Source organism: Nocardioides psychrotolerans (assembly GCF_900113685.1).
Lineage (GTDB): Bacteria > Actinomycetota > Actinomycetes > Propionibacteriales > Nocardioidaceae > Nocardioides > Nocardioides psychrotolerans.
Genome location: NZ_FOQG01000016.1, coordinates 55,392 through 98,625, shown reverse-complemented (window position 1 = coordinate 98,625; position 43,234 = coordinate 55,392). Strand labels below are relative to the sequence as shown.

General features: G+C 71.9%; 41 protein-coding genes and 1 riboswitch (1 of these 42 running past the window's edge). Of the genes, 36 read left to right on the top strand and 5 right to left on the bottom strand.

What is annotated here, in order from left to right:
* Window positions 1-233 precede the first annotated feature (233 nt).
* Window positions 234-1,049, bottom strand: a complete 816-nt coding sequence (locus BM204_RS17605) for a putative protein N(5)-glutamine methyltransferase (RefSeq protein ID WP_246166358.1) — start codon at window positions 1,047-1,049, stop codon at window positions 234-236.
* 47 nt (window positions 1,050-1,096) lie between these two features.
* On the opposite strand from BM204_RS17605, the gene BM204_RS17600 reads away from it, so the two are divergent.
* The 4 genes from BM204_RS17600 (at window position 1,097) to BM204_RS17585 (ending at window position 5,487) form a co-directional block, all read left to right on the top strand.
* The gene (locus tag BM204_RS17600) at window positions 1,097-2,269 is read left to right on the top strand and encodes an oxidoreductase (protein ID WP_091116080.1); all 1,173 of its coding nucleotides are present in this window, start codon (window positions 1,097-1,099) and stop codon (window positions 2,267-2,269) included.
* Window positions 2,270-2,425: 156 nt separating this feature from the next.
* Complete coding sequence (locus BM204_RS17595) at window positions 2,426-3,526, top strand: NAD(P)H-dependent amine dehydrogenase family protein (RefSeq protein ID WP_091116078.1); 1,101 nt, start codon at window positions 2,426-2,428, stop codon at window positions 3,524-3,526.
* The gene (locus BM204_RS17590; RefSeq protein WP_091116076.1) at window positions 3,523-4,329 is read left to right on the top strand and encodes an SDR family oxidoreductase; all 807 of its coding nucleotides are present in this window, start codon (window positions 3,523-3,525) and stop codon (window positions 4,327-4,329) included. The genes BM204_RS17595 and BM204_RS17590 overlap by 4 nt, the downstream gene beginning before the upstream one ends.
* A 9-nt stretch (window positions 4,330-4,338) precedes the next feature.
* The gene (locus BM204_RS17585) at window positions 4,339-5,487 is read left to right on the top strand and encodes an MBL fold metallo-hydrolase (protein ID WP_246166354.1); all 1,149 of its coding nucleotides are present in this window, start codon (window positions 4,339-4,341) and stop codon (window positions 5,485-5,487) included.
* Here BM204_RS17585 and BM204_RS17580 read toward each other — a convergent pair.
* Window positions 5,451-7,712, bottom strand: coding sequence for a PQQ-binding-like beta-propeller repeat protein (locus BM204_RS17580; protein ID WP_091116074.1), 2,262 nt, complete (start codon window positions 7,710-7,712; stop codon window positions 5,451-5,453). The two genes, BM204_RS17585 and BM204_RS17580, sit on opposite strands and share 37 nt — an antisense overlap.
* Window positions 7,713-7,931: 219 nt before the next feature.
* On the opposite strand from BM204_RS17580, the gene BM204_RS17575 reads away from it, so the two are divergent.
* The 9 genes from BM204_RS17575 to BM204_RS17535 all read left to right on the top strand — a co-directional run bounded on the left by BM204_RS17575 (window position 7,932) and on the right by BM204_RS17535 (window position 18,672).
* Window positions 7,932-8,852: an alpha/beta hydrolase gene (locus BM204_RS17575; RefSeq protein WP_091116072.1), complete on the top strand. Its 921-nt coding sequence runs from the start codon at window positions 7,932-7,934 to the stop codon at window positions 8,850-8,852.
* Complete coding sequence (locus tag BM204_RS17570) at window positions 8,849-9,292, top strand: GNAT family N-acetyltransferase (RefSeq protein ID WP_091116069.1); 444 nt, start codon at window positions 8,849-8,851, stop codon at window positions 9,290-9,292. Before BM204_RS17575 ends, BM204_RS17570 begins: the two co-directional genes overlap by 4 nt.
* A 127-nt stretch (window positions 9,293-9,419) precedes the next feature.
* Window positions 9,420-9,527, top strand: a riboswitch (TPP riboswitch).
* Window positions 9,516-10,571, top strand: coding sequence for a thiamine ABC transporter substrate-binding protein (locus BM204_RS17565; protein WP_091116067.1), 1,056 nt, complete (start codon window positions 9,516-9,518; stop codon window positions 10,569-10,571). (Overlaps the previous riboswitch by 12 nt.)
* 21 nt (window positions 10,572-10,592) lie before the next feature.
* Entirely contained in the window at window positions 10,593-12,236 is a 1,644-nt protein-coding gene (locus BM204_RS17560; RefSeq protein ID WP_091116065.1) for an ABC transporter permease, read from the top strand.
* On the top strand, window positions 12,236-13,240 hold the full coding sequence (locus BM204_RS17555) for an ABC transporter ATP-binding protein (protein WP_091116062.1): 1,005 nt from the start codon (window positions 12,236-12,238) through the stop codon (window positions 13,238-13,240). Before BM204_RS17560 ends, BM204_RS17555 begins: the two co-directional genes overlap by 1 nt.
* A gap of 34 nt (window positions 13,241-13,274) precedes the next feature.
* Window positions 13,275-14,324, top strand: a complete 1,050-nt coding sequence (locus BM204_RS17550) for a phosphatase PAP2 family protein (RefSeq protein ID WP_246166351.1) — start codon at window positions 13,275-13,277, stop codon at window positions 14,322-14,324.
* A 292-nt stretch (window positions 14,325-14,616) separates the two neighbouring features.
* Window positions 14,617-15,957, top strand: coding sequence for a C40 family peptidase (locus BM204_RS17545; RefSeq protein WP_091116060.1), 1,341 nt, complete (start codon window positions 14,617-14,619; stop codon window positions 15,955-15,957).
* A 34-nt stretch (window positions 15,958-15,991) separates the two neighbouring features.
* Window positions 15,992-17,998 (top strand): acyl-CoA dehydrogenase family protein, encoded by a 2,007-nt coding sequence (locus tag BM204_RS17540; protein WP_091116058.1) that lies wholly within the window; start codon window positions 15,992-15,994, stop codon window positions 17,996-17,998.
* Window positions 17,995-18,672 carry a class I SAM-dependent methyltransferase gene (locus tag BM204_RS17535; protein ID WP_170259204.1) on the top strand — a complete coding sequence of 226 codons (678 nt, stop codon included), beginning with the start codon at window positions 17,995-17,997 and terminating at the stop codon, window positions 18,670-18,672. Before BM204_RS17540 ends, BM204_RS17535 begins: the two co-directional genes overlap by 4 nt.
* A gap of 21 nt (window positions 18,673-18,693) precedes the next feature.
* Here BM204_RS17535 and BM204_RS17530 read toward each other — a convergent pair whose 3' ends face one another.
* Window positions 18,694-19,251 (bottom strand): inorganic diphosphatase, encoded by a 558-nt coding sequence (locus tag BM204_RS17530; protein WP_091116052.1) that lies wholly within the window; start codon window positions 19,249-19,251, stop codon window positions 18,694-18,696.
* A 45-nt stretch (window positions 19,252-19,296) separates the two neighbouring features.
* Here BM204_RS17530 and dacB point away from each other — a divergent pair, with 45 nt between their 5' ends.
* From dacB to BM204_RS17460, 14 genes are all read left to right on the top strand, one after another.
* Window positions 19,297-20,721, top strand: a complete 1,425-nt coding sequence (gene dacB / locus BM204_RS17525; RefSeq protein WP_091116050.1) for a D-alanyl-D-alanine carboxypeptidase/D-alanyl-D-alanine endopeptidase — start codon at window positions 19,297-19,299, stop codon at window positions 20,719-20,721.
* A 104-nt stretch (window positions 20,722-20,825) separates the two neighbouring features.
* Window positions 20,826-21,887, top strand: a complete 1,062-nt coding sequence (locus BM204_RS17520) for a zinc-dependent metalloprotease (RefSeq protein WP_246166347.1) — start codon at window positions 20,826-20,828, stop codon at window positions 21,885-21,887.
* On the top strand, window positions 21,884-22,897 hold the full coding sequence (gene tilS / locus BM204_RS17515; protein WP_091116045.1) for a tRNA lysidine(34) synthetase TilS: 1,014 nt from the start codon (window positions 21,884-21,886) through the stop codon (window positions 22,895-22,897). The genes BM204_RS17520 and tilS overlap by 4 nt, the downstream gene beginning before the upstream one ends.
* A gap of 4 nt (window positions 22,898-22,901) precedes the next feature.
* Window positions 22,902-23,453 carry a hypoxanthine phosphoribosyltransferase gene (gene hpt / locus BM204_RS17510; RefSeq protein WP_091116044.1) on the top strand — a complete coding sequence of 184 codons (552 nt, stop codon included), beginning with the start codon at window positions 22,902-22,904 and terminating at the stop codon, window positions 23,451-23,453.
* Window positions 23,454-23,519: 66 nt separating this feature from the next.
* Window positions 23,520-24,497, top strand: coding sequence for a ribose-phosphate diphosphokinase (locus BM204_RS17505; protein ID WP_091116041.1), 978 nt, complete (start codon window positions 23,520-23,522; stop codon window positions 24,495-24,497).
* Between the two features lie 188 nt (window positions 24,498-24,685).
* Window positions 24,686-26,746 (top strand): ATP-dependent zinc metalloprotease FtsH, encoded by a 2,061-nt coding sequence (ftsH, locus tag BM204_RS17500; protein ID WP_091116040.1) that lies wholly within the window; start codon window positions 24,686-24,688, stop codon window positions 26,744-26,746.
* A gap of 77 nt (window positions 26,747-26,823) precedes the next feature.
* Window positions 26,824-27,438 (top strand): GTP cyclohydrolase I FolE, encoded by a 615-nt coding sequence (gene folE / locus BM204_RS17495; RefSeq protein WP_091116037.1) that lies wholly within the window; start codon window positions 26,824-26,826, stop codon window positions 27,436-27,438.
* Between the two features lie 90 nt (window positions 27,439-27,528).
* Window positions 27,529-28,470, top strand: a complete 942-nt coding sequence (locus tag BM204_RS17490; RefSeq protein ID WP_143099821.1) for a CmcI family methyltransferase — start codon at window positions 27,529-27,531, stop codon at window positions 28,468-28,470.
* A 9-nt stretch (window positions 28,471-28,479) separates the two neighbouring features.
* Window positions 28,480-29,319 carry a dihydropteroate synthase gene (gene folP / locus BM204_RS17485; RefSeq protein WP_246166345.1) on the top strand — a complete coding sequence of 280 codons (840 nt, stop codon included), beginning with the start codon at window positions 28,480-28,482 and terminating at the stop codon, window positions 29,317-29,319.
* On the top strand, window positions 29,316-29,687 hold the full coding sequence (folB, locus tag BM204_RS17480) for a dihydroneopterin aldolase (protein ID WP_091116033.1): 372 nt from the start codon (window positions 29,316-29,318) through the stop codon (window positions 29,685-29,687). The genes folP and folB overlap by 4 nt, the downstream gene beginning before the upstream one ends.
* Window positions 29,684-30,253 carry a 2-amino-4-hydroxy-6-hydroxymethyldihydropteridine diphosphokinase gene (gene folK / locus BM204_RS17475; protein WP_091116030.1) on the top strand — a complete coding sequence of 190 codons (570 nt, stop codon included), beginning with the start codon at window positions 29,684-29,686 and terminating at the stop codon, window positions 30,251-30,253. The genes folB and folK overlap by 4 nt, the downstream gene beginning before the upstream one ends.
* A 78-nt stretch (window positions 30,254-30,331) precedes the next feature.
* Window positions 30,332-30,775, top strand: coding sequence for a DUF3180 domain-containing protein (locus tag BM204_RS17470; RefSeq protein ID WP_170259203.1), 444 nt, complete (start codon window positions 30,332-30,334; stop codon window positions 30,773-30,775).
* A 134-nt stretch (window positions 30,776-30,909) separates the two neighbouring features.
* Window positions 30,910-31,494 carry a hypothetical protein gene (locus BM204_RS17465; RefSeq protein ID WP_091116025.1) on the top strand — a complete coding sequence of 195 codons (585 nt, stop codon included), beginning with the start codon at window positions 30,910-30,912 and terminating at the stop codon, window positions 31,492-31,494.
* A 155-nt stretch (window positions 31,495-31,649) separates the two neighbouring features.
* Complete coding sequence (locus BM204_RS17460) at window positions 31,650-32,738, top strand: GNAT family N-acetyltransferase (RefSeq protein WP_218031267.1); 1,089 nt, start codon at window positions 31,650-31,652, stop codon at window positions 32,736-32,738.
* 92 nt (window positions 32,739-32,830) lie between these two features.
* On the opposite strand, the gene BM204_RS17455 is transcribed toward BM204_RS17460, so the two are convergent.
* Window positions 32,831-33,838, bottom strand: a complete 1,008-nt coding sequence (locus BM204_RS17455) for an ABC transporter ATP-binding protein (RefSeq protein ID WP_091116020.1) — start codon at window positions 33,836-33,838, stop codon at window positions 32,831-32,833.
* A gap of 4 nt (window positions 33,839-33,842) precedes the next feature.
* On the opposite strand from BM204_RS17455, the gene BM204_RS17450 reads away from it, so the two are divergent.
* From BM204_RS17450 to BM204_RS17440, 3 genes are all read left to right on the top strand, one after another.
* A complete protein-coding gene (locus tag BM204_RS17450) occupies window positions 33,843-34,556 on the top strand; it encodes an ABC transporter permease (protein WP_218031266.1) in 714 nt (237 codons plus the stop codon).
* A complete protein-coding gene (locus BM204_RS17445; protein ID WP_091116016.1) occupies window positions 34,553-35,317 on the top strand; it encodes an ABC transporter permease in 765 nt (254 codons plus the stop codon). The genes BM204_RS17450 and BM204_RS17445 overlap by 4 nt, the downstream gene beginning before the upstream one ends.
* 72 nt (window positions 35,318-35,389) lie before the next feature.
* A complete protein-coding gene (locus BM204_RS17440) occupies window positions 35,390-36,337 on the top strand; it encodes a glycine betaine ABC transporter substrate-binding protein (RefSeq protein ID WP_091116014.1) in 948 nt (315 codons plus the stop codon).
* An 80-nt stretch (window positions 36,338-36,417) separates the two neighbouring features.
* On the opposite strand, the gene BM204_RS17435 is transcribed toward BM204_RS17440, so the two are convergent.
* Window positions 36,418-37,545, bottom strand: a complete 1,128-nt coding sequence (locus BM204_RS17435; RefSeq protein WP_091116011.1) for a glycosyltransferase family 2 protein — start codon at window positions 37,543-37,545, stop codon at window positions 36,418-36,420.
* Window positions 37,546-37,575: 30 nt separating this feature from the next.
* Between BM204_RS17435 and BM204_RS17430 the strand changes: the two genes are divergently transcribed.
* The 6 genes from BM204_RS17430 to BM204_RS17405 all read left to right on the top strand — a co-directional run.
* The gene (locus BM204_RS17430) at window positions 37,576-38,688 is read left to right on the top strand and encodes a sulfotransferase family protein (protein ID WP_246166343.1); all 1,113 of its coding nucleotides are present in this window, start codon (window positions 37,576-37,578) and stop codon (window positions 38,686-38,688) included.
* Window positions 38,689-38,696: 8 nt separating this feature from the next.
* Window positions 38,697-39,644, top strand: coding sequence for a glycosyltransferase family protein (locus BM204_RS17425; RefSeq protein WP_091116009.1), 948 nt, complete (start codon window positions 38,697-38,699; stop codon window positions 39,642-39,644).
* Between the two features lie 293 nt (window positions 39,645-39,937).
* Window positions 39,938-40,864 carry a Rossmann-like and DUF2520 domain-containing protein gene (locus BM204_RS17420; RefSeq protein WP_091116007.1) on the top strand — a complete coding sequence of 309 codons (927 nt, stop codon included), beginning with the start codon at window positions 39,938-39,940 and terminating at the stop codon, window positions 40,862-40,864.
* Between the two features lie 11 nt (window positions 40,865-40,875).
* Entirely contained in the window at window positions 40,876-41,778 is a 903-nt protein-coding gene (gene panC / locus BM204_RS17415) for a pantoate--beta-alanine ligase (protein WP_091116004.1), read from the top strand.
* Window positions 41,763-42,197 carry an aspartate 1-decarboxylase gene (gene panD, locus BM204_RS17410; RefSeq protein WP_091116002.1) on the top strand — a complete coding sequence of 145 codons (435 nt, stop codon included), beginning with the start codon at window positions 41,763-41,765 and terminating at the stop codon, window positions 42,195-42,197. The genes panC and panD overlap by 16 nt, the downstream gene beginning before the upstream one ends.
* 9 nt (window positions 42,198-42,206) lie before the next feature.
* Window positions 42,207-43,234 carry the 5' portion of an L-aspartate oxidase gene (locus BM204_RS17405; RefSeq protein ID WP_091115999.1) on the top strand. 709 nt of this gene lie beyond the right edge of the window, so only the first 1,028 of its 1,737 coding nucleotides appear in the window; its start codon is at window positions 42,207-42,209; the stop codon falls past the right edge of the window.

Below are 43,234 nucleotides of genomic sequence, written 5' to 3'. Positions count from 1 at the left end.
CGGTCGGCCCACAGGGACTTCGCCCACCGAGACCTCGCCCGCGGAGACCTCGCCCAGGGTGTCGTGCGCATGCTCCGGGACCCTAGCCGTTTCGGTGCTGGTTGGTCGGCGACCCGTCACGGTTGCTGCTCGGGTCCCCCGGTCCGCGCAGCGTGCGCCAAGCCCGATGGGGCCGCCGACGTGAGGGGTGGTGCCCGGGGTGGGCTTGCCGAAAACGCCCGACCGCGTGAGGTCTAGACCTGCCGCCCCGAGATCGCCCAGCCGTCGATGTCGGGGGCGCCGTGCTGGTGCGGGTCCAGGCCTGCGTCCTCCATCAGGGCGGCGGCGGTGGCCGTCTGCGTCCGCCCGGTCTCCAGCACCAGCAGGCCGCCGGGCGCCAGCCAGGTGGGCGCCAGTGCGATCACCCGACGTTGTACGGCGAGCCCGTCAGCGCCGCCGTCGAGCGCCAGGTGGCGTTCGTGATCGCGCGCCTCCGGCGGCATGGTCGCGATCGCCGCGGTCGGGACGTAGGGGGCGTTGACGACCAGCACGTCGATCCTCCCCCGGAGGTGAGGTGGCAGCGCGTCGTAGAGGTCGCCGTCGTGGACGCGCTCCGGCGGCAGGTTGCTGCGGGCGCAGGCGGTCGCGGCGGGGTCCACGTCGGAGGCATGGAGGTCGAGGTCGGGGTGGTGGGCGAGCAGGGCCGCACTCAGCGCGCCGGACCCGCAGCAGAGGTCGACCACGGTCTCGTGCCCGGTGCGCACCTCCGCGGCGGCGAGCCGCACGAGGAGCGCGCTGCGGCGGCGGGGGACGAAGACACCGGGGCGCATCCGCACCCGGACCCCCTCCACGTCGGCCCAGCCGACCACCTGCTCGAGCGGGAGCCCGGCGACCCGAGCGGCGACCATCGTGTCCAGGTGGCCCGGGTCGCGGGCCTCGGCGCTAAGCAGGGCCGCCTCCTCCTCGGCGAAGACACAACCCGCTGCCCGCAGGGTGGCCACGGTGCGGGCGGTGGCCACAGTGCGGGCGGTGGCCACAGTGCGGGGGGTGTCCGCGGTCGGGTCGGTCACGGGGTGATCGTGTCACGACCAAAACTAGAACACGTTATTGTTTTCGCATGGTCCCTGATGTCTTCGCCCCCGCGACCCTCGGCCCGGTGCGGCTGCGCAACCGCACGGTGAAGGCCGCGACCTTCGAGGGGCGCGCCCCCGACGGCCAGGTGACCGACGCCCTGATCGACTACCACCTCGCCGTCGCGCGGGGCGGGATCGGCCTGACGACCGTGGCCTACCTGGCCGTCGCGCCCGAGGGGCGCACGCACGCTGAGCAGATCGTGGTGGGGGCGTCGACCGCGGCCGGGCTGGCCAGGCTCGCCGACGCGATCCACGAGACCGGTGCCGCGATCGCGGGGCAGGTCGGGCATGCCGGCCCGGTGGCCAACGGCCGCTCCAACCGGGTCAAGGCGATCAGTGCCAGCCGGATGCCGAGCCCGTTGTCCATGCAGATGATCCGCGCGGCCTCCGAGCAGGACCTGACGCGCGTCACCCGTGCCTACGTCGCCACGGCGCGCACCCTCGTCGACGCCGGCTTCGACGTGCTCGAGCTGCACATGGCCCACAGCTACCTGATCTCGTCCTTCCTCGCGCCGGGCCTCAATCGCCGCAAGGACCGGTGGGGCGGCTCGCTGGGGAACCGCGCGCGGCTGGCCCGCCAGGTCGCGCAGGCCGTGCGCGACGAGGTCGGCTCCGAGGTCGCCGTCACCGCGAAGGTGTCGCTGAGCGACGGCTTCCGCGGCGGCGTCACCACCGACGAGGGACTCGAGCTGGCCCAGCTGCTCGAGGCCGACGGTTGTCTCGACGCGCTCCAGATGAGCGGCGGCAGCTCGCTGATGAACCCGATGTACCTCTTCCGGGGGGACGTCCCCCTCAAGGAGTTCGCAGCCTCCATGCCGCCCGTCGTACGACTCGGGATGCGCACGCCCATGGGCAAGGGCTTCCTCAAGCACTACGACTTCGAGGAGGCCTACTTCTGGGAGAAGGCGATGCGCTTTCGCGCGGGACTCTCGATGCCGTTGATGCTGCTCGGCGGCATCAACCGCGTCGACACCATGGAGCGCGCCATGGGGGCCGGCTTCGACTTCGTCGCCATGGGTCGCGCGGTCCTGCGCGAGCCCGACCTGGTCAACAAGCTCGCCGCCGGCCGCGCCACCGCCGGCGTGTGTATCCACTGCAACCGCTGCATGCCGACGATCTACTCCGGCACCCGGTGCCCGGTGGTCTCGCCGGCCTGAGGGCGGCTGGGGGCGGGGTCGCGGGCGATCGAGAACATGTAACACGTCGTGACGCCATCCTCCCGCCCGCTGCAACGGCGTGCTTGTTGCGGTAACGACGTGTTACATGGGCCGGGACCCTTCCCCAAATCTAGAACGTGTTCTAGATTGACTGCCATGTCGCAAGCCAAGCCTGACCGCAAGCTCCGTGTCGTTGTCTGGTCGACGGGGACCATCGGTCGCCACGCCATCGCCGGCATCGACGCCCACCCCGACCTGGAGCTGGTGGGCGTGTGGGTGTCCAACCCGGACAAGGACGGCAAGGACGCCGGGATCCTGGCCGAGATGGGCCGCGAGCTCGGGGTGCTGGCCACCACCGACCGTGACGCGCTGATCGCGATGAAGCCTGACGCGATCGTGCACACCGCGATGGCCGACGACCGGGTCTTCGAGTGCATCGAGGACCTGATCTCCTTCGTCGAGGCCGGCATCAACGTCACCAGCAGCGGGCCGGTGCTGCTGCAGTGGCCCGAGAAGATCCTGCCGCCGGAGTTCATCGCGCGCATCGACGACGCGTGCAAGGCCGGCGGCGCGAGCCTGCACGTCAACGGGATCGACCCCGGCTTCGCCAACGACATCCTGCCGCTGGTGATGACGAGCCTCTCCCAGCGCATCGACGAGGTGCGGGTCATGGAGATCTGCGACTACTCGACCTACTACCAGCCGGTCGTCATGGGCGACATGTTCGGCTTCGGCAAGCCGATGGACTTCAGGGCGATGCTCTGGGAACCGGGCATCCTCACGATGGCGTGGGGCAGCGTCGTGCGCCAGATCGCCGCCGGCCTCGACATCGTCCTCGACGAGCCCCTGACCGAGGAGGTCGACCGCCGCGCAGCCGAGGTCGACACGCCGTCGGTCTCCGGCGACGTCGCCGCCGGCACGATGGGCGCGGTCCGCTTCCAGCTGATCGGCAAGGTCGACGGCACGCCGCGCGTCGTCCTCGAGCACGTCACCCGTACGGCGCCCGACCAGGTCCCCGAGTGGGAGACGCCGCCGGCGGGCGGGGACGGCTGCTACCGGGTCAAGATCTCCGGCGAGCCGATGATGCAGGTCGACTTCACCCACCACGGCGAGCACGGCGACCACAACGTCTCCGGGATGATCACGACCGCCCAGCGCATCATCAACGCCCTCCCGGCCGTCGTCGCGGCACCGCCGGGCCTGGTCACTGCGATCGACCTGCCGCTGGTCACGGGCCGCGGCCTGGTGAGCAGGTGAGCATCCTCGACCGCTTCACCGTCACCGACCAGGTCGCCATCGTCACCGGCGCGGGCCGGGGCCTCGGCGCCGCCACCGCCGTCGCGCTCGCCGAGGCCGGTGCCGATGTGCTGATCTCCGCGCGCACCGAGAAGCAGCTCGACGTCGTGGCCGAGCAGGTCCGCGCCACCGGGAGGCGCTGCCTCGTCGTGGCGGCCGACCTCAGCGACCTCGACGCGGTCGCGGGCCTCGCCCAGGCGGCGTACGACGAGTTCGGTCGCCTCGACACGGTCGTCAACAACGTCGGCGGGACGTTCCCCACGGAGTTCCTCAAGACGAGCAACGAGTTCCTCAACGAGGCGTTCAGCTTCAACGTCACCACCGCGCACGCGCTGACCCGTGCGGCCGTGCCCCTCATGCTCGAGACGGCCCCGGAGGCGCAGAAGAGCGTGGTCACGATCAGCTCGATGATGGGTCGCACCGCCGACCGCGGCTTCATCGCCTACGGCACGGCCAAGGCCGCGCTGGCGCACTGGACGAAGATGGCGGCCCAGGACCTCTCGCCGCGGATCCGCGTCAACGGCATCTACGTCGGCTCGATCATGACCAGCGCCCTGGAGTACGTCGCCGGGCAGCCGGCGATGATGGACCAGCTCGAGACCAAGACCCCGCTGGGGCGCGTCGGCGAGCCGGAGGACATCGCGGCCGCGGTGCTCTACCTCTCCTCGAAGGCCGGCCAGTACGTCACGGGCAAGCTCCTCGAGGTCGACGGCGGCATCCAGCAGCCGACCCTGGACCTCGGGTTCCCCGACGTCGGCGCGTAACGTCGCGCCGTGATCCCCGACTCCGCACCCCCGCCCATCCCCGGCCAGGGCCAGGGCCCGGGCCGGGACCCCGGCGTCAGCACGGCGTACGCCGTCTCGCCGGACTCCGGCGAGCACTGGACGGCCGAGGGTGCCTGGCGCGTCGCGGACGGGATCTTCCGGATCCCGCTGCCGCTGCCGATGGATGGCCTGCGCGCCATCAACGTCTACGCGATCGAGACCGGGGACGGGCTGACCCTCGTGGACGGCGGTTGGTCGATCCCCGTGGCGCGCGAGCTGCTGGACCGGTGCCTGCGCGAGGTCGGCTACGGCTTCGGCGACATCCGCCGCTTCCTGGTGACGCACGTCCACCGAGACCACTACACGATGGCCCGGGTGCTCGGCACCGAGCTGGGCGCCGACGTCTCCCTCGGCCTCGATGAGCTGCCCGCGATCGATCTGCTCCACAGCGTCGGCCAGCTCAGCGCCAACCCGTTCGTGGCGGTGCTCGTCTCGGCCGGCGCGCGTGACGTGGCGGACCAGTGGGTGCGCATGGACGGCGACGACCTGCCCGACCCCGCGATGTGGGCCCACCCCGACACCTGGCTCTCCGGCGACCAGGAGCTCGAGGTCGGCACCCGCGTCATCGACGCGGTCCACACGCCCGGTCACACCCCGGGGCACTTCGTCTTTGCCGACCGGGCCGCGGGTCTGCTCTTCGCGGGCGACCACGTGCTGCCCACGATCACGCCGTCGATCGGCTTCACGGTCCCGCCGACCGACCAGCCCCTGGGCGACTTCATGGCCTCGCTGACCAAGGTGCGCGGCCTGCCCGACCTGACGATCCTCCCGGCGCACGGTCCGGTCGCCCCGTCCTCGCACACCCGCGTCGACGAGCTCCTCGTGCACCACGAACGTCGCCTGGCCGAGAGCCTGCACCTGCTGGCCGGTGGTCCGCGCACGTCCTACGACGTGGCGCAGGGGCTGGGCTGGACCCGCCACGAGACGCCGTTCGAGAAGCTCGACGTCTTCAGCCAGGGCATGGCCTCCATGGAGACCAAGGCCCACCTCGAGCTGCTCGTCGCGCGCGGTCGGGCAACGCGCGAGGAGCACCCCGACGGTGTCGTCTTCGCGGCCGGGCCTCAGCCGCCCGTGCGGGAGATGAACGACAACGCGTAGTAGTCGTCGGCCGCGAGCGGCAGGTAGAGCTCGCCGAGGTAGACCAGCGACTCGCCGTACGGCAGGGCCAGCGAGGTCTGTCGGCCGTAGCCGTCGAGCGGGTCCTCGACCGGCTCTCCGCTGACCGCGTCGAGGAACCGGTTGGTCCAGCCGTTGGTCATGACCACGCCACCGAGCGCCACGACCGTGCCGTCGTGGGAGAGCCGGTGCGACGGCGGTCGGAAGGTGTCGCGCAGGTCGAGGGTCCCGGGCCACTCGCGGTCGAGCGTGAAGCGGGCCAAGCCCGGCTTGAAGGCGTTGCCGTAGCCGGCCGTGCGGTAGATGCCGGCGGCGTAGACGTCGTCGCCCTGGCGGGAGATGTCGTAGATCGGGCCGTTGGTCTGGGGGTCGAAGCCGTTGCGGACGTGCCCGTTGCCGGGGCGCACCCGCAGCAGGGCGAGGTGGGCGGGCTGGCCACCCGGGCGCGTACGACGGAAGCTGCCTGCCACCAGGAGGTCGTTGCCGGCGGTGCCGAGCTCGGTGACGTAGCCCTTCAGGGGCAGCACGAAGCTCGAGAGTCGTTCGCCCGTGCGCTGGGAGTAGGCGGTGATCTGGTTGCGGGGGAAGCGCACGCGGTTGTCGAGGCGCTGGGCGACGTAGAGCCGGTCGCCGAGGGTCGTCACCCCGCTCAGGTTCTGTACGCCGGTCACGGCGAGGCGGTCGATCGGCTCCCCGGTTGCGGGATCGAAGGCGCGCACGTCGAGCCGGGTGGGGGAGTACCAGCGACCACCGGCGTCGTGCTCGAAGCGGTCGTAGCCGTGGAAGTTGGTGCGGGCGACATAGACCGCTCGACGACCGGGGACCATCGAGCCGAACCGCAGCACGTGGTGTCCGCGGAAGCCGGCGCGGGGAAGCAGGGTGTTGGCGTCGAGGGCGGCCGTGCCGCTGGCGCGGACCGAGCCGGCCATGAAGAACTGGCCGCCGACGTAGAGCCCGGTGCCGGACGGCTCGACCGCGTTGACCTGACCGTCGAGATGGTCGAGGGCCTTGCTCGCGCGGGCACCGGTGCTGGCGTCGACCGCCGCGAGGTTGGTGGCCGGCGCGGCGCCGACGCTGCCGAAGAGCCCGCCGACCCAGAGCTCGTCACCGACCATGCCGAGGTCGAAGACGCCCCGGTCGGGGCCGTCGCCGAGGTCGGTGACCGCCGGCGCGAAGGCGGGGTCACCGGTGCCGGTGGCCGGGTCGAGCGAGACCAGCGGACCGGGCGTCTCGCCGAGGGAGCCGAAGCCGCCGCCGACGAAGAGTCGACCGCCGCTGGGCAGGATCGTGTGGACGACGCCGCCGAGCTGTCCGTAGGGGGTGGCCGTGGGGGCGAACGTCGGGTCGGCGTCGCCGGTGTCGGGGTCCAGCGCGACCAGGCCGCGGCCGCCGACGTAGAGCCGCGTGCCGTCCGGCTCGGCAGCCAGGGCCCGGACCTCGCCCGGGAGCGCGGCGACGAAGCTCTCGTCGCGGGCGCCGGTGGTGGGGTCGACCGCGATCAGCGACCCGTCGCCGACGTAGAGCCGATCGTCGGTCACCACCAGCTCGGTCACCCGGTCGGGGCGTGGGGCGAGGAAGGGCGTGACGTCGCCGGTCGTGGTGTCGATGGCCGCGAGGTTGCGGCGCTCGCTGTCGTCGACGGAGTCGAAGAGCCCCCCGACGAAGAGGGTCTCGCCGTCCAGCGCGAGCGCGCTGACCAGCCCCCGCACGCGCGGCGCGAAGGCCGGGTCGGCGGTGCCGTCGGCAGCGACGTGCAGCACGCCGCCGAAGCGGTGGCCGTCCACGCTCGCGGTGTTGCCGCCGACGAACCACCCGCCGTCGCCGTCCGCGACCACGACCGAGACCTGGCCGTCGAGCGCAGGCGCCTCCGTGCGGGCCCCCGTGGCGGGGTCGAGGGGGAGACCGGAACCGGTGAAGCGACCGATGCGGGTGAAGTCGCCGCGCACGAAGATCGTGTCGCCGCGCCGCGCGAGGTCGGTGACGTCGCCGTCGGTGACGATCGCGTAGGACGGCGGGGCCGCCTGGAGCGGGGCCCGCCGCTCGTCGCGCGTCAGGGCTGCCGACCCGACCTGGGCGCTGCTCGTCGTGGCGGTGACGGTGGCGGTCGCGGTGAGCAGGAGCGTCAGCGTGGCGACCGCGCAGGCGCGGAGGACGGAGGCCGCGGGGACGGATGCGACGGCAACGGATGCGGCAGGGGGTATCGGCACGCGCTCAACGTAGGTGCGGCGAGGACCGGCGTCCGGGTTTGACGTCAGGAGGGGTCCACTGGTCTGGACGCGCGCTGATCCCCACTGCCGAGTCGGCGCGATGTTGCACTGCCGAGTCGGCGCGATGTTGCACCGTGGGTGCCGCGACGACACATTGCGCCGACTCGGCCCGCCCTGCGTGCACCGGAGCGACGGCCCGGCTGTGGAAGGCTCGCCGCCATGCCGAGTCGTCGCCATGCCCTGCTCGCCTTCGCGGTCCCGAGGATCCGCGGGTCCCGCGAGCTGGACAGCCCGGTGCAGGAGCGGGCGCGCATCGAGGTCCGGCACACCGCGTGGGGGCAGGTGCAGCCGGACCTGCCGAGCAGGCGGATCCGCGGGTTCGACAAGGACGTCGCGGTGCTGACGGAGACGGTGACGGGCCCGGCGGGCGACTTCCCGGCGTACGTCCTGACGCCCCGCGGCGTGAGCATCACGCGCACGCTGTTCTACGTCCACGGCGGCGGGTTCGTGGCACCGATGGACCGCACTCACGTCGTCTACGCGACCCGGCTGGCCCGCGAGCTCGGCGCCCGCGTCGTGATGCCGGCCTACCCCCTGGCGCCCGAGCACACGGCGCACGACTCCCACGAGGCGCTGGCCGACCTTGCCTCGCGCTGGGCCAGGCAGGGCCCGCTGGTGCTCGCGGGCGACTCGGCCGGCGGTGGCTACGCGCTGGCGCTCGCGCAGACCCTCCGTGACCGCGGTGGCCCGCAGCCCTCGCACCTGCTGCTCATCTCCCCGTGGGTGGACCTGACCACCAGCACCCCGGAGACCGAGGCGCTCGACTCGATCGACCCGTGGTTGTCCCTCTCCAAGCTGCGGTCGTACGCCGAGTGGTGGGCCGGGTCGTCCGACGCACTGAGGAGCCCCGAGGCGTCGCCGGCGCTGGCCGACCTCGACGGGCTGCCGCCCGCGCTGATGTTCTGCGGGACCCGTGACCTGCTCGTGGCGGGCTGCCGGCTCCTGGCCGACCGCGCCGCGGGGTCGACGTGGGACCTCACCTACGTCGAGGAGCCCGACCTGATCCACGTCTACCCGATCCTGCCGCTGATCCCCGAGGCCCGCGAGGCCTTCCGACGCACCCTGGAGTTCCTCCGATGAACATCGCCGCGATCCCCTTCGCCACCCTCGACCCCGCCGGTGCCTATGCCGTGTGGCGGCTGCGCCAGGAGGTCTTCGTCGTCGAGCAGGAGTGCCCTTATCCCGATCTCGACGGCCGCGACACCGAGCCCGGCACCCGCCACGTGCTGCTCCGTGCCGGCGAAGACGACGGTGACCTCCTCGGCTACGCCCGCGTGCTCGACGACCCGACGGTGTGGCGCATCGGCCGCGTCGTGCTGGCCCCCGGTGCGCGCGGCCGAGGCCTGGCCGCGCCGCTGATGGAGACCGCGCTCAGCGTCTGCCCCGACCGCGAGGTCGTGCTCGACGCCCAGTCGCCGCTGGCCAGCTTCTACGCCGGGTTCGGCTTCGTCGTGGAGGGCGAGGAGTTCCTCGAGGACGGCATCGCGCACCTGCCGATGCGGCGCCCGCTCCAGGCGTGACGGGTCGCCGACTCGGCAGTGCAACATCGCGCCGACTCGGCAGTGCAACATCGCGCCGACTCGGCAGTGCAACATCGCGCCGACTCGGCCGGGTGACCGGCCACACGACGGCGGTCGCTAGTCTGGCAGTTCACGACAGGGGAGCAAGCGCGAGCTTGCTGAGAGTGCGGAAGAGCCGCAGACCCTCGAACCTGCTCCGGTTAGCACCGGCGAAGGGAGTCACATGAAGTCCATTTCTGCTGTCCTGCTCACGTGTGCGTTCGCGACGGCCTCCTGCTCACTCATCGGCACCGGTGACGATGAGGAACAGGCCACCGCGAAGGCGGGGAGCGAGGTCGTGCTGGTCACGCACGAGTCCTTCGTGCTGCCCGACGAGGTCCGGGCGGCCTTCGAGGAGCAATCCGGCTTCGAGCTGGTGGTCCGAGCCTCCGGCGACGCCGGCTCGCTGACCAACAAGCTCGTGCTGACCAAGGACGACCCGACCGGCGACGTCGCGTTCGGCGTCGACAACACCTTCGCGTCGCGGGCGCTGGAGGAGGGCGTGTTCGAGGGCTACGAGCACACCACCCCCGCGGGCGTGTCCGACTTCGACCTGGACGGCGACGACGAGCACGCGCTCACCCCGGTCGACAACGGCAACGTGTGCGTCAACGTCGACGACACCTGGTTCGAGACCGAGGGGATCGCCCCGCCGGAGACGCTCGACGACCTGACGGACCCGACGTACGAGGACCTCTTCGTGCTGCCCTCGGCCGCCACGAGCTCGCCGGGGCTGGCGTTCCTGCTCACGACGATCGCCGCGAAGGGGGACGCGTGGCCCGACTTCTGGGCCGACCTGATGGACAACGGGGCGCTGCTCACCAGCGGCTGGTCGGAGGCCTACCAGGGCGACTTCACCCAGGGCGGGGGCAAGGGCACCCGCCCGATCGTGCTGTCCTACGACTCCTCCCCGGCGTTCACCGTCGACGGCGAGGGCGGCACGACCACCAGCGCGCTCCTCGACACCTGCTTCACCCAGGTGGAGTACGCCGGCGTGCTGGCCGGCGCCGCCAACCCCGAGGGTGCCCGTGCGCTGGTCGACTTCCTGACCGGTCCCGAGGTCCAGGCTGCGCTCCCCGACAGCATGTACGTCTTCCCGGTCGCCGAGGGCACCGCGCTGCCCGAGGACTGGGCGACCTTCGCGCAGCAGCCGACCGACCCGTGGGAGGTCGATCCGGCCGAGGTGGCCGCCAACCGCGACGACTGGCTGACGCAGTGGCGCGACGTCACGACCGGCTGACCCTCCAGCGATGAACCCCTGATGACCACGTGGAGACGCCCGGTCACCCTGATCGGCCTGGCCCTGGTGCCGGTCGCGGTGCTGGGCGTCTTCTTCGTGCTGCCCGTGAGCGGCATGGTGGCGCGGGGCTTCTGGCCCGACGGCGACTTCGCCCCCGGCGAGGTGCTCGACGTGCTGACCCGCCCGCGCACCGGTCGCGTCGTGTGGTTCACCGTGTGGTCGGCCGGGGTGGCGACGCTGCTCGCTGTCGCGGTCGGGCTGCCGGCGGCCTACGTCCTGCACCGCCTGGACTTCCCGCTGCGGCGCGCGGTCCGGGCGGCGTTGTTGGTGCCGTTCGTGCTGCCGACCGTCGTCGTCGGCGTCGCGTTCCGCCAGCTCCTGGGTGAGGCCGGCCCGCTGGGGTTCCTGGGCCTCGACGGCACGCCGGTCGCGATCCTCGCCGGCCTGGTGTTCTTCAACGCCGCCGTGGTGATCCGTGCGGTCGGTGCCTCGTGGGAGTCGATGGACGCCCGCCCGGCGGAGGCGGCCGCGGCGCTGGGGGCCAGCCCGCGCCAGGTGTTCCTCACCGTCACGCTGCCGAGCCTGCGACCGGCCATCGTGTCGGCCGCGAGCGTCGTCTTCCTCTTCTGTGCCACGTCCTTCGGCGTCGTGCTCACCCTCGGGGGGACGCAGTACTCCTCGGTCGAGACCGAGATCTACCTGCTCACGACCGACCTGCTCGACCTGCCCGGCGCCGCCGCGCTGTCCATCGTGCAGCTGGTCGCGGTCGTCGTCCTCCTCGCGATCGCCGGACGACTGCGCGCGAGCGCCGATCCGAGCATCGTCCGCGTCCCCGCCCGTCCTCGCCGCCCCCGCCGCAGCGACCTCGGACAGCTGGTGGCGACCGGCCTGCTGCTGGTCTTCGTCGCCGCACCCCTGGTCACCCTGCTGGTCGGGTCGCTGCAGGTCGGTGATGCCTGGAGCCTCGACAACTACCGCGCGCTCACGACCACCGGCTCCCAGCAGGCGCTGCTCGTGCCGGTCACCGAGGCGCTCGCCACCTCCCTGCGCACAGCGGTCGACGCGACGTGGATGTCCCTCTCGTTGGGGCTCCTGGTCGCCCTCGCGGTCACGCGTCGGTGGCGTTCCAGGGCAGAGCGCCGCATCCGCGGGCTGCTCGACGGTTTCTTCATGCTGCCGCTCGGGGTCTCCGCCGCGACGCTGGGCTTCGGCTTCCTGATCACCCTCGACTCACCCCCGCTGGACCTGCGTGACTCCCCGCTGCTGGTGCCGCTCGCGCAGGCGCTGGTCGCGCTCCCGCTCGTCGTACGCACGTTGGTGCCGGTCCTCGACGGCATCGACGACCGGCAGCGCCAGGCGGCTGCGTCGCTCGGCGCCGGTCCCCTGCGGGCGGTCATGACCGTCGACCTGCCGGTGCTGTGGAAGCCGCTGGTCGCAGCGTCCGGCTTCGCGTTCGCCGCCTCGCTGGGGGAGTTCGGCGCGACCGCGTTCCTTGCGCGCGACGACCACCCGACGCTGCCCGTGGTGATCTTCCGGCTGATCGGGCACCCGGGTGCGATGAACTACGGCATGGCCCTCGCCGCCTCCGTCGTCCTCGCCGTCACGACCGCGGTCGTCATGGCGGCGGTCGAGCGGCTGCGCGTGCCGTCCCTGGGAGCGATCTGATGAGCCTGTCCCTCACCGGTGTCTCGGTCGACTACGACGGGGTGCCGGCCGTCGTCGACGTCTCCCTCGAGCTGCCGGCCGGGCAGGTGCTGGCGGTGCTCGGCCCCTCCGGCTCCGGCAAGTCGACCCTGCTGCGCGCGGTCGCCGGTCTCGAGCCCGCCCGCGGCACCATCGCCTGGGCCGGTGAGGACCTCGCGCACGTTCCGACCCACAAGCGCGGCTTCGCCCTGATGTTCCAGGACGGGCAGCTCTTCACCCACCTCACGGTCGCGCGCAACGTCGGCTACGCCCTGCGGCTGCGGCGGGCGCGCGACACCGCCACCCGGGTGCGTGACCTGCTCGCGCTCGTCGGCCTCGAGGGCTACGACGACCGCCTGCCCTCGACCCTCTCCGGCGGCGAGCGCCAGCGGGTCGCCCTGGCGCGGTCCCTGGCCGTCGAGCCGCGGCTGCTGCTGCTCGACGAACCGCTCTCGGCGCTCGACGCCGGGCTGCGCGAGCGGTTGGCCGGTGAGCTGCGGGAGATCCTGGTCACCGCCGGGACGACCGCGCTCATGGTCACCCACGACCACGAGGAGGCCTACACGGTCGCCGACCGGCTCGCGGTCATGCGCGACGGGCGGCTCGTGCAGAGCGGTGCGATCGACGAGGTCTGGCGCGCGCCCGTCGACCCGGCCACCGCGCTCTTCCTCGGCTACGCCCGCGTGCTCGAGGGGCCGGCTGCCGCACGCCTCCTGATCGCCGCCGGGCTGGCACCGGCCCGAGCGGTCGCCGTACGACGATCGGCGCTGACCGTGGACGTCTCCCCGCCGGCGGCACTCACCCGGGGTGATCCGCTGGTCGGTGTCGTCGTCTCCGCGCGGGTCACGCCGGACCAGGTGCGGCTCGTGGTGGACCTCGAGGGACTCGGTGAGCTGGACGCCGTCGCGGCTGTCGACACCCACCCCAGCGCAGGGGAGCCGGTGCGGCTGTCCGTGGACCGCTCGCGCCTCGCGGTGATCGGATGAGACTCCTGCAAGAGGCTTCTCTACACTGACCACCGTGTATCGCCGTGCCTATGTCCTCCTCGTGGGCACTGCCCTCGTCATGGGCGTGCTGGCGTTCGTCGTCTCGCGCCACTACGACCGCCCGCTGCTCGATCCCGAGGGCTCGTTCCTCGGTCCGTCGTGGCTGCGGCTGCCGCTGCTGCTCTTCGGCGCCGGTCTGCTCGACCTGCTGCCCCGGACGCTGTGGTTCTCGCGGCTGAAGCCGAAGGCGATGCTGCCCATCGTGCGCGAGCGCATCCGCACCCACTGGGGCCGCGAGCGGATCACCCTGGTGGTGCTCGGGATCGTGTCCTTCTACGTCACCTACGTCAGCTATCGCAACCTCAAGTCCTGCCTGCCGATCGCCAGACCGGACGTCGAGTACGACCGCGAGCTGATGTATCTCGACCGCGTCCTCTTCTTCGGCGCCGACCCGCCGGTGGTCCTCCACGCGATCCTCGGCCAGGGCGTCTCGGCGCACTTCCTGTCCACGATCTACGTCTGGTTCCTGCCGCTGGTGCCGCTCGCCCTGACGGCCTGGCTGGTGTGGTCGCGCAACATCTCCTTCGGCTACTGGTTCGCCACGTCGCAGTGCATCGCCTGGTCCCTGGGCACGCTGTCCTACTACGCGCTGCCCACCAAGGGCCCCGGCTTCGAGTACTTCTCCCGCTACCAGGGCCTCGACCGCACCCCCACCACCGACCTGATGAACGCCCTGGCCGCAGACCGGGTCGACGTCATCCACGGTGGTGTCACCGGTGTCGTGCAGTCCGTGGCGGGCTTCGCCAGCCTGCACACCGCCATCACGCTGTTGATCGCCCTGATGGTGCAGTTCACCCTGCGCAGCCGCCTGCTCAAGATCGTCTTCTGGGCCAACTTCGCGATCACCATCGTCGCGACCCTCTACTTCGGCTGGCACTACCTCGCCGACGACATCGCCGGGATCATGATCGCCTTCGTCGCCTTCTACCTCGGCGGCATCGCCACGGGGCAGAAGTTCGAACGGCGGAGCCTCCAGTCGCACCCCACGACCACCACCTCGGCCGTCCCGGTCGAGCGGGTCTGACCGCTCCACAGCGGAGCTGCGTCCGGTCGGGCGGGGGTGGCTGCTGGGCGCCCGCCGGTCATGTAACACGTCGTCCCCGCATCTACCAGCACGTTGCGACGGCCTTCCAGATGGGGTGACGACGTGTTACAAGGGTCCCGCCGTCCGACCAAGCTCGAGAATAACATTCGTGTAGTTTGCAAGCCGACACGCCGAAGAGCCGCAAGAAAGTTGGGAAGATTGTGGCGTTTGTGACTGGTGAGCACTAGCGTGCTGCGAGTTGCCCGCTTCCCCGACATGTCTGGAGTCCGCCGTGCGCTCCCGCGCGACAGCCGCCACCACCCTGTGCCTGATCCTCGCCGCGGGTTCCGCGACCGCCCAGGTCGCCCACGCCGACCAGGACGTCCCGAGCCGCGCCGAGGTCCGTGACGCGCAGCGTGCGGTCGCCAGCGCAGGCGACGACATCGCCTCGGTCCAGGCCGCGCTGGGCGCCGCCAACGACCGGCTGCGGGCTGCCGCGATCGCCGCGGCCCAGGCGGCGGAGGGCTTCAACGGCGCCCGCTACGAGGCCGCCCAGGCTCGGATCGCCGCCCGCAGGGCCGCGCACATCGAGACGGTCGCGCTCGAGGACCAGGAGCGCCTGCGCGTCACCTACGCGGAGTCGGTCGTGACCTCCTACGAGGCGATGCCGGAGCTCAACGCCCTGTCCGGCGTCATGGAGTCCGAGGGCATCCTCGACGTGGTCGAGCGCATGGGCACGATGCAGGACACCCAGCAGGCGCTCGACGGCAAGTACGACGACTTCCGCGTCGCCGCCACCGCCGCCGAGGTCGCGAGCAACCTGGCCACCGACACGCGGGCCGAGGCCGAGGCCACCGAGACCGCCGCCCACCAGGCCCGCGACCAGGCCCAGGCCGCCGCCGACGGTGCCGCCGCCGAGGCACTGACCGTCGCGGCGGGGAAGTCCTCACTGCTGGTCCGGCTCGCCGAGCTCCAGGACATCAGCGTCGACCTCGCCACCCGTCGCCAGGCCGGCCTCGAGCGCGCCGCCGCGCAGGCCGCCGCCGCCGCCGCTGCTGCCGCCGCCGAGCAGCAGGCCACGGAGCAGGCCGCTCAGGAGCAGGCTCCCGAGCCCACCCCCGAGCCCACCCCCGCCCCCGAGCCCGCCCCGGCTCCCGAGCCCGAGCCCGCCCCGGCTCCCGAGCCCGAGCCCACCCCGGCCCCCGAGCCCACCCCGGCCCCGGAGCCCGCTCCGGAGCCGGAGCCCAGCAACGACCCGCCACCGGCGGCGTCCGGAGCACAGTCCGCGATCGCCTTCGCCCGCGACCAGATCGGCGAGCCCTACGTGTGGGGCGCCGCCGGACCCGGCTCGTGGGACTGCTCGGGTCTCACCATGGGTGCCTGGCAGCGCGGAGGCACGTCGCTGCCGCACTACTCGGTGGCGCAGTACGACGCCTCGACGCCGGTCTCCTCGGGCGACCTCGCCCCGGGCGACCTGCTCTTCTGGGGCTCCTCGGCCGACCCCTCGTCGATCTACCACGTGGCGCTCTACATCGGCGACGGGCAGATGATCCATGCCCCGCGCACGGGTCAGCCGGTGCAGGAGGCCTCCATGTACTACTGGACGCCTCCCAACTTCTTCGCCCGTCCCTGATCCCTCCCTGACCCTGACTCGCTAGCGTTGGTCCATGGCCACCGACACCGCACCGCCGCAGGCACCGGCACCTGAGGGCGCCGAGGGCGTCTATGTCCAGCCCGAGGTCGACGTCCCCGCGCTCCAGGCACTCCTCGACGGCAGGTACGCCGAGGTCCGCAACCTCGTGCGCAGCAACCTCGACGACTACGCCAGCGTCCTCGAGGAGGCCGAGACGCTGTCACGTGCCGACTTCCGCGAGCGGGTCAAGGAGATCGTGGTCGAGATGGCCGCGACCGGCCAGACCGGCATGGGCTTTCCGCAGGAGTACGGCGGCGGTGGCGACATCGGCGCGTCCGTCGCGGCCTTCGAGACGCTGGCCTTCGGCGACCTCTCGGTGCTGGTGAAGGTCGGCGTGCAGTTCGGCCTCTTCGGTGGCGCGATCCTCCAGCTGGGCACCAAGGCTCACCACGACGCCTACCTCGCGCGGCTCGTCACCGGCGAGCTCATGGGCTGCTTCGCGATGACCGAGTCGGGCCACGGGTCCAACGTGCAGGCGCTCGGCACCGTGGCGACCTACGACCTGGCGACCCAGGAGTTCGTGATCACCACGACCACCGACGAGGCGCGCAAGGACTACATCGGCAACGCGGCCGAGCACGCCGACGTCGCGGTCGTCTTCGCCCAGCTCGAGGTGGGCGGCACGTCCGAGGGCGTGCACGCGTTCGTCGTGCCGATCCGCGAGGGCGGCGCCGCGTGCCCCGGCGTACGCATCGAGGACGACGGTCTCAAGATGGGCCTCAACGGCGTCGACAACGGACGGCTGTGGTTCGACCAGGTGCGGGTGCCGCGCACGGCGCTGCTCAACCGCTTCGCCGACGTGACGCCCTCGGGCGTCTACGAGAGCGAGATCGAGAACCCCAACAAGCGCTTCTTCACCATGCTCGGCACCCTCGTGCAGGGCCGGGTGTGCGTGGGTGGCGCCGGCATCAACGCGTCCAAGGTGGCGCTGGCGATCGCGACGAAGTATGCCCTGCGGCGCCGGCAGTTCGAGGCCAGCAGCGAGGACGAGGAGGAGCTGATCCTCGACTACGGCATGCACCAGCGCCGGCTCTTCCCGCTGCTCGCGGACACCTACGCCCTGCACTTCGCGCAGGAGGTCGTGGCCTCCCGGCTGCACGACGTCTTCTCGGGCATCACCGACGACGAGCACACCCGCCGCGAGCTCGAGTCCCGCGCCGCCGGCACCAAGGCCTACGGCACGTGGCACGCGACCCGCACGATCCAGGAGTGCCGGGAGGCCTGCGGGGGAGCGGGCTACCTCGCGATCAACCGGTTCACCGCGCTCAAGGCCGACACGGACGTCTTCACGACCTTCGAGGGCGACAACCACGTCCTGCTCCAGCTGGTCGCCAAGGGCCTGCTGACCGACTACTCCAGCGACTTCTCCGACCTCGACCAGTTCGGGATGGTGAAGTTCGTCGCCGGGCTGGCCGTCGAGACGGTCCTGGAGCGTACGGCGGTCCACAAGCTGCTCGAGCGCATCAAGGACGTCCTGCCCGGCGGCGACGACGGCTGGGACCAGGAGGCCGGGCTGCTCGATCCCGACTACCAGCTGGCGATGCTGCGCTTCCGCGAGGAGCACATGCTCGGCGGGGTCGCCAGGCGGCTCAAGCGCGGCATCGACCAGGGGATGAACCCCGGTGTGGTGTTCTCCCGCGTGCAGGACCACGTCATCGGCGCGGCCCGCGCCCACGTCGAGCGGCTGGTCCTCGAGGCGTTCGTCGACAAGGCGCGCGACCTGCCCGAGGGGGACCTCAAGGTGGCCCTCAACCTGCTCTGCGACCTGCACGCGCTCGCCACGATCGAGGCCGACCGGGCTTGGTTCATGGAGCACGGCCGCCTCACCAGCCAGCGCAGCAAGGCGATCAGCCGCGAGGTGTCGTCGCTGTGCCGCAAGATCCGCCCGCTGGCCGGCGACCTGGTCGACGCGTTCGGTGTGCCCGACGCGATGCTGCGCTCGCCGGAGCTGGTCGGTCCCGTCGGGCCGGTCACCCCGTGAGGCTCCCCGGGCTCTCCCGTGTCGGTCTCGGCGGCTGGTCGGACGACCCGCTCTGGGGCACGCTCTACGACTGGACCGTCGAGCACCCCCGGGTGGGCGGCGCGCTGTGGGCGGTCGCGATCCAGAGCGACCTGCGCAAGCTCTACGCCGCGGCGGCGGAGACCGGTCGGCTGCCCGCCGGCAGCGCCGCGCTCGACGTACCGTGCGGTGGTGGGGTGGCGCTGCGCGGTCTCCGGCAGGGACAGGGCGTGCGCTACGTCGCGGCCGACATTGCGCAGAAGATGCTCGACCGGACCCTCGATGCGGCCTACGAGCGTGGCCTCGAGGACCAGGTCGAGCCACGGCTGGCCGACGTGGGCGAGCTGCCCTTCGCCGACGGCGAGTTCGACCTGGTGGTGTCCTTCACCGGGCTGCACTGCTTCCCGGACCCGGCGCGTGCCGTGGTCGAGATGGTGCGCGTGCTGCGCCCCGGAGGCGTGATCACCGGCAGCACGATCCTCAACGACACCGGGCTCCAGCACCAGCCGATGCGCCAGATGGGTCGGCTCGCGGGACTGCTCGGCCCCAGCTGCACCGGCGAGGAGGTCCAGCGGTGGCTCGGCGGCCAGCGGTGCGTCGAGATCACCCTCGACCGCTCGGGTGCCATGGGCTACTTCCGGGCGGTCAAGGGCTGACCCGTTCCTCGCCCACGGTGATCAGTGGTGCGGGGTGCCGCCGGTGTCCTTGAAGCGCTTGAACGAGGCGTGGACCTCGGCCTCGGCCTCGGTGCGGCCGACCCAGTCGGCGCCTTCGACGGACTTGCCGGGCTCGAGGTCCTTGTAGACCTCGAAGAAGTGCTGGATCTCGAGCCGGTCGAACTTCGGCACGTGGGCGATGTCGCGCAGGTGCTCCTGGCGCGGGTCGGTCGAGGGCACGCAAAGGACCTTGTCGTCGCCACCGGCCTCGTCGGTCATGCGGAACATGCCGATCGCGCGACAGCGGATCAGGCAGCCCGGGAAGGTGGGGGCCTGGAGCAGCACGAGCGCGTCGAGCGGATCGCCGTCCTGGCCGAGGGTGTTCTCGATGTAGCCGTAGTCGGCCGGGTACTGCGTCGAGGTGAAGAGCATCCGGTCGAGGCGCATGCGCCCGCTCTCGTGATCCACCTCGTACTTGTTGCGCTCCCCCTTGGGGATCTCCACCAGTACGTCGAACTCGAGCACGTCATCCTCCGCAATGTCTGTCGCCAGTGATGGCCCCGGCGAGGCCGGGCTCATTGTCCCGCACAATGGCTCCACACACGAAGGCGGGAGGGGACAAGGGTGCGACGCACGTTCGTCGGGGTGCTGCTGCTCGCGCTCGTCGTGGCCGGCGTGGCCACGTGGCGCTACGACCTCGTCGACCGCTACCTGCGTGACGGCGAGCCCGCCGCGAACGCAGATCCGGTCGCGATCGCTCCTCCGGCGGGCCTCGAGCTGCCCGCTGTCCAGCCCCCCGCGGCGGTCGCCGAAGCGGCGCGATCGGCGCCGCTCAGCCCGGCGAAGCTACGTCGCGCGCTGGCGCCGTACCTCGCCGACGAGGACCTCGGGCCCCACGTCCTCGCTGCCGTCGCCCCGCTCGCCCCCGGGCCGACGACCTTGACCCGCGGGGCCGGGGACGCCGTGCCGGCCTCCACGACCAAGCTGGTGACGGCCACCGCCGCGCTGCTCGCGCTCGGCCCTGAGCACGTCTTCACGACGCGCGTCGTCTCCGAGGCCGGCGCGGCGTCGGGCAACAGCCGCCGGCTGGTGCTCGTCGGTGGCGGTGACCCCTTCCTGGCCAGCGCCCCGCCGGCCGCCGACGAGGAGCCGCCCTACCCTCCCCGCGCCGACGTCGTCGACCTCGCCCGCCGGACGGCGCGCGCGCTGAAGGCTCAGGGCGCGCGGCGGGTCCGGCTCGCCTATGACGCCTCGCTCTTCACCGGCCCGGCCGACAACCCGGCGTGGGAGCGCGACTACGTGCCCGACGGGGTCGTGTCGCCGATCAGCGCACTGTGGGTCGACGGCGGGCGAGACCCGAGCGGCTTCGGCCGCGTGGCCGACCCGGCGCTGCGCGCGGCGACGGCGTTCGCCGACGCCCTGCGGGCCGCCGGCATCCGGGTTGACGGCGAGCCGGTCCCCGCTGCCGCGAAGGCCGACGCCGAGCCGCTCGCCGCCGTCACCAGCGCGCCCCTGGGCGAGATCGTCGAGCACCTGCTCCAGGTCAGCGACAACGAGGCCACCGAGGTGCTGCTGCGCCACGTGGGCCTGAGCGTCGTGGCCGACGCGTCGTTCGTCGGCGGGCGCAGGGGCGTCACGCGCCTCCTCGCCGCCGAGGGCGTCGACCTCGCCGGCACCATCCTCTACGACGGCAGCGGCCTCTCGCGCCGCAACCGGATGACGCCCGCCACCCTGATCGACGTGCTCCGGCTGGCGACCACCCGCCCCGACCTCGGCCCGGTGCTGACCGGCCTGCCCGTGGCCGGGTTCACGGGCTCGCTGGCCGACCGCTTCGCCGCCGGGGCGCCTGAGGGCCGGGGGAGGGTCCGCGCCAAGACCGGCACGCTCACCGGGGTGGCGTCGCTGGCGGGCATCGTGACCGACGCCGGCGGTCGGCCGATGCTCTTCGTGCTCATGGCCGACCGGGTCGCCCGGCTGGACGGGACCGACGCCGAGGTGGCCCTCGACGGGGCAGCCGCCGCGCTTGCTGCCTGCCGGTGCGGTCGCTGAGGGAAGCGTCGAGTGACGCCGTTTGCATGTCCCAGGGCCCTCCAGAGATGCATTCGGTGTCACTCGACGCCGCCAGGCCCTCACCCCCCGGCTAGATTCGGTTCATGACGAGCCAGCCCGACAGCGGGCCCAGCCAGGCAGACACCATGGTCGACTGGGACTTCGCGGTGTCCCTCGGATCGCGGATCGCGGGGGAGGGGCCGGCGGTGAGCCGCGAGGAGGCGGCAGAGGCGGTCGAGGAGCTGCGGGCGGGCGCCAACCGGTCGACCGGCCTGGTCCGGGAGTTCACCGGGCTGGTCGCGCGCGATCACACCGCACCGGTCCTGGTCGTGGACCGCGCCGGCTGGGTGCAGGCCAACGCCGACAGCTTCCGGGTCCTCATGGCGCCGCTGGTCGACAAGCTGACCGAGAAGAAGCCGCCCACGGGCCTGGCGCTCAAGGTCGGCTCGCGGATCACCGGTGCCGAGATCGGCGGCCTGCTCGGGTTCATGGGCAGCAAGGTCCTGGGCCAGTTCGACCCGTTCCACGAGCCCGACGGGCGCCTGCTCCTCGTCGCGCCCAACATCGTGCACGTCGAGCGCGAGCTCGGAGCCGACGCCCACGACTTCCGCCTCTGGGTCTGCCTGCACGAAGAGACCCACCGGGTGCAGTTCACCGCGGTCCCGTGGATGCGCGGCCACCTCTTCTCCGAGATCAAGGCGATCGCCGACACCGTCGAGCCGACGAAGCTCCTCGACGACGGCCTCGAGCGGATCATCGAGGGCCTCAAGTCAGGCGCCCGCGGCGGCAGCCTGGTGGAGCTCATGAGCACCCCCGAGCAGCGCGAGATCATGGACCGCGTCACCGGCGTCATGTCCCTGCTCGAGGGCCACGCCGACGTCGTGATGGACGGCGTCGGACCCACGGTCATCCCCAGCGTCGACAAGATCCGCGCGAAGTTCAACGAGCGCCGCAAGGGCATCGGCACCCTCGACCGGATCCTGCGCCGACTGCTCGGCCTCGACGCCAAGATGGCGCAGTACCGCGACGGCGCAGCCTTCGTCCGCGGCGTCGTCGACAAGGTCGGCATGCAGGAGTTCAACGCGGTCTGGGAGTCCCCGGCCAACCTGCCCAGCAAGGCCGAGATCGCCGACCCGGAGGCCTGGGTCACCCGCGTCCTCGGATGAGCCTCGACCCCGCGGTCGCCGCCGTCCGTCTCGCCGTACGACGAACGCTCGCCGAGGTCGACCTCCCGGCGGGCCGGTCCGTGGTCGTGGCCTGCTCGGGCGGCGCGGACTCACTAGCCTTGTTGGCGGCGACCGTCTTCGAGACGCGACGCATGCCGCAGCGGGTCATCGGCGTGATCGTCGACCACGGCCTCCAGGACGGCTCGGCCGAGCACACCGCGAGCGTGGTGGCGCAGATGATCCGGCTCGGGGCGGACGAGACTGGGTCGGTGCGCGTGCAGGTCGAGACCGACGGCCACGGGACCGAGGCCGCGGCGCGCGAGGCGCGCTACGCCGTCCTCGAGGAGATCGCCGGCCGGCTGGGCGCCGGGACCGTCCTGCTCGGCCACACCCTCGACGACCAGGCCGAGACGGCCCTGCTGGGGCTGGCCCGCGGCTCGGGAGGGCGCTCGATCGCCGGGATGCGACCGGGCTTCGGCGTCTTCCGACGCCCCCTGCTCGGGATCCGCCGGGCGCAGACCGAGGCGGCCTGCGCCGCGGAGGACATCACCTCCTGGACCGACCCGCACAACAGCGACCCCCGCTTCACCCGCGCCCGCGTGCGCCACAGTGTCCTGCCGGTGCTCGAGCGCGAGCTCGGTCCGGGGGTCGCCGAGACCCTCGCCCGGACCGCGGAGCAGCTGCGCCCCGACATGGCAGCCCTCGACCGCCTCGCCGACGCCGCGCTCGCCCGCCACCTCCACGCAGGCGCGGGCACGCGCACCGGCCCCGGCTTCGACGTCCGCGAGGTCGCCGATCTCGAGCAGGCCGTCCGCACCCGGATGCTCCGGCTGGCCGCCCTGAGCGCCGGTTGCCCGCCGAGCGAGCTCTTCGCCGTCCACGTCGACGCCCTGGAGCAGCAGGTCCACAACCACGAGAAGCTGCCCAAGCAGATCCAGCTGCCCGGCCACGTGACGGCGTACCGCCAGGGAGACCACCTGTGGTTCGGTGCGACGTCTGTGGAATCCTGACGCCATGGATGCCGCACACGTGGACAACGACCTCGTCAACGTCCTCTTCACCGAGGAGCAGATCCTGGAGCGGATCGGCGAGCTGGCCCAGGAGATCGAGACCGACTACGACGGCAAGGAGCTGTTGATCGTCGGCATCCTGCGCGGTGCGGTGATGGTCATGGCCGACATGGCCAGGGCGTTCACCCGCCACGTCGAGATGGACTGGATGGCGGTCTCCTCCTACGGCTCGGGCACCAAGAGCTCGGGCGTCGTCCGGATCCTCAAGGACCTCGACACCGACATCTCCGGGCGCCACGTCGTGATCGTCGACGAGATCATCGACACCGGCCTGACCCTGTCGTGGCTGTCGTCCAACCTGAGCAGCCGCAACCCCGCGAGCGTCCAGATCTGCACGCTGCTCCGCAAGCCCGAGGCGCTCCAGATGCCTGTCGACGTGAAGTACGTCGGCTGGGACATCCCCAACGAGTTCGTCGTCGGCTACGGCCTGGACTACCGCGAGCGCTACCGCAACCTGCGCGACATCGGCACGCTCGCCCCCCACGTCTACTCCTGATCTCACCGCCCGGTCACGGGCGGACCACCCTCGAGAACCCCGAGCGCCCCGACCGGAAGCAGCCACGTGCGCGAGATCGTCGTCTTCAGCGGAAGTGCCCACCACGAGTTGGCCACCGGCATCTGTGAGCACCTCGGGATCGGCCTCTCGGCCGTCGAGCTGACCCGTTTCTCCAACGACTGCCTCCAGGCCCAACTCCAGGCCAACTGCCGCCAGCGCGACGTCTACCTGGTCCAGCCCCTGTCGCCGCCGACGCAGGAGCACCTGATGGAGCTGCTCCTCATGATCGACGCCGCCCGCGGCGCCTCGGCCGCCTCGATCACCGCGGTGGTGCCCTACTACGCCTACGCGCGCTCGGACAAGAAGGACGCCTCCCGCATCTCGATCGGGGGCCGCCTGGTCGCCGACCTGCTGGGCGCCGCAGGTGTCGACCGGGTCATCACGATGAACCTCCACGCCCCGCAGGTCCACGGCTTCTTCTCCGTGCCGGTCGACCACCTGACGGCACTGGGCGAGCTGGCCGACCACTTCCTGGGCCAGGACCTCACCGATGCCGTGGTGGTATCGCCCGACTTCGGCAACGCCAAGACCGCCACCCAGTTCGCCCGCCTGCTGGGTCTGCCCGTGGCGGCCGGCAGCAAGAAGCGCCTCGCCGACGACAAGGTCATCATCGACGCGATCGTCGGCGACGTGTCCGGCAAGCGCGCCATCGTGCTCGACGACGAGATCGCCACCGGCGGCTCGATCCTCGAGCTGCTCGACCGGCTCGCCGACGAGGGCTGCACCGAGGCGGCCATCGCCTGCACCCACGGCCTGTTCGTCGGCAAGGCCATCGAGCGGCTGCGCGGGCACCCGATGATCTCCGAGGTCGTCACCACCGACACGGTGCCCGGGCCCGCCGGGTGGCCGGAGCTGCGCACCCGCTCCGTCGCCGGACTCTTCGCCACGGCCATCGAGCGCATCCACGGCGGTGAGTCGGTCAGCAGCCTCTTCGACGGGGTCGACCCCGCCCACGCCTCGCCCCAGCCGCGGCTGTTCGACTGAGTGGAAGGACTTCGTCCTTCCCTGGGGAGTACTCGCTTCGCCCGTGCTCCCGGGAACTCGGAACGACTGCGCCCGCGGGCTCGTTCCACCCATGTGCCTGAGAGACTGTGCACTGTGGATGCCGTGTACCGTCGAGTTTTCCGTCCTGGGCTCACGCCGGCAGGCCCAGTACAAGCGAAGAGAAGTCTGTGAAACGCATTTTCAAGGGTCCCTGGGTGTGGATCGCGTTCGCCGTCGTGGCGGTGCTCCTCGCCCTCCAGTTCCTCGCCCCCGGTGGCGGCTATGACGAGGTCTCGACCTCGCGCATGGAGGCCTACATCGAGAAGGGCGAGGTCAAGGAGATCTCGTTCATCGACGGTGACCAGGTCATCCAGGCCACGCTGGACTCCGGGGTCCGTGAGACCGGCCCGGACGTCATGGCCTACTACGTCGCCGGCCAGCAGCAAGGCATCATCGCGGCCGTCGACCGCGCGGTGGCCGACAAGACGATCGAGGAGTCCAACTCCGAGAACCCCCAGCCCAGCCTGCTCGGGACGATCCTGGCCACGCTCCTGCCCTTCGCGCTGATCGTCCTGCTCTTCCTCTTCCTGATGAACCAGGTCCAGGGCGGCGGCGGCCGCGGTGTCATGCAGTTCGGCAAGTCCAAGGCCAAGCTGATCACCAAGGACATGCCCAAGACGACGTTCGCCGACGTCGCCGGCTGCAACGAGGCCATCGAGGAGCTCGGCGAGATCAAGGAGTTCCTCCAGGAGCCCGCCAAGTTCCAGGCCGTCGGCGCCAAGATCCCCAAGGGCGTCCTGCTCTACGGCCCTCCGGGCACCGGCAAGACACTCCTCGCGCGCGCCGTCGCCGGCGAGGCTGGAGTCCCGTTCTACTCCATCTCCGGGTCCGACTTCGTCGAGATGTTCGTCGGTGTCGGCGCCAGCCGCGTCCGCGACCTGTTCGAGCAGGCCAAGGAGAACGCTCCGGCGATCGTCTTCATCGACGAGATCGACGCGGTCGGTCGCCACCGCGGCGCCGGCATGGGCGGCGGTCACGACGAGCGCGAGCAGACCCTCAACCAGCTCCTCGTCGAGATGGACGGCTTCGACGTGCGCGGCGGGGTCATCCTGATCGCGGCGACCAACCGTCCCGACGTGCTCGACCCAGCGCTGCTGCGTCCGGGACGCTTCGACCGCCAGATCGGTGTCGACGCCCCCGACCTGGCCGGTCGCCACAAGATCCTCCAGGTCCACTCGCGCGGCAAGCCGATGGCGATCGACATCGACCTGAAGTCGATCGCGCGTCGTACGCCGGGCTTCACCGGCGCCGACCTGGCCAACGTCCTCAACGAGGCAGCCCTGCTCACGGCCCGGAACAACGAGAAGATGATCACCGACGGCGCCCTCGACGAGGCGATCGACCGCGTCATCGCGGGCCCGCAGCGCAGCTCGCGGCTGATGAGCGAGAAGGAGAAGCTCATCACCGCCTACCACGAGGGCGGCCACGCCCTCGTCGCCGCGGCGCTCCCCGGCACCGACCCGGTGCACAAGATCACGATCCTCCCGCGAGGTCGCGCGCTGGGCTACACGATGGTGCTACCCGACGAGGACAAGTACTCCCAGACCCGCTCGGAGATGCTCGACCAGCTGGCCTACATGCTCGGCGGTCGCGCGGCGGAGGAGATGGTCTTCCACGACCCGACCACGGGTGCCGGCAACGACATCGAGAAGGCCACCAGCCTGGCCCGCGCGATGGTGACCCAGTACGGCATGACCGACCGCCTCGGCGCGATCAAGCTCGGGGAGACCCAGGGCGAGCCGTTCCTGGGTCGAGACATGGGCCACCAGCGCAACTACTCCGAGGAGATCGCGGGGATCGTCGACGAGGAGACCAAGAAGTTCCTCGCCGTCGCGCACCAGGAGGCCTTCGACATCCTCGAGGAGAACCGCGACGTGCTCGACGACCTGGTCCTCGCGCTCCTCGACCGCGAGACGCTCGACAAGGCCGAGATCGCGGAGGTCTTCGTGCCCCTGCGTCGTCGCCCCGAGCGCCCGGCCTGGACCGGGTCGCCGCACCGCAACCCCTCGGCGATCCCCCCGGTGGAGATCCCGCAGGAGATCCGCGACCGGGCCGCCGCCAACGGGCTCGCGGCCGAGAAGGCCGAGGCCGGCGTCATCCTCACGCCCCCGGGCTCCGGCGGCGACGTGCACGGCGGGACCCCCGCGGGTGGGAGTTCCGAGCAGCCGGGGCCGGGGCTCCCGGGCTGAGGCTCGACCCCTCGGGACGGGTCCCACCACGGCGTACGTCGGCAGCGTTCCAGCAGCACTCCCAGACAGGACCCTTCATGACCGACCCCATCTCGCTGACCATCGACCCGTCCACCGTGCCGGAGTTCGACCACCCGCGCGCCGAGGCCGCGATCCGCGAGCTGCTCTACGCGATCGGTGAGGACCCTACTCGGGAGGGTCTGCTGGACACCCCGGCCCGCGTTGCCCGCGCCTACGCCGAGCTGACCCAGGGCCTGCGCCAGACGCCCGAGGAAGTCCTCACGACGACCTTCGACCTGGGCCACGACGAGATGGTGCTGGTGCGTGACATCGAGCTGTGGTCGATGTGCGAGCACCACCTGGTGCCTTTCACCGGCGTCGCCCACGTCGGCTACATCCCGGCCGAGTCCGGCCTGATCACCGGCCTGTCAAAGCTGGCCCGCCTCGTCGACGTCTACGCCAAGCGGCCGCAGGTCCAGGAGCGGCTCACCACGCAGGTGGCCGACGCCCTCATGGAGATCCTCGAGGCGCGCGGCGTGATCGTCGTGATCGAGGCCGAGCACCTGTGCATGACCATGCGCGGGGTGCGCAAGGCCGGCGCCCGCACGATCACCTCCGCGGTGCGCGGGATCATGCACAACGGCCCCACGCGCGCCGAGGCGATGGCGCTGATCCACAGCAGCCGTCGCTGACCTCGTCGCCGCGCTTGGTAGCGTGACGCGACCCGAGACCAGGGGACCCTCGCGGGCCCGACCAGAGGAGTGGCGTCAGTGTCGAACCCCATGATCGACACGGCCAAGAGGGCCGCCGTCCGCGTCGTGAAGCCGCTGGTGGGACCCCGCGCGTGGGCGCGGCTCAGGGGCGCCCCGGCCCCCGCGGCGGCGCCGGCGGCCCGGCGTACGCCGACCGCGAAGGCGATGCCGCTGCCGGAGCCGAAGGAGGCCGAGCTCACCGAGGCCCAGCGCCGGCGTCGTGAGCTCCAGGCGATGTCGCTGACCGACCTGGCCCAGCACTTCGGCACCGACAAGCACGGCCTGCACTTCTACACGACCCACTACCAGCGCCACCTCGAGCACCTGCGCGGCGAGCGGTTCACGCTGCTCGAGATCGGCATCGGGGGCTACGTCAAGCAGGGGCGGGGCGGGGCGTCGCTGCGGATGTGGAAGTTCTTCTTCCCGAGGGCCCAGATCATCGGGCTCGATATCGAGGACAAGTCGTTCGTCCGGGCCCCGCGCATCGACACCTACCAGGGCAGCCAGGTCGACCCCGAGGTGCTGGAGCGGATCGTCGCGGAGAAGAAGGGTCCGTTGCGCGTGGTCATCGACGACGGCAGCCACCGCCCCGAGCACATCCGAGAGACCTTCCGAATCCTCTTCCCGCTCCTCGAGGACGGCGGCATCTACGCCATCGAGGACACCCAGACCTCCTACTGGCCCGAGTGGGGCGGCAGCGACGAACGGCACGACCCCACGACCACGATGGCGCTGGTGAAGGACCTCGTCGACGGCCTCAACCACGAGGAGTACGTCGACGAGTCCTACGCGCCGACCTACGCCGACCTCCACGTCGTGGCCGTGCACTGCTATCACAACCTCGTCTTCATCGAGAAGGGCCGCAACACCGAGGGCACCAACCGGCGCTCGGTGCTCGCCGAGCGCTACGCCGGCGCCCAGTCCGGTGCCCACTCTGACGCCCCGCCCGACGCCCCGCCCGACGCCCCGTAGGTCGTGCCGATGCTCGTGATGGGGGTCGTCAACGTCACCCCGGACTCGTTCTCCGACGGGGGTCAGCACGCCGACACCGCCGGTGCCGTCGCCCACGGCCGCCGGCTGCGCGCCGAGGGCGCCGACATCCTCGACATCGGCGGCGAGTCGACGCGCCCCGGGGCCACCCGGCCCGTGCTCGACGAGGAGCTCGACCGGGTGGTGCCCGTGATCGAGGCCCTCACCGCGGACGGTGCCCTCGTCTCGGTCGACACGATGCGGTCCGAGGTGGCCCGGGCGGCGATCGAGGCCGGTGCCGGGATCGTCAACGACGTCTCCGGCGGCCTCGCCGACCCCCGCATCCTGGAGGTGGTGGCGGCCTCGCGGGCGTCGTACGTCGCGATGCACTGGCGTGCGCACTCCGACCGCATGGCCGACCTCGCGTCCTACGACGGACCGGGAGGTGTGGTCGCCGCGGTGCGCTCCGAGCTGGCCGAGCGGGTGACGGCGATCCGCGCGGCGGGCATCCCGGACGACCGGGTGGTGCTGGACCCCGGCCTGGGCTTCGCCAAGCGGCCCGACCACAACTGGCAGCTGCTGCAGGGGCTGACCCAGATTGCCTCGCTGGGCTTCCCGCTGCTGGTCGGCGCGAGCCGCAAGAGCTTCCTCGGTGCCCTGCTGAGCAACCCCGAGGGGATCTCCCGGCCGGTCGACGAGCGCGAGTCCGCCGGGCTGGCCCTGACGCTCCTGCTGGCACAGCGGGGGGTGTGGGGCGTGCGCGTCCACGACGTGCGCGCGAGCCGCGACGCCCTGCGCGTGCTGGACCGGATGAACGCCCTCCACGACCGACGAGAGACGGAGTCACCATGACCGACGAGCTGCTGATCTGCGGGATCGAGTGCTTCGGGCACCACGGCGTGTTCGAGTTCGAGAAGCGGGAGGGCCAGCCGTTCGTGATCGATCTCGCGCTGGGCTTCGACACCGCGCCCGCGGCCGCTTCCGACGACTTGCGCGACACGGTGGACTACGGGAGTCTCGTGCTCTCGGTGAAAGCCGCCGTGGAGAAAGATCCGGTCGATCTGATCGAGACCCTCGTCCAGCGGATAGCGGACGTCTGCCTGTTGGACGCCCGTGTTGAATGGGCGCGGGTCACGGTGCACAAGCCGGATGCCCCTATCGAGGCGACGTTCTCGGACGTCGCCCTGACTATCACCCGGAAAAGGCGAGGGCCGCAGTGACTGAGACCCCCAACCCCCACATCATCGACGCCGACACCCTCACCGGTGAGATGCGCCCGATCCGCCGAGCGGTGCTGGCTCTGGGCTCCAACCTCGGAGACCGTCTCGCGAGCATCCAGGGTGCCGTCGGGGCCATCGCCGACACCCCGGAGGTGTGGGTCACCGGCGTCTCGCCGGTCTACGAGACCGAGCCCGTCGACTCCCCCGCTGGTGCCGACACCTACCTCAACGCGGTCCTGCTCATCGACACCACGCTGGCCGCCAACCGGCTGATGGACCGGGCGCTGGCCGTCGAGGACGCCTTCGACCGCGAGCGCAGCGACGTGGCCAATGCTCCCCGCACCCTCGACGTCGACCTGATCGTCGTGGGCGACCGCCGCAGCGACGACGAGCACCTGCGCCTGCCGCACCCGCGTGCTGCGCAGCGCGCCTTCGTGCTCAAGCCGTGGTTCGACCTCGAGCCCGACGCCGTGCTCCCCGACCAGGGTCCGATCGCCGACCTGCTGGCCCAGATCGGCACCGACGGGCTCGTCCTGCGCGAGGACCTCGCGCTCGACGTCGAGTGACGCTTGGCGCCGCACGCTGACCCGCCACCCGGAGGGGCGCCCTCCGGTCGGGAGCCCGACGGGGCGCCCGGGGGCACCTTGCGCCCGACCCCACCCCAGGTGGTCGGCGCCTGGGCTCTCGCCGGGCTGGTCGTGGGCCTCCTGGTGAGACCCGTGGCCGACTGGTTCGACAGCACCGCCCCGATCGTCTCCTGGGCCCAGCCCCTCGCCCTGCTGCTGGTCGCGGCGATCCTGGGTGTGACCGCCCACGCCACCTGGCGCTCGGTGCACGTGCGCCGCGAGCGCCTCGAGCCCCACCAGGCCGTCAACCGCCTGGTCCTCGCCCGCGCCTGTGCGCTGGTGGGCGCGCTCGCCGGCGCCGGCTACCTCGGCTACGCGGTGAGCTGGATCGGCGCCGAGGCCGAACTCGCCGACGAGCGGATGATCCGCTCGGGCGTCGCGTTCGTCGGTGGGGTGCTCACCGTTGTCGCCGCGCTGCTGCTCGAGCGGGCGTGCCGGGTGCGGTCGGACGAGCGGTCCTGAGGCTGACACCCTGCCGACCGAGGCCACTGGGGCGCGTGTGACAGGAGGGAAATCCTCCGAGGGGTGTCGACGGACACGCCAGCGACGCGGCGCGTCGGCGCCGACGGGGCTGTGACCACGCCTAACCTCGCGCCATGACTTCCCTGTCAAGCACGCCCATGCGCCGACGCCAGCGGTCCACCCGACTGGTTGTCGCTGTCATGTTGCTCGTCTTCGCTGCCCTCGCCACCCTGGGTGCAGCCCTCAGCGGGTCGTGGCTCCTCGCCACGCTCGCCGCCGGCCTGGCCGTCGTCCTCGGCGCCGCGGCCACCCGCATCACCCACACCGAGCTCGCGGTGTCGCGCCGCGAGGCCGCCCGCGACCGGGTCGAGCAGGCACAGGCCTACCTCGAGCTGACCGTCGAGCGCAACGCCGAGCAGGCCACCTTCGTCGCATCCGTCACGGCCCGCATCGACGCGCAGGGGTCCACGATCAGCGAGCTCGAGCGGGATCTGCTCGAGGCACAGGCCCGCCTGATCGATGCCCACCGCCAGCTGCTCGAGGAGCAGCTGCGTGCCGACGACGCCGAGCGCGTGACGGCGTCCCTCACCTCCCGCCTCGACGACGCCGAGGAGCGCGCCGCGCTCGCGATCGTGCGGGTCGCCGAGCTCGAGCAGGAGCTGGACGTCGTCACTGCCGAATGGCAGGCCGCCCAGGTGGTCCACCGCAAGCACGCCTGACGCGAGCCACGCAAGCCACGTCAACCACGCAAGCCACGTCAGCCGACCACGGCCCCGCCGGGTCGTCGCCACGGGCCGTTGTCACATGCCGCCGTCGGCCGCCGCACCCCGGTCGGCAACACGTGGTGCGACCGGGTCGGGGACAATGGCTCCTCGTGAGCACTGATGAGTCCCGTTTCGAGAGCGACCCCGACGAGATCGTCGGCGAGCCCGGCCTCCCCTCCGGCTGGCTCATCGAGGCCCCCGACCCCTCCGACCGCTTCACGCTGGCCAGGCTGACGCAGCTGCTGCGTGACCACGAGCGCTCCGGGCGTGGCTGGGCCGCCTCCGGCGTCGACGACGTGCTCGTGGAGGTCTCCGAGGCAGGGCTGCGCACCCGCGAGAACGTCGTCGTCCGCGACCGCGACGGCACCATCCAGGCTTGGGGCAGCGTGCACGACCGCGCCGGCGGTCGGATGCTCTTCCTGCACATCGTCTCCCGCGAGCTCCCCGAGGGACTGGGTCGTTCGTGCTCCGACGTCCTCGTGGAGTGGGCAGTCGGGCAGGCCCAGGCCGTCGGCGGCGCCCGCGGGCTCGACGTACAGCAGATCGACACCGGCGCCTTCGCCGACGACGACCGCCAGCACCGGTGGCTCGCCGCTGCCGGTTTCTCGAAGGTCCGCACCTGGTGGCAGATGAGCCGGCCGGTCACCCCCGCCGAGGCCGACCTGGTGCCGTCCACAGAGCTGTGGGAGACCGACAAGGCCCGCTTCCGGACCGTACGACGAGCCGGTGACGGCATGCCTGACGACGACGACCTGCGCGGCGTCCACGACGTGCTGGAAGGCGCCTTCGTCGACCACTTCAACTCGTGGGAGGAGACCTTCGAGGAGTTCCTCCACCGGCTGCGCGAGGACCCCGGCCACCGCTGGGACCACTGGTGGCTTGCCGAGGTCGACCTCGGCGACGGCAACGGCGCCACCGCAGTCGGTGCGCTGATCGGCACCGTCTCTGAGGCCTCCGGTGGCCCGGACGGCTCTTACGTCTCCTACCTCGGTGTGCTCGAGACCGCGCGCGGTCGCGGTGTCGCCAAGGGTCTGCTCCACACGATCATTGCCGATGCCGCCTCCCGTGACCGTGACCGCGTCGGCCTCGAGGTCGACGCCGACTCCTCGACCGGCGCCGACGGGCTCTACGTGGCGATGGGCTGGAAGACCAAGTACGTCACCCAGTCCTGGCACCGGGAGGTGACGGTCGAGGCCTGAGCGCGAGTCGGCGCGATGTTGCAGTCCTGAGCGCGAGTGGGTGCACTGTTGCCTGCCCGTCGTGCGACATCGCGCCGACTTGGCAGTGCGGGTCAGTCGCGCAGGGAGGCCCGGAGCGCCCGGTGCACCCCGTTGGGCGTGAGGACGCCGACGAAGCGCACGCCGTCCTTGACGCCGACCATCGGCTTGTCATCGCGCAGCATGACCGCGAGCGCCTCCTCGAGGGTGCTGTCGAGGTCGATCGCGGCGCCGAGGGAGCCGGCACTGACCCCCTCCAGCGGCTCGAGCTGGGCCCGGTCGATGGGTGTGACCGTCAGTCGTCGCAGGCCCCGCTCGGCGCCCACGAAGTCGGCCACGAAGTCGTCGGCAGGACGCCCGAGCAGGTCGGCAGGCGTGGCGTACTGCGCGAGCCGGCCACCGGCCGCGAACACCGCGACCCGGTCACCCATGCGCACGGCCTCGTCGATGTCGTGGGTCACCAGCACCACGCTCTTGCCGAGCTCGCGCTGGAGGCGCAGGAACTCGTCCTGCAAGTGCACGCGCACGATCGGGTCGACGGCGCCGAACGGCTCGTCCATCAACAGCACCGGCGGGTCCGCGGCGAGCGCGCGGGCGACACCGACCCGCTGACGCTGGCCACCGGAGAGCTGATGCGGATAGCGGTCGCCGTACGTCGAGGGGTCGAGGCCGACGAGGTCCAGCAGGTGGTGTGCCCGCTCGCGCGCCGTCGCCTTCGACTCGCCGTAGAGCAGGGGGACCGTCATGACGTTGGCGGTGATCTTCTGGTGCGGGAAGAGCCCGACCTGCTGGATCACGTAGCCGATGCCGCGGCGCAGCAGCACCGGGTCCTGGCGGGTGACGTCGACGCCGTCGATCTCGATGGTGCCGACCGTGGGCTCGATCAGCCGGTTGATCATCTTCAGCGTCGTCGACTTGCCGCAGCCCGAGGGGCCGACGAGGCAGACCAGCTCGCCGCGGCGTACCTCCAGGTCGAGCTCGTGCACCGCGACGGTGCCGTCGTCGTAGGTCTTGCCCACGCCGGACAGGCGGATCATCGGTGCGGAGTCGGCGTCCGGAGCCGGGGAGGCGGTACCGTCCATGCGCGTGACCCTACTCGCGACCGTGACGCCGCCGGTGGCCGCCGAGCCGAGCTGCTACAGCGCTGTGGTCAACGAGTGGTGGTGCTACCAGTACGTCGAGGACCGCTCCGGCGAGATCATCGACGCCACCGTGCAGCACCTCCAGATCACGGTGGCCGCGGTGCTGTTCGGCCTCGTGGTAGCCGTCCCGCTCGCCCTGCTGGCTCGTCGCGTCCCTCGGCTCGAGGCAGCGGTCCTGGGCTTCAGCACCGGTCTCTACACGATCCCGTCCCTGGCGCTCTTCCCGCTGCTGGTGCCGTTCACGGGGCTCTCGGCCACGACGGTCGTCCTGGGGCTGGGCCTCTACGCGCTGACGATCCTGGTGCGCGCGATGCTCGACGGCCTGCGCTCGGTCTCCGAGGACGTGCGCGAGTCGGCGACCGGCCTGGGCTACGGCCCCGGCAAGCTGCTGATGAAGGTCGAGCTGCCGCTGGCGCTGCCGGTGATCATGGCCGGGCTACGCGTCGCCACGGTCTCGACGGTGGCGCTGACGACGGTCGGCACGCTGGTGGCCTTCGGGGGACTGGGCAACCTGATCTCGCACGGCGTCCAGCGCGACTTCCGTGCCGAGCTCGTGACCGCGGCCGTGCTCTGCGTCGTGCTCGCGGTGCTCCTCGACGTGCTGCTGGTAGTGGGGCAGCGGATCCTGACGCCCTGGACGAGGGGGGTGCGCGCGTGAAGCTCTTCGCGGACACCTGGTCCTACCTCCTCGACGGCTCCAGCTGGAGCGGCCCCGGCGGTCTGCTGGCCCGCCTGGTCGAGCAGCTGCTGCTGACCGTCACCGCGCTGGGCCTCGCCATGGCGATCGGCCTCCCGATCGCCCTGTGGCTCGGCCACCTCGGCCGCGGTGGGTTCCTGGCCATCAACATCTCTAACGTCGGCCGCGCGATCCCGACCTTCGCGATCCTCGCCGTCCTCGTGACGGCCGACTGGCCGGGCTCCGACACCCTCGGCCCCTACGGCCGCGCCGGACTGGCCACCCTGATCGCGCTCGGTGTCTTCGCGCTGCCGCCGCTGATCACCAACGCCTACATCGCCATGCGCGAGGTACCGCCCGACATCGTCCAGGCCGCCGACGGCATGGGGATGTCGGGCTGGCAGCGCTTCCGCAAGGTCGAGCTGCCGCTCGCCCTGCCACTGGTGATGTCGGGGATCCGCCTGGCGCTCGTCCAGGTCTGGGCGACCGCGACCATCGCGGCCCTCGTCGCGGGGCCTGGCCTTGGCCGGATCATCACCGAGGGCTTCGCCCGTGACCGCTACAGCCAGGGCATCGCCGGGGCCGTGGTCGTGGCGGCCGTGGCGCTGGTCCTCGAGCTCCTCGCGGCGCTGGTCCAGCGGGCGCTCGACCCGGTCCCGCGCGGATCGTCACGCGATCGTGACGAGGAGGAGTCGGTTCTCCCGTCTACCCTGTCGGAGGCGACCGAAGCAGTCGGGCGCTGAGCGCCGGACGCCTCCGCGCTCGCTCCACCGGACACGCGTGGCTGGGCCACGGGACACAGAAGGTTTCCAACCATGATGCTTCGACGACCTCTGGCCGCCGCCCTCACGCTCGGCGTCCTCTCCCTCGCCACGGCCTGCGCCGGGGACGACCTTGCCGAGGAGGAGACCGGCGGCGGCGCCGGCTCCGGCGGCTCCACCGGCGGCCAGGTCACCCTCGCCAGCCAGAGCTTCGACGAGGCCGCGCTGATCACCGCGATGTACGCCGCGCTCCTCGAGGACACCGGCTACGAGGTCGAGACCCGGCTGGTCGACACCCGCGGCGCCTACCTCGGTGAGTTCCCCGGCACCGTGGACATCGTGCCCGAATACCTCGCCGGTCTCGGCGACGAGCTCAACATCGAGATCAACGGCGAGGGTGCGGCCGCGGTCAGCACCTCCGACACCCAGGAGACCATCGACGCGATGGCGCCGCTCCTCGAGGAGAAGGGGATTGCCCTCCTCGAGACCTCCGGGGCCAGCTCGCAGAACGCCTACTTCGTCACCCAGGAGTTCTCCGACGCCGAGGGCGTCACCGCGCTCTCCGACCTCGAGGGACAAGCCGTCACCCTGGCCGCCGCCCCCGACTGCAAGGGCCGCGCCGACTGCGAGGCCGGCCTGACCGAGGTCTACGGCATGGACGTCACCCTCCTGCCGCTCGGCTACGCCTCCCCGCAGACCTACCAGTCGGTCATCGACGGTGAGTCGCAGCTCGGCCAGACCGGCACCTTCGACGGCAGCCTCGAGGCCCAGGGCCTGGTCCTGCTCGAGGACGACCGCGGCATCCAGCCCGCCCAGAACCTCGTCCCCGCCGTCACCGAGGAGTTCCTCGCCGAGCACCCCGACGTCGAGGACACCCTCAACGGCCTCATGGAGGTCCTCGACAACGACACCTTGGGCGCGCTCCTGCTCCAGGTCACCGTCGACCGCGAGACCGTCGAGGACGTCGCCCAGCAGTTCCTGACCGACGAGGGCCTGCTCTGACCCGCTGACCAGGCACGACGGGCGCTGGGCCTCAGCCCAGCGCTCGTCGTCGATCGGTGCCGATCGGTGCCGATCGTCGATCAATGCTCGTCGTTGCGCAGCAGCACGGCCTCGGCAGCCACGGTGCGCAGGTCGATCACCGGTACGTCGATCCGCGGTCCGCGCGACGTGGGCACCCGCTCGAGCGGCCGTCCCAGGCCGACGACGTGCGTCACGACCGCCGCGGCGTCCTCGCGCCGGTCCTGCTCCACCAGCCAGCCGACCAGCCGGAACGCCGGCGTCAGCCCGCTGTGGGTGAGCGACCGCTCGCCCCACAGCTCCTGCACGCCCGCCACGAGCAGCGCCCACCAGGCGTCGTCGCACCCCGGGATCTCCACGAAGTAGCGGTGCAGGTCGCCGGCCAACACCTTGTCGCGGAAGACCTGCTCGACCTTCGCGGCGCCGTACGACGTGACGCTGGCCAGCGCCATCCGCTTGGTGGTCCACCGGTCCTCGAGGTCCTGCAGCGACGAGCGCTGCTGGGTGATCGAGCTGCCGTCGCCGCGGATCCGCCAGTGGTAGACGACGTCCGGCACGATCCCGAACAGCCGGGCGCGCAGGTAGGCCTCGGTCGTGGTCGGCTGGTCCTCGTAGCGGACGCCCTCGGGCCACGAGAGCCCCGCGCCGTCCCAGAAGTCGCGGCGGAACATCTTGTTCCAGGCGAAGACGTCACCCAGGACCTCCGGCTGCTGGTCGATCATCAGCGCTGCGCGGGAGCGGTGCAGGCGGCGCATCCAGGGGAGCGGGGTCAGCCGGTCGCCGCCGTCGTCGGGCGGCCCGGTCTCCCACCGCACGATCGAGCCGGTGACGAAGTCGCACCCGGTGCGACGCAGCTGCCGCAGCAGCACGTCGTACGACCCCGGCGGGACGACGTCGTCGGAGTCCGCGAAGGTCAGGTAGTCGCCCGTCGCGTGCCGCACCCCCTCGTTGCGCGCAGCCCCCAGGCCGTGGTTGGCGGTGCGCACGAGGCGGACCGGGCCGTCGGGGGAGGCGAAGCGCTCGACCCGGGCCGCGGAGGCGTCCGTCGAGCCGTCGTCGACGACGATCACCTCGAGGTCGACGCCCTCCTGGGCGAGGATGCTCTCGAGACACTCCTCGACGTAGTCCTCGACGTCGTAGACCGGAACGACGACACTGACCCGCGGCGCGGCACGGCGCCCGAACTTCATGCCCGCACGCTACCGATAGGCTGCGGGCTCGTGAGCGACCCCACTGACGTGACCCCCGACGACTATCCCCCCAAGGTGCTCTTCGTCGCCGGCGCCGGACGCAGCGGCACCAGCACGATGGCCGGGCTGATGTCGATCCTGGGCCTGCACGTGCCGCAGCCGGAGGTCGCCGCCGACGAGACCAACCCCAAGGGGTTCGGCGAGCCGCGTTGGGTCGTGGACCACCACGACCGGCTGCTCAAGGCCGCGCTGGTCCAGGTGAGCGACGCGCGCCCAGAGGCGTGGTTCGAGACCGGCCGGATCTCCACGCGTGAGCAGGAGCGGATCAAGACCGCCACCTGGCTGGGCGAGCACCTCGACGTCAGCCGCGAGCTGGTCGTCAAGGACCCCCGCCTGAGCTGGTTCCTCTCCCTGTGGCGCGTCGCCGCGATCCGCAACGGCGCGACCCCCGTGTTCGCCACGATGCTGCGCCCGCCGGCCGAGGTCGTGGGCAGCAAGCAGAAGTACTACGCCAACCGTCTCGGCTCGGCCCACCTCGCGGCCTCCTGGCTCAACATGCTCCTGCACACCGAGCGGGCCACCCGCGAGTCCGTGGCCGACGGCGGCCGCGTGTTCGTCCGCTACGCCGACCTGCTCGACGACTGGACCAAGACCACCATGTGGGTGGGGGAGAAGCTCCAGCTCCAGGGCGTCCTGCACGCCAACAGCGAGCAGATCCGCGAGGGCCACCGGTTCGTCGACCCGTCGCTGCGCCGGATGGGGCAGAGCCTCGCCGACCTCAACCTGCCCCCCAAGCTGCACGAGCTGACCGAGGAGACGTGGGGTGAGCTCAACAAGCTCGCCGAGCCCGACGGCGACACCGCCGACGTGCACGCCACGCTCGACCAGCTGCGCGAGGCCTACGTCGACCTCTACGCCGAGGCCGAGGCCATCTCGGCGTCCTCGGTGGTCGCGGCCGAGCAGACCGTCCGTGCGCAGCTCAAGCGTCCAGGCGGTGGGCCGGGCCCCGCCGATGGCGGGGCGACCGCCGCGGCCGGCGCCGTGCCGGGCGGCCTGTCCGACAAGATCCCCCACGGCCTGCGCGCCGCCATCCCGCCGTCGGTCCGCAAGGGCCTGCGCAAGGCCGCCGGCCGCGAACGCTGAGTCGGACGATGACCGCCCACTCCGGCCCGACCGGCATCTCGAACCTCGAGGGCCACACCGACTTCGACATCACCTGGCCCTGGACCCGCTCCGGCGGCCTGCGCGCCGGGAGCACCGCCGTGCTGCGGGTCAAGGACGAGGCTCCGTCGCTGCCGTTCGTGCTGCCGCCGCTGCTGCGCGCCATGGACCACGTCCTGGTCGTCGACAACGGCTCCACCGACGGCACCCCCGAGGTCGCGGCCGAGACCGCCGCCCGCGCCGGGCGTCCCGACAAGCTCACGCTGGCGTCGTACCCGTTCTCGGTGGCGCGGGCCGGCGCCGAGCACCTCGCCCAGCACGAGCTGTCGGTGCACTCCCTGTCCTACTTCTACAACTGGTGCTTCGCGCAGGTCGACACCCGCTACTCGTGGAAGTGGGACGGCGACATGGTCCTCACCACCGAGGGCGAGTGCTCGATCGCCGACCTTGCCTGGCAGGTGGGCGACGTCCAGTCGATCATCCGGGTGCCGCGCCACGGCCTCTACCTCGACGGGGAGAGCCACGGCTACCTCGACCTCGGGCTGCGCAACGCCGAGGAGTGGGGCTTCCCGATCGGGCCGGACTTCGTGTTCACTAAGGCCTTCGAGTGGGAGGTCCGCACCACGCCCGACCCGGTGCGCTCGATCGGGCTGCCGTTCGGGCTGTGCGTGGAGCTGAAGTACCTCGACGGCGACGAGTTCGCCCACTGGACCGACCCCGCGTCGTTCGCCACCAGCTTCCGCAACAAGCGAAAGCGCCGCGAGTGGGCCGTCTTCAACGCGCTCAAGGAGGGCACGGTCCTGCCCGGCGTCCACGAGATCCACGCCCCCGAGGGCGTCCACATCGTCGACCACGTCACCCACGACTGGCTCCCGCGCGCCCCCCGCCCGCTCGACGTCGGCTCGGTCGTCACCTCCGACGACGCTGCTCCTCGCTGAGCCTGCGCGCGCCCGCAACGGCGTTCTTGGCGGGCGAGTCTGTCGCTTGAGGGGGGTTGCAACACCCCTCAAGCGCGCAAGTCCCCGGACATCCGGGTACTCATGCAGCGCGACCCGACGGACGCCCCGTGTCAGGTAGGTCACGTCGCGACCCGTTCACATCCGTGCAACACCGGCGTACCTTTCATGGTGTCCGAGCAGTCGGACGGCCCATCAGACGAGCACACCGTCCGGTACCCACACCGACCCGCGCGAGCGGGTGGTCGGAGGGACTGGAACGAAAGGTTCGAACCATGACGCACACTCTTAGCGCGCGCCTGCGGATCGGCGTCGTCGGCGCCGGCCGGGTCGGCGCGGTCCTCGCTGCTCGTCTCCGGTGCGCCGGTCACGAGATCGTCGCCGCCGCCGGTGAGTCCGACGCCTCGGCCCGCCGCATCGCCGACCTGCTGCCGGGTGTGCCCACCGAGAAGCCCAGCGTGGTCGCCCGGGCCTGCGACGTCCTGCTGCTCACCGTGCCCGACGACATGCTCGCCAACGTCGTCTCCATGCTCAGCGCCAGCGGCGCGATCCGCGAGGGCCAGCACGTCGTGCACACCTCGGGCCGCCACGGCCTCGACGTCCTCGCCCCCGCGCAGGAGGTCGGCGCCAGGGTCGTCGCGATGCACCCCGCCATGACCTTCACCGGCACCGCCCTCGACCTGGACCGCCTCGACGGCTGCGTCTTCGGGCTGACCGCGCCGGACGCCGAGCGCGTCTTCGTCTCCGACCTGGTCGTCGACCTCGGAGGGCGCCCGATGTGGGTGCCCGAGGCGAGCCGCACGCTCTATCACGCGGGCCTCGCGCACGGCGCCAACCACCTCGTCACCCTGGTGACCGAGTCGATGGAGATGCTGACCGCGGCCGGAGCCGACGACCCGGCCGGCACGTTGCGCCCGCTGCTGACGGCCGCTCTCGACAACGCCCTGGAGCACGGCGACGCCGCGTTGACCGGGCCGATCGTCCGGGGTGACGTCAACACCGTCGCCGCCCACCTCGAGGAGATCGCCGCGAAGGCGCCGCAGACCATGGAGTCCTACGTCGCCCTCGGCCGCGCCACCCTCGGCCGCGCGGTCACCGACGGTCGGCTGCTGCCGATCCGGGCGCTCAAGATCCACCAGCTGTTGGCCGAGGCGCTGGCCGAGAGCACGACGACCCCCGCCTTCCAGCGCGACGCCCGCTGAGCGCCGTCACGATGGATCGACCCGTCCTGGCCCGCACCCGGTCCGAGCTCACCGACCTGCTCGCTCCCGCCCGCCGGCAGGGGCAGCGCGTCGGCTTCGTCCCGACCATGGGCGCCCTCCACGCCGGCCACGCCAGCCTCATGCGCGTCGCCCGCGAGCACGTGGGTGCCGGGCCGGTCGTGGTGTCGGTGTTCGTCAACCCGATGCAGTTCGCCCCCGGCGAGGACCTGGCCCGCTACCCCCGCACGCTGCCGGATGACCTCGAGGTCTGCGCCGGTGCGGGAGTCGACATCGTGTTCGCGCCCACCGTCGACGAGGTCTACCCGGGCGGGGAGCCCCAGGTCACCGTCGAGCCCGGCCCGCTCGCGAGCATCCTCGAGGGCAGGAGCCGGCCCACCCACTTCCGCGGCGTGCTGATCGTCGTCGCCAAGCTCTTCGGCCTGGTCCGACCAGACGTCGCCGTGTTCGGCCAGAAGGACTTCCAGCAGCTCACGCTCATCCGCCGGATGGCCGCCGACCTCTGCCTCGGGGTCGAGGTCGTCGGCGCCGAGACCGAGCGTGAGCCCGACGGTCTGGCCCTCTCGAGCCGCAACCGCTACCTCGACGCCGAGCAGCGCGTCGAGGCCCTGACCCTGAGCCGTGCGTTGCGCGCCGCGCAGGAGGCCGCGACGTACGGCGTGGGGCCGGCGCTCGACGCCGCCCGCGCGCAGCTGCGCACCACCGAGACCGTCGACGTCGACTACCTCGTCGTCACGACCCCCGAGCTCGGGGACCTGCCGAGTGACCCCCCTGCGGGCACCGAGGCCCGGATCCTGCTCGCCGCGCGGGTGGGGACCACCCGCCTGATCGACAACATGCGCCTGGTCCTGGGGACCACCGCCCACCGAGGGGACCTCCCATGCTCCGCACCATGATGAAGAGCAAGATCCACCGCGCGACCGTGACGCAGGCCGACCTGCACTACGTCGGCTCGGTCACTGTCGACGAGGACCTGCTCGAGGCGGCCGACCTGCTCCCGGGCGAGCTGGTCCACATCGTCGACGTCACCAACGGCGCCCGGATCGAGACCTACACGATCGCCGGCGAGCGCGGCAGCGGCGTGCTCGGCATCAACGGTGCTGCCGCCCGCCTGGTCCATCCCGGCGACATCGTGATCCTCATCGGCTACGGCCAGATGGACACCGCGGAGGCCAAGGCGCTGAAGCCCCACGTGGTCTTCGTGGACGCCGACAACTCGATCCTCGCCACCGGCAACGACCCGGCCGAGACCTTCGGGGGCGCCGGCCTCGTGCGCGGCGATGCTGGCGAGTCCCTGGCGGGGGCAGGGCGTTAGCCTCAGCCCATGCCACAGGAGCGCACGTTCGACCTCCCCGTACGACGCGTGCCGGCGCGCCTGGTCGCGCCCGAGCCGGGCTGGTCGACACGCTCCGACGTCGTGATCATCGGCTCCGGCATCGCCGGGCTGACCGCCGCGCTGCTGCTCAAGGACCACGTCGACAAGGTCCTCGTCGTCACCAAGGACGTGCTGGCCGCCGGCTCCACCCAGTGGGCGCAGGGTGGCATCGCGGCGGCCCTCGGCCCGGGGGACACCCCGGAGGAGCACGAGGTCGACACCCTCGTCGCGGGCGCCGGGGCCTGTGACCCGGACGCCGTACGGATCCTGGTCAACGAGGGGCCCGAGGCGGTCCGCGAGCTGATCGCCCTCGGCACCAACTTCGACCACGACGCCGACGGCGTCATCTCGCTGACCCGGGAGGGCGGCCACCACCGCGACCGGATCGCGCACGCCGGCGGCGACGCCACCGGGGCGGAGATCCAGCGGGCGCTCATCGAGGCTGTCGCCGCGGCGCCCGAGATCGAGGTCGTCCAGCACGCCCTGGCCGTCGACCTGCTGCTCGCCGAGGACGGCGGGGTCGCCGGTGTCACCCTGCACGTGATGGGGGAGGGCCAGCGCGACGGCGTCGGTGCCGTCCACTGCCGCGCCGTCGTGCTCGCCAGCGGTGGCCTGGGCCAGGTCTTCAGCCAGACCACCAACCCGTCGGTCTCGACCGGCGACGGCATGGCGCTCGCGCTGCGCGCCGGTGCGACGCTGCGCGACCTGGAGTTCGTGCAGTTCCACCCGACCGTGATGTACCTCGGCCCGGAGTCCCACGGCCAGCAGCCCCTCATCTCCGAGGCGGTGCGCGGCGAGGGCGCCTTCCTCGTCGACTTCGAGGGCAACCGGTTGATGAAGGGGGTCCACCCGCTTGAGGACCTCGCACCGCGCGACGTCGTCGCCAAGGCGATCATGCGCCGGATGCTCGACACCGACCAGCCGCACATGTGGCTCGACGCCACCCATCTCGGGGAGGTGGGCGAGGGGGGAGCCGC

What these genes read in the sequence shown, in the direction of transcription:
- BM204_RS17600 (WP_091116080.1), top strand. Translation starts at nt 1,097, where the DNA reads ATGGTCCCTGATGTCTTCGCCCCCGCGACCCTCGGCCCGGTGCGGCTG.
- BM204_RS17595 (WP_091116078.1), top strand. Translation starts at nt 2,426, where the DNA reads ATGTCGCAAGCCAAGCCTGACCGCAAGCTCCGTGTCGTTGTCTGGTCG.
- BM204_RS17575 (WP_091116072.1), top strand. Translation starts at nt 7,932, where the DNA reads ATGCCGAGTCGTCGCCATGCCCTGCTCGCCTTCGCGGTCCCGAGGATC.
- BM204_RS17570 (WP_091116069.1), top strand. Translation starts at nt 8,849, where the DNA reads ATGAACATCGCCGCGATCCCCTTCGCCACCCTCGACCCCGCCGGTGCC.
- BM204_RS17565 (WP_091116067.1), top strand. Translation starts at nt 9,516, where the DNA reads ATGAAGTCCATTTCTGCTGTCCTGCTCACGTGTGCGTTCGCGACGGCC.
- BM204_RS17560 (WP_091116065.1), top strand. Translation starts at nt 10,593, where the DNA reads ATGACCACGTGGAGACGCCCGGTCACCCTGATCGGCCTGGCCCTGGTG.
- BM204_RS17555 (WP_091116062.1), top strand. Translation starts at nt 12,236, where the DNA reads ATGAGCCTGTCCCTCACCGGTGTCTCGGTCGACTACGACGGGGTGCCG.
- BM204_RS17540 (WP_091116058.1), top strand. Translation starts at nt 15,992, where the DNA reads ATGGCCACCGACACCGCACCGCCGCAGGCACCGGCACCTGAGGGCGCC.
- BM204_RS17530 (WP_091116052.1), bottom strand. Translation starts at nt 19,251, where the DNA reads ATGAGCCCGGCCTCGCCGGGGCCATCACTGGCGACAGACATTGCGGAG.
- BM204_RS17520 (WP_246166347.1), top strand. Translation starts at nt 20,826, where the DNA reads ATGACGAGCCAGCCCGACAGCGGGCCCAGCCAGGCAGACACCATGGTC.
- tilS (WP_091116045.1), top strand. Translation starts at nt 21,884, where the DNA reads ATGAGCCTCGACCCCGCGGTCGCCGCCGTCCGTCTCGCCGTACGACGA.
- hpt (WP_091116044.1), top strand. Translation starts at nt 22,902, where the DNA reads ATGGATGCCGCACACGTGGACAACGACCTCGTCAACGTCCTCTTCACC.
- folE (WP_091116037.1), top strand. Translation starts at nt 26,824, where the DNA reads ATGACCGACCCCATCTCGCTGACCATCGACCCGTCCACCGTGCCGGAG.
- BM204_RS17490 (WP_143099821.1), top strand. Translation starts at nt 27,529, where the DNA reads ATGATCGACACGGCCAAGAGGGCCGCCGTCCGCGTCGTGAAGCCGCTG.
- folP (WP_246166345.1), top strand. Translation starts at nt 28,480, where the DNA reads ATGCTCGTGATGGGGGTCGTCAACGTCACCCCGGACTCGTTCTCCGAC.
- folB (WP_091116033.1), top strand. Translation starts at nt 29,316, where the DNA reads ATGACCGACGAGCTGCTGATCTGCGGGATCGAGTGCTTCGGGCACCAC.
- BM204_RS17465 (WP_091116025.1), top strand. Translation starts at nt 30,910, where the DNA reads ATGACTTCCCTGTCAAGCACGCCCATGCGCCGACGCCAGCGGTCCACC.
- BM204_RS17455 (WP_091116020.1), bottom strand. Translation starts at nt 33,838, where the DNA reads ATGGACGGTACCGCCTCCCCGGCTCCGGACGCCGACTCCGCACCGATG.
- BM204_RS17440 (WP_091116014.1), top strand. Translation starts at nt 35,390, where the DNA reads ATGATGCTTCGACGACCTCTGGCCGCCGCCCTCACGCTCGGCGTCCTC.
- BM204_RS17435 (WP_091116011.1), bottom strand. Translation starts at nt 37,545, where the DNA reads ATGAAGTTCGGGCGCCGTGCCGCGCCGCGGGTCAGTGTCGTCGTTCCG.
- BM204_RS17425 (WP_091116009.1), top strand. Translation starts at nt 38,697, where the DNA reads ATGACCGCCCACTCCGGCCCGACCGGCATCTCGAACCTCGAGGGCCAC.
- BM204_RS17420 (WP_091116007.1), top strand. Translation starts at nt 39,938, where the DNA reads ATGACGCACACTCTTAGCGCGCGCCTGCGGATCGGCGTCGTCGGCGCC.
- panC (WP_091116004.1), top strand. Translation starts at nt 40,876, where the DNA reads ATGGATCGACCCGTCCTGGCCCGCACCCGGTCCGAGCTCACCGACCTG.
- panD (WP_091116002.1), top strand. Translation starts at nt 41,763, where the DNA reads ATGCTCCGCACCATGATGAAGAGCAAGATCCACCGCGCGACCGTGACG.